Here is a 48,859-nt window from a genome sequence, read left to right on the forward strand (position 1 = left end):
CAGTTACATGAAAATTAGTGATTGTACTTGTTTCAGGGTTCTCACCGTCACTAACGTGGAAGCTGTATTTTGGAATATTTACACCAGCTTTCAAACCCCATTTAGTTCCAGTGCTTGTTGTTGATGTTGACTGAGCGAACGTAGCTGTTCCAGCCAGGAATGCTACTGCAAGTAAAGCTATTTTTTTCATTTTAATTTCCATTTTTGGTTTAACAATAGTGTGTTACTGTTGCAGATTCTTCAAAAAGGGAGCCGGAAAAATTGGAAATAAATGAAATATTTGAAATTGAGCCCCTTAGCATGTTAATAATTTATTCTATCAGCCAAATGCTTCTTATGGTTTAATTTGTGTTTTGTCTATTATCCCCTACAAAATGTACCATAATCTATAGGTTAGTTGTAGAAAAAGTGTCTCCCTGTTTAATATCACCTGTTTGGTAGCCTTTCTTGAACCAGCGGATACGCTGGGCTGAGGTACCATGGGTAAATGCATCAGGAACTACATAACCCTGAGCTTCTTTTTGAAGTTTGTCATCCCCTATAGCATTTGCAGCACCAAGTGCTTCCTCTATATCTCCTTCCTCCAGGATATTTTTCGTCTGTTGGGCATGGTGGGCCCATACACCTGCAAGAAAATCCGCCTGAAGTTCCAGTCTGACGGAGAGCTTATTGTATTCTTCCTTACTTAACCGACCCCGAAGCTGATCTACTTTTCCGCTGGTTCCAAGTAGGTTTTGGATATGGTGTCCTACTTCGTGAGCCACTACATAAGCCATAGCAAAATCGCCGGGAGCGTTAAATCGATTCTTCAGATCATCGTAAAAGGAAAGATCAATGTATACCTTTTCATCACCCGGGCAGTAGAAGGGACCAGTAGACGAGCTCGCAGATCCGCATGCCGAGCTCACGGAGTTACTAAATAGTACCAAAGTTGGTTTTTTGTAAGTCTGACCCGAAGCTGTAAAAAGAGAATCCCATACATCCTCAGTGTCTCCCAAAACAACTGCTACAAAGTGGGCTGCTTCATCATTTTCTCTCGAGGTGCTTAGAGGCGCTTCTCTTTGTTCCTGATGTCCGCCTCCCTGTTGGCTCATCCCTATTAATTCCAAAGGATTTTGTCCCGTTAATACAGAAAAGATCAGTGCTATAATAGCCGTGAGTCCTCCGCCTATGGCGAGCCCTCCTCCTCCAGATCTTCTATCTTCAATATTTCCACTTTCTTTACGTCCTATCCAGCGCATAACTATTTTTAATTTTGATTATGTTAGAAGGAACAGAAGCTTCAAATGCTTTGTTTGGAACCGCTAAAATTCAAGAAAATTTGGGATTTGTTGATTGGCTTACAGATATATACTCGATTTGTTTTAGAAATTCGAAAAAAAGTAGTTAATTTTACCTAGTAAATAAAAGCCTCGAGTTTGGAAAGTTCAATTTCTATTGTTGCCGCAAGTGACAACCATTATGCACTTCTTCTTGCAGCGTTAATTAAATCGGTTGAAGTTAATCATAAGACAAATGAAAAACTCGACTTTTATATAATTGATGACGGGATTTCAAAGCGGAATAAGACCAGGATTCAATCCTCTATTAATCCTGATACCACCACCTTACACTGGAACCCAAGTAAAGGCGTTGTTCCTGAGAATGTGAAAATACCTGTTGATCATACAGCCTTTCCTTTAACTACTTACCTCAGATTATTCGGCCCTCATATTGTTCCTGCATCTGTAAAAAAGATCATTTATCTCGATGTGGATATGATAGTTCAGGATGATATTTCCAAGCTTTACAATGTTGATATAGGAGATGCGCTCATCGCTGCAGTTCAGGACATCGGAAAAACTGTAAGTTGCGATTGGGGAGGGGTTCCAAATTGGAAGGAACTAGGTATGGATGAACAGGCCAAGTATTTTAACGCTGGTTTATTAGTGATCAATACAGAGGCCTGGCGATCAAAGGGAACAACCACTAAAGTGCTGCAGGCGATGTATGATAATATGAAACATGTTAACTTTGCCGACCAGTACGGACTTAACGTGGCTTTATATAATGAGTGGGTGGAGTTGGATCCCAAATGGAACTGGTTTGCTAATGACGCCTGCGAGAATCCTTATATAGTTCATTTTTTAGATATCAAACCCATTTTTAAAAATTACCGATCACAGGAAAGTTTTAAAACTGAATTTTATAAATACCTGAACCAAACCGCCTGGAAGGGCCACAAACCTGTTAGCGGCTATAAACGCCTTATGAGAAAGGCAGCAAATAAAATAAAGAAAAGGATCTTAAAGATTTTTAGCTAAGAGAGATGTACTTTAACTCAGTAACGCTTTTAATTACGCATTATAACCGAAGCTTATCACTTGAACGTTTGCTCCGCACGTTTTCCAAGCTAGATTGCCAATTTGAAGACATTGTTGTTTCTGATGATGGAAGTAAGCCTGAACATATTAATTATATTCAAAAGCTTCAGGAACAATTTTCCTTTCGTTTGATTACAACACCTGTTAACAAAGGTCTTGGCAATAATATAAACAAAGGTCAGGACGCGGTTAATACACCCTATACACTTTATGTACAGGAAGACTTTGTTCCAAAGCCCTTATTCAAAAAGAAATTTGTAGAAGCTCTTGCTGCTTTAGAGGAGGATCAGGAGTACGATATGGTGAGGTTTTACGCGTATTTTAAGTATCCTTATTTAAAGCCATATAAACACGGGTTTTCAGAAATGATCTTCAATGCCTGGGCATGGGGATATAAAAAGTTCTACTACTATAGCGATCATCCGCACCTGCGACGCAGCAACTTCTTCCAGAAGTTCGGCCGCTACCATGAGGGTATCAAGGTGGAAAGGACGGAGTACAAAATGATGTTCTCATTTTTACAGAAAAAAGGGAAGGCTTTATTTTATGAGGACTATCAGGATCTTTTCGACCAGGTGAATACATCATACGAGCCGAGTACTGTAACCAGGAATAAATGGAGAGAGAGCGGGAATCCGTTTATCTTGATGATGAGAGAGGCGTACAGGTATTTAAGATTTAATTTCGACCTTCACTTCACTCCCTCAACTAGCAATGAGAAATCAGGTCACTTAAATAATCAAGGGGGTAAAGACGACGACAAATTTCCTCCCAAAGGTGTTGTAGTAGTCTGATAAATATTTTTACTTAAAATATAACGTTTCAGACCCAGGTTCCGTATAAGTGACAAAACAACGGTGATGAATGAAGAGCGCGGGATTATAAATTTTTAGAATTTCACATTTAACTTGTGTCGTTAGTTATTATTCAAGATAATGAGTAGCAGTTATTACTTTAAGGGCATTACTTTATTAATTACTCATTATAACAGGAGTAAATCACTCGAGAGGCTTTTAAGATCATTTAAGGATCAGGGTTATCAATTTGAAGACATTGTAGTGTCTGATGATGGTAGTAAAATTGAACATATGTCATGTCTGCTTAGTTTGCAGAAGGAGTTTGAATTCAATTTGGTTACAACGCCCGAAAATAAGGGTCTTGGGAACAATATTAACAAAGGGCAGGAGGCTGTTAAAACTCCTTATACTCTTTATGTTCAAGAAGACTTTGTTCCAAAAGCTCTTTTCCTCGAGAAGTTGAAATTTTCACACGAGTTCATGGAGGCCCACTCTGAGTTCGATATGGTTAGGTACTATGCCTATTTCAAATATCCTTCGCTTAAGCCTTTCCGTAATGGCTTTTCGGAAATGGTGTTTAATTGGTGGAGCGTAACTGGTACTTACCGGAAGTTTTATTACTACAGTGATCATCCCCACCTTAGAAGGAGCAACTTTCTCGATAAATTCGGAAGGTACGCTGAGGGAGTTAAAGGGGATGTTACAGAATATAGAATGATGATGTCATTCTTAAAAAACAAGGGTAAAGCTTTGTTTTACGAAGATTACAATGACCTGTTTGATCAGGTTAACTCATCTTCTGAGCCATCAACAATGAAAAGGAATTTTTGGAGAGAAAGTAATAGTTGGGCTATAAGTGCATTGAGGCACTTGTACCGTCATTTACGATTCAATTACGATTATCATTTTTAGCTTAACATTTACCAAAGCTGGAAGGCCTTCCTTTTAAGCTTTATTTGAATTAATATGTTTGAAAAAATACTTAACAAGATATTTAGTTTAATCGTCTTTCTTCGTCACCGGGAGGTCCCGGCAGAACTTAAATATTTTGTAAGAGATACTTACCATTGTCGCTTCCGTCAGTTCAAGTATTTTTTCAAAGACTACCTGGTAAAAAAGCCATATAAGACAGTTGCCTTTCAGGGGGAGTTTGCTCCCGAGCTTCAATTTGCGCTTCCGTTTGCCTACTGGCATTATAAGAACGGTACACTGAAGAGTACGGTAGCCTCAAAGTATACTAAAGAGCTCTATTTCTTTTCGCCTGACCATCAGGAACAGTTCGATACCCGGACCAACGAGGGGAACTATGATTTTGAAATTCCGCGTATCTTATATAGCCATGATTACGACATGAGCAAGTGGGAACCCGTTCCGCTTAAGGATGTCTACGCAAATGATATATACAAGTTCGAAAAGCCCGTTCTGGTAATCGCCAACCGTTACAATATGGAGTGGGACGGACCACCTATCAGCTTTTTCAGTATTGAGGTATTAGACAAAATTATAAGAAGTTTAAAAGATAAGTATACGATCATTTATAACCGGCCCCGGCCACAAAATATCACGATGGATAATAGTGATATTTACGAGCTAAATGATTATGAATGGCTGCAGCAGGAATTTCCGGAAGTAATACTAATGGAGGATCTTTTTAAAGAGAACAAGGCAGGGGCAAGGAACTTCAATCATTTACAGTTGATGGTCTATGCTAATGCCAGTAAGTTCCTTTCGATCCACGGGGGTACAGCAACATTGGCAAGCTATTTTGGAGGGTCAAATATTATCCTATCTAAGCAAGGCCCGGAACACTACTTTAATTGCTACCAGAAGTTGTATCCACAATTTTCGAACGCAGCCATCTACCATGCGAAAACAGACGAACAGTTGATTAGCTATGTACAACAACATTATATATAGTTATTAATCTGGAATCTCATTAACGCGATCATGGCAAAAGACCAATACTGGCTCAAATCGGGCTTAATTAATATCATACAGAATTTTTCCGGTACACTAATTAATCTGGCTACATTTTATCTCCTTGTCAGATTGCTGGGAAAGCACGAGTTTGGGGTGTGGGGATTATATCTTCAGGCCGTTACGATTCAGGAGGTTGTCAGGAACGGATTAATTCAAAGTGCTCTGATTAAGTTTATTTCGGGATCGAAAGAAGAGGAACATTCGAAGATCGTTTCTGCATCTGTCACTATCAGTGGAACGATCACCGTTTTCTGCGTACTGCTAAATTTAATCTTTGCAGGATATCTTGCCGATAAACTCAAAGCCCCTGAGCTGGAGCCTATGTTCAGATTATACAATATAACATTCCTGCTTTCGGGTGTACTCACGCAGCTAAACTGTATTGAGCAGGCCAACCTTTCTTATAAGGGTGTTTTTGCAAGTAATCTGGTTCGTTCCATAATTCTTTTGTTATTTATTGCAATAAATTTCACCTTCAAGTTCACTACTGACCTTATTTCTCTGGTTTATGTTCAGATGGCCTGTGCTCTTGCCAGTATAGCCGTTGCCTGGTTCTTTGTTCGCAAATACCTGAATTTTGCTTATGTGTTCAACCTAGAGTGGATTAAAAAGATATTTAATTTTGGAAAGTTCTCTTTTGCTACAAATATAAGCTCGATCCTTTCTGGAACTATTGATCAGTGGATGCTTGCCGGAATTATTTCTCCTGCTGCATCCGGAGCTTTTAATATCGCGGTTCGTATCACCAATCTGGTAGATATTCCAACTAATGCGATTGCTACCATAGTATTCCCTCAAAGCGCCAAACGTATCGAGACCGAGGGGAAGGAGGCCGTTAAGTATTTGTATGAGAAATCTGTTGGAGCACTTTTGGCTATTGTGATGCCAGCGCTGATATTTGTTTATATTTTTAATAGTATAATTATTGAATTGCTTGCCGGCGATAAGTATGCTGATTCAGTACCGATATTGAACATCACATTGCTATATTGTATTTTCGGTTGCTTTGGAAGGCAGTCAGGTGTAATATTAGATTCGATAGGGAAAACACGTACAACCTTCTTTATTGTACTTTTCAATACCTGTTTGATCCTCGTTTTAAATTATTTTTTCATTCGCGAATTCGGGGTTTTGGGCGCAGCTTATGCTACGTTGATATGTAACGTTGTAGGCTTTGCGATTGCCCAGGTGATCTTGTACCGGGAGTTGAAAGTGAATGCTTTGAATTCCTTCGTCTACGCCGTTAAATTTTATCCTGAATTTATTAATAAATATCTCTTAAAGAAGTAAAGTGTATGGTTGGCGTTTATTTTAAAGGAAGGCTAGGAAATCAATTATTCCAGTATGTTTACCTGTTGTACCTTAAATCCAATCACAAGGATAAGGTGTTCTTTTTTCCAAATCCTCATCATGCTAAGATTGCCAAGTATTTCGATCTTGGACTATATCATAATCTTACCCTCGATTCAAAGCTCTATTCTGCTTTCACCCGGGTAATTCCAAAGGTAATTAAGTTCAAACCCGTATACATTGAAAACCTGTTTCACCCACGCGAGCGGGTGGTAGAGAACTTTACCATGCACTATGGCTATTTCCAATCAGACTGGTATTTGAAAAGGATCCCTGGTGGAATAGATATTAAAATTAAGGACAAGTATAGAAATGCCTTTTTTGAGCAGTTTGGAGATCTTTACAAGAATAATAAGACTATAGCTGTTCATATTCGCCGTACCGATTATATGAATTACCAGAAAAGGGATATTTCCTTGCCTGGAGAGTATTTTGTTGAAAGGCTTAAGCAGATCAAGGACATTGATAGCTATAAAGTGATCTTTGTTAGTGACGACGTACCGTTTGTGAAAAGCCTGTTCCCGCCCAAACCCAACTATATCTTTTCCGAGAATGATGAAATAACCGATTTCCAAATCATCCAGAACGCCGATATTGCTGTTATATCTAACAGTACATTTGCGTGGTGGGCGGCATACCTTTCTCCTAAAAAGAACACAGTTTATGCTCCGAAGAACTGGATGGCGTTCAGAATTGGCGCAGAGCACCCTAAAGGCATTATGACCGATAAGTTTATCTGGTGCGACGTGTTCGAAAGGAGCGAATAATAGAAAATAAAAGCTAAGGTCTAAACCAAAGCTTTATATACTTCAAGTGTTTCGTTGATGGATTTTTCGATAGGGAAATCCATCAATCGTTTTAAGCCATTTTGAATTAGCTTATTGCGTAGTGAAGAGTCGTGCAACAGCATTTCTACCTTTGCTACCAGATCTTCTGTTTCAAGCGCTTTAAACAATAGAACAGCATCTCCTCCGATCTCTTTAAAGCAATCAATATCACTGGCAATTATCGGACATTCTGCTTTAAATGCCTCCAGTAAAGGCAGTCCAAATCCTTCACAAAGGGAAGGGTATACAAACACAAAAGCGTTTTTGTAGAGATAGTTCAGTTGTTCGTCAGTAACATTAACGTGCTGCACCTTGCTTTGCAGATTGTTCCGGTATAGAAGTTCCGCATCCGCTATACCTATTGCCCCGCCGCCAGTAAGCACAACCTTTAAATGGGGGTACTTCTGAGAGAGTATTTTAAATGCTTCAATAAATAAGTAAAAGTTTTTATATCCCCCGCGATCTCCTACAAAGAGGATGTACTGCTCTGGAAGATTGTTAACCGGTGCAGTAAGCAATGGCGTATTGGTTTCGATTCCATGGTAAACAATGCTGATCTTCGAGGGATCCACATTGGAGAACCTCAACAGGTCATCCTTGGTTGTTTCAGAAATAGCAATGATTTTGTCAGCACGCTCTATGTTCAACCTTTTCTCGTGTGTCAAGGGATCCTGTGCCCAGAAATACTCTGGCAACCTTTCATGGGTCATGTCATGAACGGTTACAACTACCGGTTTTTTAACCTTATCTATAAAGTACTTGTCGTAATATGTTGGATGAAATACATCAAAATTCGACTTTTTAAGGAGCTGTTCGCAATAGAATTTATTGAGTTTATACGCCACAGAAGGGTTGGATACCTTTGCCCCTAAAAACTTAAGAGGTTGTTTTTCCTGTTGTATATAATGACAGTTACTTGTTAAAACCCCTAAGTCATATTCATAGCCAGGAGTTTTCTTAAGCGATTGGATGATATTAGCAAAATACCTGCTGATCCCGCCATAACGTTGTGTAGTGAATTTTTGATGATCAAACAGTACTTTTATAGACATAGAGAATTAATATTTAAGATCTTAAGAGGTTTTTTTTACGAGATAACTCGCCAAAAGTTCTGAAAAGCCTTTCAGACGGTTATCCCATGTATTTTCTTCTGCGATTTTCAGTCTTCGTTCAATCTGCGATGCTTCATTAGCCTGCAGTTCTTTTTCAATTGCCGCGGTGAATGAAGCGCTGTCTTCACAATATTCTACTACATCTTGAGTGAATTCCTTAAGATCTGGGTTGAAATTGGTTGCAACGACAGGCTTTCCTGCTCCAAGATATTCAAAGAGCTTAAGCGGGAAAATGGTGGCGCTTACGTCGTCCTTCTTGAAGGGGATCATAGCAATATCAAAGCCTTTAATGATGGAAGGCATGAGGTCGTATGGTTGTCTGCCAATCAAATGGATATTAGGGATTTTATAAAACCAATCAGGAATAAATTCCGGAGAGACTGGTCCCACGAACACAAAACTTTTATCCGGATTCGCTTTAGCTACTTCCTGTATCAAAGGAAAATCCATCCTCCGTTCAACATTGCCAAAATATCCAATTCGCGGAGAGGGAATAGCAGCAACTTCCGGGTGTACTTGCAGATGCTCATCCAAAGCCTTACTACTGTGACTTATATCTGCAGCGTTAGCAACAAAGTAAGTATCGGGATTTACTGCTTTCTTCTCCCTGAACAACTGCTTGCTGGTACATACTACCAGGTCGCTCTTTTTAACTACTATCGGTTCTGATGTTGTGCCATGTTTCAGGTCAAAGTCGATAATGAGGGGATCAACACACTGATAAACCGATAGTGCAGGCTTAGTCAGGTCTGCAATATTAGGGTAATGGAAATTAAATGAGTTGATATAAATAAACTCTTTTACTCCCTTTTGCTGATTTATCTTTTTGATTCGTCTTGCTATGATCGCCTCATTGATCTTCAATACCTGGCGATAAATAAATCCCTCAGGCAAAAAATTGATCGACAGCAGGGGAGGGGTGATAACTATTTTCAGATTAGGGATAGAGGTGTCGAGCAATCCATTTGAAGAAGATTTAAAATAGTCCTTTCTGCGGTTAAAGCTTTCCTGTCCTTTCTCCCTGAAATAGTCTTTCCAGGTATAGGGGTTCTCTATATAATAGACTTTATTGTTCTTAGCCAGGTATTTAGCAACAGTGTAGCTGGTAGACTCGTACGGTCCATCAAATTTTGCAGTCCCCAGAATGAAAATATGCTTATTCTCTAAAGCCATTTATTCTAAACTCTTTCCCAGGTTTTTGACTCGAAATTATACTTTTTAACCACCTTGGCAGGATTGCCAACGGCTACGCAATAGTCAGGAATGCTTTTCGTAACAACACTTCCTGCACCAACAACGCAATGCTTCCCGATAGTAACACCAGCAGTGATAACACTATTCGCGCCAATCCAAACATTGTCTGAAATTACAATGGGCTTCGTACTTACCTTCTGTTCGCTAGGTGGGATGCTCACATCTTCATAACCATGGTTCAATCCAGATACGACAATATTCTGTGCAAACATGGTATTATTACCAATGCTTACCGGCCCGATAATTACGTTGCCAATGCCAATAATGGTCTTTTCTCCGATAATAACATCTCCAACCCCATTGTTTACAGTCGCAAATTCTTCAACTATAGAATAGGCGCCAAGCTGAAAATCATTAAAGGGAAGGATGTCCATCCTGGTGTTATAACGAACTTTAGATCCTTTCCCTCTCTTGTGCTTTAGTGGATTAAGGAATAGTTTTACCCAAAGCCTGGGGCTGTATTCATTTTTCGGAATCAGCAGGCGATGCACGAATTTCTTTAAAGCAGGGTTGCTTTTAATTTTTTCAGTAACCGACATATAATGATTATTGGCGAAGCATCAATACTTTCTTTGCTGGCTCGTTGGTGATTCCCCTTTTCTCCAGATCGAGCCTTCTTGTGACATTAATAAGGGCAATATACAGATAAATATAGATACTGGTAGGAAATTGCACCAGAGCCTCCTGGGGATAGTTCCCAAAATTTATGGCAAATACAACCAGTACCATTGCGAGACAATAGTTCTTCAACTCCGGATCCTGGATCAGAAAGTAATTCTTTATCCCTTCTTTAAGTACAATGAACATCATCGTACAGAACAGGATAAGTCCAATAGAACCCATCTCAACTGCAACACGGACGTATCCACTGTCGGGAGGGAAACCAGCTATTTCAGTACCTGGCGCATACTTTACCCCGGAAGCGCCGGATCCTCCAAGTCCTCCACCAAAAGGGTGTTTTAGTATATAGGGTTGAATCCGCTTCTGGTTCATTTTTCGAACGTTGAAGGAAGCATCATCCGAAGGCTTAAATGCCGATTGGAATCGATAAAGTGTGACGTTAGAGGTTGGCACATTGATCAGTGCGAGAAAAAAGACAGCACCAATAGCACCATATAGCAGCGTAGTCTTATTGATGTTCATTGCCAGGTACAAAGCCAGAGCAGCAGGAATAAGTACGTACGCACCCCGGGTACCTGAATATAACATGGCCGAAATAAAAAAGGCACCCATAAAGCCGTAGCCAATCCGTGTGTTTTTTTTATATGGCCCAATTACCTTGGCAAAGCAGAACAAAGTGCTGGCAACCATGTTATAGGAAAATGCTACCGGGTCTGAGAAAATAGAAAACTTTCGCCACTGACCGTTGATAAAAAGCAGTAACATTACTAAAGGGTCATTAAGCTCTTCCTGCTCAAAATCGAAGAACCCAAAGTATTCCTGTTTAGTCGCATACGCAGCGGCAAACATTGATACGCACATCCAGGTGGTAAAAATAATCCGGATAAATTCTATCCTTCTAATGTTATAAACAAAGATGAAATAGGTGAGGGTAAATACACCTACCGACCTAACGGTATAAAGCCAGGCAACTCTTGAACCGGCCCAGGGATTTCCTACCTGAAGAATATTATAGGAGAACCATATCAGAATAATTGCAGAAATAGGACCTTGGAAAATCTTCCAGTTCTTCTCGTATTTCTGCTTAAGAAAGAAGCCCGCAAAGAGGAGGTACACCAGACCGTCCATGATTGTTCCCAGCGGATAGCCCTTTATCAGTCGCAATAGGAACATGATAAAATAGGCCATGATCAGGAGTACAATTATCCCGAATTCAGGAATGGCTATTACGGCAAGGACGGTGGGAATTGCTATCATGACAGCAATCAGCAATAGGCCTATGGAGGATCCTTTGGATACGACAAGGAAAGAGATCCCCGCACCACCAAGTAAAAGCATCAGGATGCCAAGTGGCCAGGCATACTGCTTTAGGAGATCCTTAAGTTTATTTGGATCTGTCTGTTTTTCGTAGAAAACATCGGGTCTTCCCGGGGGACGAACATAAGCTGTTTCCGGATTGGTGCGCATTAAAGAAACAGGATTTTAATGAACCAGACATAAGTAGTTCCCGCTGCTAAAATGATCGCAAGCGTATATTGTAGCTTATTCTCATCCGGAATCTTATTAAACTTATCTTTTAGTTCAGGAAGGATTTTCATGATACTTATACTTTCTGTTCCTGTAGTGTTTTTTCAATTTCGGTCTCAGTATGGAAGTGCTGAGTGGAAACAGACCTTTTATTTGCCCTGAAAATATTGGCAAGGGAAATTAACTGAAAGAATACGAATTTAGGTATACCTGCAAGGGAAGTATATATCCTTGGATCTGTATGAGAACGTTTCAGAGAGATTACGAACCCTGTAACGAAAGCGATAAATCCAGCTGCCCATAATGCTGCTACCATTGGGTTGATAAAGAGATTAACAAACATCATCATCATCCCAAGGATCAGAAAGATGAACAAAGGAGGGCGCAGTAAAACGATACCAAACAAGATCTGATTCCAGCTAAAATTAGCAATACCCTTAAAGATCAGTGTAAAGCCAAAACGGAAGTATTTAAACCAAGTGTTGATCCATCTTGCTCGCTGATTCACCAACTGATCGGAACGTGAAGTCTTCTCATCAAATACGATTGCATCAGGAACAAAGGCAATACGTTTATTCCTTTTAACGATCTCCGACTGAAGGATCTTGTCAAAACCAGCTCCAACGATATCTTTCTGTTCCAAACATTCCCTGTATAAAGCCACGGTAAAGGCCATTCCCGAACCAGCCAAGGTTGCCGAGGAACCGGCATCAAACAACTGCTTACCGTCATAGTAATGGTAGTAAATATCACGTGCACCGTCAAGGCGTGCATAAGTTGTATCCAGGTTTTTAGCTTCCCTGATTCCCTGTACAGCTTCAAATCCCTGATCAAAATAAGTATTCAAGTTGTTCAGGTACTCCGGTTCTACCAGGTTATCACTATCGATGATAGTAAGCCTCTCATGGGCTCTTCTGAAATTTCTGATTGCATAAAAATGTGACCGGGTATTACTTGCTAAAACTGTTTCAGGTCTAAGCAGGACAACCTTATCACTTTCGAAATGAAGATTGCTGATATCGCAATTGTCGGCAACAATATAAATAAGGTAATTGGAATAATTAAGCTTTAAGATTGAGGAGACGACTGAATGAAGGCTGTCTGTATAAAGATATGCCGTAACAATAATAGCATAGTCGGCTTCCTTGCCAGGCTGCCTTGCTGGTTTCTTTTTGCGGACTAAAGTAGCAATGAAGAGTAATAATAATGGAAATATCAGGTTGAACCCTATGATTGCCTGAACTGCATTCCAAAGAGTATTAGCTATATGATTCATGCTTCTTTTTTTTGAACCAGCCTTTCTTTTTCTCAGGCTTGGTTATTTCTACCTTATTTATGATCCAGCCAATAAACTTATGATCGTTTAAAGCATGCAGATAATCGTTAGCTACCGTTTCTTTGTTACCGAACTTCCGGTTAGATTGAAAAACGCCTGCTATTTTATCAGTAAACAAAAACCACTCTTTTGCTTTATCCAGTTGTTCTAATGGCGGGATCTCTACCATGATGTAGTCGAAGCTCGATTTCAGGTGAGATATCTTCTCCCTTAATCGTTCCTGACTCGTGATCTCTAATAGAGAGGCATCATTTCCTTTGTTACCCAAAACACTTATACCCCTTCTCTTGAAATCGGTTTCAAAAATATTTTCGAGGAGGAAGTCTTCAAAGTAGAATTCCGCGTTTACTGACCTTGAAAGAGTAGGATTGGAAAAATTTCCGTCAATAAGGAGAATGTTTTTATTGGTCAATGCAAAGGCATAAGCAAGACTTATGGATAAAAAGGTTTTGCCTTCCCCCTTTGAAAAGCTTGTAACGCTCAGGAGATTGGTGTTTTTAGGATACGATTGCTGAAGTAGCTGAGGATTCGCCACTGTAAGTTCTGCCCCAGGCAATGCAAGTAGCGGCTCTGAATCTAATTCTGCGCTAATTTCAAAACGGATAGATCGCAGCTGATCCTTAAATCCACCTTTATTCCAATTCCAAAGGCTATGGACGTCGGTGGTTGATGTATGCAATTTTTCTATATATCCCAATACAGGGAACCTGGATGCATTAGCAAGTTCCTTTGGTTGGGTAACTGTCGTGTCAAAGAAGAATAAAATAAAGAGTACAAAGACCACAAATGCAAACCCAACAATACCACTGATGATAATGAGCAGCATCTTTTTAGATGGTATAGCAGTTCCTGGTAATGCGAAAAGGCTTTGTTTAAGCTTTACAGAGAAGTTGCTCTGAATACTTGACAGGTTGTATTTATCAAGGATATCCAGGTACTCCTGACTAGCAATATCGATATCTCTTTCGTAGCTCTGGATAATTGCTTCAAAAGGAACTAGTCGCGAGAACTGGGACGTAAGCGATTTATACTCTTTTAATAAGGAGGCAACACTATGCTGAGCAATATGCAGCTGCGTTTCCATATTAATTTTTTGCGATACAAGATCCTGTTTTGCAGCAAGCGGGTTAAAAATATTTTCCTCTACCGACTCTTCTACCTTTCCGTTAAGGATACTTCTTAACGAGTCCATGCTGTCTTTATAATTGTTATCAAAGCCTTCTCTGATAAAAACATCGGTTAGGGCTTGTAACTGCTCCCTGTAGGCAAGGATATCAGAGTTTACGCGGGAAGTAGTAGCCTCAAGATATTTTCTTTCTCTTGGAGTGAATTTACTATTGATGTCATTAATGGTTCCAGCATAAGAGATGATCTCTTTGTCTGTTCGTTCCCGGTTGCTTTGAACCTCGATCATTCGCTGATAAAGGATCTTCGCCTGCTCAGGAAGGTTAAGTACGCCATTCTGAATCTTGTAAGACTTCAGCTGGTTCATCTTGTCGTTCAGGTTCTTTTGCTTTTCCTGTAGAAGGGTAGATAGGAATGTGACCGACTTACGATCGGCGTCCCTCACCCTATCCGCGTAATAGGTGATAAATTCAGCTGCCACAGCATTAGCCCCAAAACCAGATAATTTGGCATCCTCTGATGAAAATTCTATGGTAATGAAATCACTTTGCCCAACACGAAGGGCCTGTAACTTTCCCCTTAAAGATTCAGAATCATAGTTCATGGATCCCAAAATGCCGTTTAGTAGCTCCTCTTCCGGAGTAACCAAAGTAAGCGGTTTACGGTTCCTGTATCTTGTTTCAAAACCAATTATTGCTTTGCGCTTGTCTTCAGCACTTAATTCACTTAGAAAACGACTCGGCTTTCTAAATGGAGCAGGATCTTTAAGGTCATGTAGTATAAATTTATAGGCAACCATGTCCAACACATTATTCGATTGGATCAGTTGGATCATGTTGCTGAATGTTTGATCAATTTCTTGCTGCTGAGGTGCTGTTTGTTCAGTCACAACGGCATCGTTAGTCCGATCTACAAGGCCTGTGGATATCTGAGATTTGGAGACATAGGAATTAGGAAGGTTTCTAACCAGGAAATACGTTATAGATACCGTAACAATCGGTATAATGATTATAACGACGATGTGCTTGTATAAGAAATTAAAAAACTTCGCTAACTCCATCTATTTTACCTCTTCTAATTTAACTCCAAGAAGCTCTTCCAGTGAGGCCTTTGCAATAAGCAATCCCCCTTCCGCATTTATTTTTGCAAGATTCTGAGCTCCTAGTCGGTCTAAGGTATTATTATATTCAGACATGTTTACTTCGCTTCTTTCAAACTTATACTTAACCATTGCAGCATCAGTTTGAGCGTCAATTGCTGCTTTTGATGCAACCTGAACAAGTTTCATGGCTTGAATATAGGCAATATATCTTCTTTTTACTTCCGTTGTAAGCGTTAACTGGTACTCCGCAATATCATTTTTTGTGATTTTCAGATCTTCCTTAGCTCCCTTTACATTGAAAGGTGTTTGAAAAAAACTTCCGATGTTAAAAAATATCCCTAACTGGTAGCCACTAAAGAAGGTTGGGTTTAGAATATTTAATGAATTAGCCGGAGAATGTACCCAGGATAAACTAACCGGGGCTATCCAGCCTAGTTTCGCTTTAGCTATGTTTGCTTCTCCAATTTTAATCCTGCTTTCTCCTGATTTTACTCTAGGGTAATTTTCCAAAGCAACTGCAACTAATTTTTCCATATAAACGTATGATATCTCGTTCATCATACTTTCTTGGGCATTAACGTGTTGCAGGCTAAAGAGGAGGATAGTTATTAGAAAAAGTCTTTTCCCTAGTTTACTCATGTTTTTAAAAAGCCCCAAAATAAGAGGTAAAGTTAACGTATAATGTCCGTAGATAGTGTATTAATTTTATAATTGAATATCCCCGAGGTCACTTTTAAAATCTAAATGTGTGCCAATATAGCCATAAGATCCTAATTGGTGATTATAAGGGGAATACGATACTGCTGGACACAATGTTACAAAAGAGTGAGAAAAAAAATCCCCAGTTTCTGGGTTTGTTTGAGGATGAATAGTGATAGAAGGAAAGAAATAAAACCCTGGTAGCAACGCTGAGAGGAAAAATTAAACTGATGGTTTATTATATTAAGTATTTTATTCAATCTAGCTTGGCTCAAGCTATATTTGCCTTAAATAATACCAAGTGGTTTAATTTTTGGGATTACAATTCAATCCTCTGTTAGCGCTTTTGATGAGTTTATAAAACAAGCATTGACGGTAAAATTTAACCATCTTCCCTTGGGGAATACTTTATGAGAAAATACTTACTATTCCTGTTATTGGTAGGGTGTATGGGATCTGTATTGGCACAGGTTACACCTTTTACATATAACGAAACCTTTACGAATTCCTATATCAAGGATGATGATATTGTATTTAATGGTGAGCCAAGAAAAGCCTTTCTTACTGCCGGGTCTGACGTAAAGGACGCAGAAGGGCAGGGATTTCTTCGTCTCACGAGCGCCGACAACAATCAAAAGGGATATATTTATTGTAAAACCCCATTTACTTCATCGCAGGGTTTCTCAATTCGTTTCGAATATTTCACCTACGATGGCGGGGATTCAGGAGCCGATGGAATTACGTTTTTCTTATTTGATGCCAACGCTGTTAACAATGGGAATTTTCAAATCGGAGGATTTGGTGGTTCCTTAGGTTATGCTCCCTATGATTTAAATGGTAGTATTTCAGCCGGTCTCAGCGGCGGTTATATTGGTGTGGGGATGGACGAGTATGGGAATTTTAAAATGAAAAAGGAAGGTAGGACTACAGGTATAGAGCCTATTGGCCATTTGCCTCCGACTCGTAATTCTATCACTGTTAGGGGACCTGCATCGAGTGGATACGAGTTTGTAAGAAACGTCCAAACGAATGAAGCTCCATTCAATTTCGAGATACATTCAGGCAAAAGGGCTGTAGACTCGTTAACAGTTGGATATCGCAAATGCTTTATCGATATGGAAAGGATCAATGGCGATAGTAAAAACGGTTACTATTTAACAGTTAAAATATTGATAGGCGGTCCAACCCCAAAACGTCTAACCCTTATCGATAAACATCCCTACACCTATGCACCTCCTCCAATGCTGATGTATGGTATAGCTTCCTCAACCGGAGATTCAAGAAATATACATGAGATCAGGAATGTACAGATAAATACCTACGATCTTCGCTCTGAACCTCCTCAGGCTATAAATGATGGTCAGGATAATCCCTTTGTTACTTATCCTGGAAGATCAATTACCATAGACGTTTTAAAAAATGATATAGCAGAAAAGGATCACGTGATTCCAAAGGACAAAGTTTTCCTTAACGGGATCACATCAGCACAGGGAGGAGCAATAAGTGTTAACCCTACAACGGGTTTGGTCACATACGAACCAAAGCTCGGTTATACCGGTCCGGATTCTTTTACTTACTACGTGCTTGATGACCGTGGGCTAAAGTCGGGGGCAGCAACTGTTTCTGTAGTTGTCAGACAACGGCCAGTTGGGAAGCCTGATATTGCGATTGTAAACATTAATGAAACTCTGGCCAACTTCAGTGTCAGAAAAAATGATCCTGATAGCTTGAATACTACATTCAGGATCAAAACTTATCCAAATGTAATCAATACAAATCCTGCGAATTTCTTCTGGTCGGAGGCAACCGGAACATTCAGCTATAGGCCAGTACAAGGAAGTACAAGTGATTCTTTTACCTATAATATTGTAGACGCTAATGGTGAACTGTCTGATGATATCCTGGTAACCATAAAGATTAATTATCCTCCGGTTGCAGTAGATGACCCGGATGCGAGTCCCACCTCGGCTTATTACATTACCACCAATACCCTTGTTACCCTTTGGCCGCTCTTGAATGACCGGGATCCCGACCTTGACGAACCGATCGAGGATTTTAGAACAAGGATTGAAACCGTAAGGCCAGCTGCACATAATGATCGTGGAGAAGGAAAGCAGGTTAACGGAACCTATTTGTATGCTTCAAGGGAGATCGGAAATGATATGATCGTTTACAAGCTCAGGGATAGAGGAGGCCTCGTTTCAAATGAGGCCAAGATTAAAATAAAAGTCTATCCTAAGCCGCAGATCGGTATAGCAAAAAAAGCCAGCTTTGTTGAAGCAGAAGGTTCGAGTTACGATATCACTTATAAGTTCTATGTTAAAAACCTAAGTCCTCAGGTTGCAGCTTTCAGTGAAGCGGATCAGATGGTATTATCAAACGTCGGTATCCTTGATGATATATCCCAGGCTTTGACGGGTGGTAACTTTACGATCAAAAGTTTTAGGAAGTTAAGTAATAACGGAACGCTGATTTTGAATCCCTCTTTTACAGGGAAGAAAGTAGACAATCTTGATTCGCTTAATATACAACTGTTAAACCGGACGGCGAGTAAACTGGCAGTTGGGGCAGAGGATAGTTTGGAATTAGTAATTAATGTACCATTTTCGAGGTCTACTGCCTGGACAGTAGACAATACATCAACAGCGAAAGCTGAATTCGCCAAATTAATTACAGAATCAACAAAATGGACAGAGGATGATTCTTATGATGGAGTAGATCCTAATAGCTATTTTCTTGGTGGAAAAACCTCAGTTGTCCTTCCCGTTCCAATCAAGCCTGTAGTTAGAGATACCACGTTTGAAAGGTATCAGGACGATCCTGCTTTTGTTGAAGATATTGTTGCAAAACTGGCTACTATAACCGGAAAGAAAACACTAGACAAAACTTCCTTGAAGCTCACCCTGGTATCAGGTAGTACAGTAACAACAGGGATACAATCAGATGGTGTTAAATTTACTCTTGCCGGAACTGCGGGTGCTACACTTTTCAACTATACTATCAAGGATAATTTGGGAGTAGAGTCTAATACCGGAAAGATCACTATAGTAGTAAAAGCTACACCTGCTGGTGTTCCCGACGAATATGCCACCCTTACTAACCAGGGTGTTGAAATAATGGATGTGAAGGCTAACGATGGGGTAAATACAAATTGGGCAGTAGCTGATCCTCAAACAGCTGGAATCAGCGTCAATCCTAACGGTAGTTTGAAGTACGAGCCCCTGGATTTTAATAAAGACTTTTACGGTGTATACAGGTTCACCTACAGACTTATCAACTTATATGATGGTAAATTGACACCTCCTATTAATGTCACCATTCATATCAATAACCCTCCGATAGGTACTGACGCGAATTTAACAACCGGAGTAAATACACCTCTAAATATTAATATAGCAGCTTTAACAAACGACCTTGATGGCTCTGTTAATCCGGCAAGTGTTAAAATTGTTAGTCCGAACCTATCAGGTGGAACAGTTACTGCCGATCCCGCAAACCCTGGAAGTTTCATCTTTACGCCTGCTTCCGGCTTCAGCGGAACAGCTACTTTCCAGTACACTATTGATGATAATGATGCAAAGAAAAAAGGAACATCCGCGCCAAAGACAGTTACCATTGCAGTAGGTAAGGGTTCAGCATCTTCCGCTATCGGACTTGCAAAACAACTCGCAAGCGTAGTGCCGGGTCCGAATAACTCTTTTGAGGTTCGTTATATCTTTACCATAAAGAATTATGGAGCAGAAGAGCTGCAGAACGTAAGCCTTACAGACGATATTGGTCTGGCATTTAATAACGCTCAATTTATCATTAAATCATTAACAGCTAAAGGTACTCTTGCAGTGAACAACTCCTTTAATGGTTTTTCAAACATTGAATTGCTTGACAAAGCAAATAGCAAACTTGCCGCAGGTGGAACTGCAACGGTAGAATTGCTACTCACTATTAAGTTGCTTGACAAAGATGGTGTGTTTGTGAACACTGCATTTACAGAGGCCAATCCAGCTTCAGGAATCACAAAGGTAAGAGACCAGTCGACCTCCGGAACTAAGCCTGATCCTGCAGACGACGGTGATGTATCTCCAAGAGACCCTACGCTGGTTGAACTGCGTTTCCCTGGCTTGTTCATCCCTCAGGGCTTCTCGCCTAATAATGATGGAACAAACGACTTGTTCGTGATAAGAAACGTCAATAACCGTAAGATTGCCATTCAGATCTTTAACCGTTGGGGCAATAGGGTTCACCAGTCAAATGACTATCAGAACGATTGGAATGGAAGATGTACTGAGGGTGTTTACCTTGGGCAGGACCTTCCTCCGGGAACTTACTTCTACATCATTGTGATTGATGGCAATGAGAAATTTACAGGCTATATAACACTGAACAGATAATGAGGAAGATAATTTTAGCGACTGTTATTGTAGCGATGCTGCTGGGTGGCAAAAAGGTATTTGCTCAACAAGAAGCAATGTATACTCAGTATATGTTCAATACCCTTTCTATCAATCCTGCCTATGCGGGAAGCAGGAACGTACTTTCGGCCACTACCTTGATACGTTCGCAGTGGACTGGAATTGAAGGAGCTCCTAAGACGACCACTTTTACTATAGATGCCCCGATGAATCGTAAAAAGGTAGGGCTCGGTCTTCAGGTTTTTAAGGATAAGATAGGCATAATGTCTACTACGGGACTTGTTGCTACCTATGCCTATCGCATCAGAATGGATCGTGCCAGCCTTTCATTTGGATTACAAGGTGGGATAAGCCAGTTCAGGGCCAACTATACAAATGTTCAACTTGAACCTTATGGGCCCTCTAATGACGTAGCTTTTGGCAATAATGCCAATACTAACTTTTACAATGTTGGCGCCGGGGCTTACTATAATTCCGACAAATTCTACCTGGGTTTGTCGTCACCTCAACTTATGCAAAATGTAATGCCGAGCTATACGGGCGAGCAGTCTAAGAATAACAGGCAGTTTAGCCACATTTTCCTAATGGGGGGCTATGTGCTGTCGCTTAATGATGATTTCAAACTGAAACCATCCTTCCTGGTGAAGGCGGTGAAAGGTGCTCCTCTTGAGGGTGATATCAATGCCAATCTTTGGATCCGTAATGTATTCTCTGTAGGGGCTCAGTATAGAACAAATGCTGATGTTTCCGGAATGGTAGAATTTCAGATTAGTCCACAGATCCGCGTAGGTTATGCCTATGATCATAGTCTTACCGACTTGCAAAGTTATAACTCAGGGAGCCATGAAATTATGCTGAGATTTGAGTTGGGACTGGATCGCAACCGTGTTATAAGTCCAAGATATTTTTAATAGCAGATAATCGTGAGAAAATATATACAACTCTTAGTTTTTTCTTTCATATTGCTCTTTGGTCAACCTGTGTTAGCTCAGTCATCCAAACTGAAAGCCCAGCTTAGGATGGCAGAGAAACAGTACAAGGATTTGCGATACGTTGCTGCGGTTAAACATCTTGAACTTGTGCTTGACCAAGACTCCACGAACCTGAAAGCTATTGAAATGATGGCTTATAGTAACCGGCACCTGCGGAAGTATAAGGAGTCGCTTAGGTGGTTTCAAAAGCTGAGTAAGCAGGACGATCTCAAAGCAGTTTGGGCACTTCATTACGCCGAAGCTCTTGCGAATAATCAGAGGTATGAGCTGGCAGAGAATTGGTACAGGAAATACCTGAAGATGGTTCCGGCAGACAAAAGGGCAAAGGCATTTGTGAAGTCGGGCATCTTTTCTAATCAGGATAACGCCGAATGGAAAGTGGAGAAGACGAGGTTAAGCTCTTCGGCCGACGAGTACGCACCGATGTTCTATAAGGATGGATTGTTATTCTGTAGCAACCGTCTGGAGTCCAAGCTGGTAAATCCGGTCTTCGGATGGAATCAAAAGCCTTATTCGGATCTATATTTTACAGATGATCTGAACGCGCTGCGAAAAGAAGGTGCAAAAGACGCAGGGTCTCGTGCTAAGTCATCCTCAAGACTTATAGTTAATGATGATGATACAGCTCCTACAAGTAACGACAGTCGCACTCTTGTAGATTTCGATCATGAATGGTTACAGAACCTGGCGGAGGATGCGGATCCAGGAATCAAGATCCAGCCGGTAAAAGGGAAGATTAATTCAATCTTTAACGAGGGACCGGGAGCTATCCTTCCTGAGGGAGCTTTTATCTTTACCCGTAATAATTTCAAGGGACTCGTTCCGGGTAAAAGTAAGAACGGGGTTGTTAAGCTTAAGATGTACATTGCTAAAGCTCCAAACTGGAATAAGATCGATGAGTTTAGCTATAATAACGATAACTATTCCGTTGGACACCCAGCGGTAAGTAAAGACGGGAAAGTGCTGGTATTTGCGTCGGATATGCCAGGTGGACAAGGCGGAGTAGATCTGTATTATTCAGTAAGGACTGGTGCCGGGAAAAGATGGACAAAGCCTGTGAATATGGGAACCCGGATCAATACCGAAGGAGACGAAATGTTCCCGCATTTCCTGAATGATAATACTTTATTGTTTTCCTCAACCGGTTATGCGGGCTTTGGTGGATTGGATATTTTCGAAATTGCTTTGAAGGATTATTTACCGGTGGCTGCACCGAAGAATCTCGGCGCTCCCATAAATTCCTTTGGTGATGATTTCGGTATTATTAGAAATGCCGATGGTAAATCGGGATACTTCAGCTCTAACAGGGATGGTTCGGATGATATTTACTATTATACCCGTCAGAAGTTCCATGTCTACCTGAAGGGAACAATTGCAGATGGAAATACAAAAGTTCCACCGATTGGAGCCCAGGTTTACCTTCGTCACGCTAACGGTATAGATACACTAAGAGTTAATAGGAGAGGCGAATTCGCAAAAGAACTGAATAAGGAAACCGACTATGAAATCATCGGATCTAGTCCGGGCTTCATTACTAAACGATCCTTTTTAACCACTACCAATATCTTTGAAGATTCAACGATCGTGGTTAATCTCAAGCTGGATAAGTCCGAAAAAGCACAGTTATGGGTCTCCAAGAATTGTGATTCCCTGAAACGTGTTTTCTCAGTTAAGAACATCTATTACGATCTGGATAGATCTGTGGTAAGAGAAGACGCGAAACCTACCTTAAATGCGCTGGCGGAGTTGATGATGAACCATAAGGAGATTTCAGTTATCACTTCGAGCCACTGCGACACAAGGGCATCTGCTGAGTATAACAAAGCATTATCTTTAAGAAGGGGAGAAGCTGCTAAAACTTATCTTATCAGCAGGGGAATACCAGCCAGCCGGATCAAAGTAGAGTATTACGGAAAGTCGCGCTTAGTGAACCGCTGTACCGACGAAGTGCCATGTTCTGAGGAAGATCAGCAACTCAACAGAAGGACCGAGTTTGATGTGATCCTGCACGGGGTGAACCTCACGCAGATGGATTGCCCGGGAAATAAGTAGATTCTTCAACGCAGGCTGTGTTTTCGACACTGTCCACCGTTGCAACAATAAAAAACGGACAGCTCTCAACGAACTGTCCGTTTCTATTTTCCAGAGATCAAGTAAGTTTAAATCGTTTTTCCTTTCATAGCCTGACTGATCGCCTGGTCCATTACTCTTTCCGCAAAAGGACGCGTAAACTCGTTCAATTCATCTATCTTCTTATGGATAAGATCTTTGTCGCCCGAGGTAAGCGCAGTTTTAAGCGCTTCTACATAGCTATTGGTATCGGCGATCTCCTGAATGCTTAAAAATTGCCCATTCTTCTCAACAAATCGTTGTGCAGTGTAAACCATTTGTTCTCCCTCCGTCCGTGCTTCAATGATCATCCGTTGAGAAACGTCGTCTTTCGCATGCGTAATAGAATCAAAAAGCATTTTCTCTACTTCCTGATCTGTTAAACCGTAAGTAGGTTTCACTTCAACCTCTTGTTTTACGCCCGAGCGAAGTTCTAATGCCTGTACTGTTAAGATACCATCAGCATTGAGAAGGAAATTAATATCAACCTTCGGTAGTCCCGCTGGCATAGCAGGAATTCCTTTAAGGTCAAACTCTGCCAGTTTCCTGTTTTCTTTCACCAGGTCACGTTCTCCCTGAAAAACCGAGATCTTCATATTTACCTGGCCATCAACAGAAGTAGTGTATTGGCGTCCGGCTTTTGTAGGTACTTTTGAATTTCTTGGAATGATCACATCCATAAGTCCCCCCATCGTCTCAATGCCAAGAGACAGCGGAGTAACATCAAGCAAGAGAATGTCTTTACGGTTCCCAGCAAGGATGTCCGCCTGGATTCCTGCACCAAGAGCTACAACTTCATCAGGATTAATAGCATCGTTCACACGGCGACAGAAGAACTTAGCAACTTCCTGTTTCACCAAAGAGGTACGGGTAGATCCGCCTACCATAACCACTTCATCAATTTCAGAAACCTTCACTCCTGCATCTTTCAAAGCATTAGAACAAGCAACTATAGTTTCCTGAACCTTCGGTTGGATAAGCTTCTCAAATGTGCTTTTTGTGATAGCGCAAGGAATATCGCCGATGGCACCGTTATAGATATTCTGGTAACTTAATGCCTTTTTTGCCTCCTCTGCTTTTAATCTGAGAGCTTGTGATAACTCCTTATTCTCGGTGATCTCGTTCCTGTCGAGTTTATTTTCCTGTATCCAGTAGTCGATTATCGCGCGGTCGAAGTCATCCCCGCCAAGAAAGGTATTTCCATTGGTCGATAATACTTCAAAGATGCCATTTTGTATCTTAAGAATAGAAACATCGAAAGTTCCACCTCCAAGATCGTAAACAGCGATTGTCTTTTCTTCTTCTGGCTGTAATCCAATCCCATAAGCAAGACTGGCAGCAGTTGGCTCGTTTACTATACGAAGCACGTCAAGTCCTGCAAGTTTACCAGCATCGCGGGTAGCCTGTCGCTGACTGTCATTAAAATAAGCCGGAACAGTGATAACGGCCCTTCTAACAGGAGTTTTTAATGCGTGTTCCGCTCTCTCTTTTAACTCCTTCAAGATCAGCGATGAAAGTTCGATAGGAGTAAAAAACCTTTCTCCCACTTTGATTTTAACCAGACTCTCTGTGTTATCGTCGATAACCTTGTACGAGAAGAAATCTTTGTAATTAGCGATGTCCTGATAAGAACGGCCCAAGAGTCTTTTTACAGAAAATATAGTATTCTGGGGATCGGTGATTAAATAATCCTTAGCCTCGTTACCAACAATAACACTTCCATCATTATGGAAATGAACGACAGATGGAACAAGCACTCCCTTACCAACATCATTTATAACCTGAGGTTTTCCCTCCGGATTAATAAAGGCCACAAGACTGTTAGTAGTGCCCAGGTCTATTCCTACAATAATATCTTCTTTCTGTAAAGAGCCTGTAGCAATATTAATTGAAACTTTCGCCATACTCTGGCAAAGGTACTTAGTTTGGAACTAATCTGAAATTACATTAAGGATATAACTCCGGTATGACAATTGATGTAATTACTAAAATTCTAGCTATGGAAAAGAAAATGAGAAATGAGCAGGGCAGCGTGAATGCCGAGAATATACAAGGAACGTATGACCATGAACATGAGTTGAGCAAGAAAATAGAATCCCATACTACGCTTTCCCGGGAAGAACAGGAGAAGCTGGATCAGGCTCGTCGCGTTAAAATGGCCCAAGACGAAAAGGATACGATACCAGGAGTTCATGCAGAAAATACAGAAGGTACGCCAATAGAAGACGATAACAGGAAAAAGGAAGATTAGAGGAGCAAAGTTCTCCCAGAAGCCTAACAGGGCCCTTTTTTAACAAATTCTCAAAGAAGAGCTATTAAATTAAGCCTGTGTTAATAGATTGATAATAAAAGCATTCGCAAATATCTAATTTATAAAAAAGCACTTTTTTTGTTATAATATTTGCAAAATAACACAGATGCCTTTATCTTTGTATCAACACTTCAGAAGAAAAGTGTTATACACTGTAGGGTGGTGAAACTGGCAGACACACCTCCTTGTCTCGGTGGCGGAGATCATGGGAAATCCAGCAATGGGCTAACCACTCCTTGAAGGTTCGACTCCTTCCCCTACAGCTCCTTTCATATAATTTAGGTTTATAATTGGTTAGTTTGAGCTGTCTCCCATAGACGGCTTATTTTTTGCAATAAAGTGCCGTTAGAGCGGTTTTTCCAGCCCTTTTGACCTCACAATAATCCCATTCTTTTTAAAAGGCTACAATCTCTTAAACCCATAGTTAGATGTAAATTATTCCTCGGAAATTAAATGCCTATTTTACGGCATGGATACTCAAATTGGATTAATGAACCCTAAAAGCGGTACACGTGTATTTACTATTATAAAACTACAGAATGCTGGGTGTCAAGTAGAAGGGTTGTAATACAAGGTATGAGTGAAAAAATTCTAAGAGGGGATTTTCCTCTACCAAGCCGCCCTACACGAGAAAGACACAGTTCAATTTACACTCCCGTAGGATTTACCAATAGAAAGCTATCCTCATCACCCAACCCTTCCTCCTTGCTGTCAGTTGATAAGCAAATCACTTTGAGTTTACAGCTGAGTTTAATCACTTCATCACTTACATCTTCCGTTTCCCTTTGCGCATATTTAGCCGTGCGATTGCTGATGCTCCATATCTGAAGATTTTCTTAAATACTAATATCCTTGATCCCTTGCTTTCTATAACTGCCTTTCCTTACTTTGCAAGGATGGATTTCGCACAATTAGCAAGTAAGTACCTCCAGTCTCTTTCCAAGAATCATTTGAAAAAGGGGCAGCGCATCTACAGCAGCTATTTGGAAGAAATAATGTACATGGACCGACAGCCGGATAGCTGGCAGGTGGATGTACCAAGCGAATCTTCAGATTATTATTACGAGGTATTAATAGGTTTACCTAAAGGTGGTGGAAGTCAACTACATAAAGAATGCGAATGCCCTGCTTTTGCAGAATATGGAGATTGTAAGCATGTTACTGCTGCAATTCTTTACCTTCAAGACGTGGTTGACAAGTTTGAAGAGGAGGAGGACGGGTTCGATTACTTTGAGGATCCTGAAAAGAAGGAAAGTACTGCAAAAGCACCTTCTGCTAACCCCACAGCTCAAAAGGGCTTTTACTCCTTTCGTATGGAGACTATTAGCCGATGGACCTTGAGCGGACTTGCAGGAAATCCCGATCCCAGAGCGTTTTATCTGCTCGCAAGCAGGGTCGAAATCCTTGATAAATCCTCTGCTCACAATACCTTCAGGTTTAGGGAAAGTGCACGCGATATTTATAACATTGACATTATTTATGACGGTGTTGGTGGATTTAGCACAAGGTGTACCTGCAGCATTACTTCCACCCCTATCTGCACTCATATCTTTGGTGCTTTTATTCACCTGGATGAGATGTATGGTTCTAATTACTTCCAGCAGTACCGGGACCATACCAAAGAGAAAATCGCCTGGCTGGCCAAATATGGCTTAAGTCCCCAAGACCCTGAAGCCGACGATTTTGAATGGGAAACTGACTACCGGGGGAATTTAATTGTGAAAAAAAAGCCCGATTCTATCCGTCCGAAGGGTGATTCTGACTTTATTAGGGAACTACAAAATAAACTATTGAAAAATACTCCAGCATTGCGTCCGCGGTTGAATCCTGATTCTTTCATTGATTATGAGATCGGCTTTGTTCTCAACTTCGCCAATCCGAGGTTCCTCCGTTTTGAACTTGACGGAGCTCTGGTCCGTGAGAAGAAAGGCAAGAAAGACGTAAAGCGTCTTAATATTCATAAACAGGAAAACTGGGGAGCGCTCCAATCGTTGGATACTTTCTTCTACTCCAGAATTATTAAGTTTAGCCAACCGGAACTTTCCTTATGGTTGTCTGGCCAGGCAAGCAAGTCGTTTGGAAGCTTAACGCTTAATTCTATTGATTACAGCGACGAAAGAGACCAGCAGAAATTAAAAAAGCATTATTTTGCACTTTTGAAAAGCCTGTGGCAGGACCTAAGTAAATGGGGAAATGTGTTTTATTTGAAGGAAGGTAAGTTTAATAACACCAATCTTCTGCCCGCCGAAATAAGAACAACGCCTGCTAAACTTCAATTTACAGTTAGTCAGGATAAAAAATTCTTATCTATCGATGTCTTTCTTTGTGTGGAGGGAGAAAGTGAATCGAGAATTACATTCCTTTCTCAATTAGTTTTTGCAATTGAGAATAGGCTTTATTTAGCGGAAAGTTATGAGCTGATCGAAACACTTTCCTCATTTAAAAACGGAGTGCTGAAATTTCCCATTTCGGATAGGGCAGAAGTGCTGAAAAAAGTGGTGATGCCGCTTAAACAGAAACATTCAGTTATCCTGGATGAATCCCTTGAGCTGGAAGAGGTACGGGTTAGTCCAGAACCGCGAGTGACACTGAGCGAACTTAATGAAGAGTATCTTTTACTTAAGCCACAGTTTAAATACGAAAACACGCTGCTTGATTATGATGATTTAAGTGATTTTGTTACCGAAGGCGATGATGTCAATCTCCGGCTCATTCACCGGGATAAGGAGCAGGAAAAGAGCCTATACGAACTACTTCGAGACCTTCACCCGAAATTCGCAGGTCAGCGAAACAACCTATACTATTATCTGCCTTTCAACGAGGTGATGAAAGATGGATGGTATCTGAAGATGTCAGCCCGCCTTAAAGAAGTTGGTATTCCTGTTTATGGAACACAAGACCTGAAGCACTTTAAATATAATACAAATTCTCCGAAGGTCAGGATAGGCGCTTCGAGCGGAATTGACTGGTTTGACCTTCAAATCTCGGTGGAATGGGGAGACTTGTCAGTGCCCTTACGGGAGTTGCGCCAGGCTATTCTTAATAAACAAACTTCTATTCTGCTAGATGATGGGTCGTTGGGGATGATCCCGGAGGAATGGTTAAAACAATATACCTTGCTCCTAAGAATGGGAACTGAGGAAAATGGATCGCTTAAAGTAAGTAAGATGCACTTTTCTCTGCTTGACGAACTGGCGGAGCAACTAGACAATAATGATGTTCTTGCTGAAATTGAGGAGAAGAAAAAGCGCTTAGTTCAGGTTGGAAAGGTCAAGACCACCAAACCTTCTAAGGAAATTAAAGCAACGCTGCGGCCCTATCAACTGGCAGGTTTCCAGTGGATGCAAACCCTGAACTCAATAGGGTGGGGCGGATGCCTGGCGGACGATATGGGTTTGGGGAAAACCTTACAAACCATAACCTTCCTGCAATATCTTAAGGAGAAAAATAAAGGCAGTACGCAATTGGTGATCTGCCCTACTTCGCTCATCTTTAACTGGGAAAATGAGATTAAGAAATTTTGCCCAAGCTTGAAATACCATACCTATTATGGCACTCAGCGCTCATTTGATAATGAGCATTTCGAGAATTTCGACGTGATTCTCACGAGTTATGGTGTTCTGCGCCTTGACCTGAAACATCTTACCCGCTTTAAATGGGATTATGTGATCCTGGATGAAAGTCAGGCCATTAAAAACCCCAAGGCTCAAATTACCAAAGCTGTCCAATTATTGCCCTGCAACAATCGCTTGATCCTAAGTGGAACACCTGTCCAAAATAATACAGGCGACTTATATGCTCAGTTTAACTTTGTCAATCCTGGTCTGCTGGGAAATTGGGAGTTCTTTAAGCGTGAATTTGCTAATGATATTGATAAAAGCGGGGACAAAGAAAAAATGCTCCAGTTACGTAAGCTTATTTATCCATTCTTGTTAAGGCGAACTAAGGAACAAGTAGCAAAAGACCTTCCCGATAAAACCGAGATGACTATCTGGTGCAATATGAGTACTGGGCAGCGAAAGGTTTATGACGAATATAAGAACTATTACCGCCACAAGCTGCTTGAGAAGATCGACGAGGAGGGGTTGGGAAAGGCAGGCATTTATGTTCTGGAAGGACTGTTGAAACTTCGGCAGATCTGTGATCATCCTGCGTTGGTTAAAGATAAAGAGATAAAATCGGTTGCATCGGTAAAGGGGGAAGAGCTTTTACGTGAAATCCAGGAGAATACGGGGGATCATAAATTGCTTATCTTTTCGCAATTCACGGAAATGCTAAAATTAATTGAGCAGGATTTGAAGAATAATGACATTCGGTATTGCTACCTGGACGGAAGTACTCCAACGCCGGCACGGCAAAAGCAGGTAGAAGAGTTCCAGACAAATCCGGCTGTAAAGATCTTTTTGATCTCTTTAAAAGCCGGTGGAGTTGGATTAAACCTTACTGCGGCAGATTATGTTTATCTGGTTGATCCCTGGTGGAACCCCGCAGCCGAGCAACAGGCCATAGATCGTACGCACCGTATTGGTCAGACCAAAAAGATCTTTGCCTACAAGATGATCTGTAAGGATACAATTGAAGAAAAGATCCTCAACCTGCAGGAAAAGAAGAAAAATTTAAGTGGCGACCTTGTAAGTGAGGATGCTGCCTTTGTGAAAAAATTAACAAGGGATGATATTGAGTTCTTGTTCACCTAAGTAAAAGTCGAAGGAGCGTTAATTTCGATCACGAAAAGATTACAGTTGTAGGCCCGAGGACTAATTCACCCTCTTCTTTCCGTATTACCCCGCGAGTTTTTTGTTTCCTGAAACATTAGACTAGTGAGAGCCTACATTTCTCATAATAAGCAAACCTGATGAGAATTGAGAAAGGTATTTTAGATTGCTTTATTATGGTAGAATGCCTCTTTATTTATACTCTAAAATAACCACCGTTAAAATGGACTTTTAAATTTTAACAGGATTTTTTCATTTATTGAAGTCGCTGCAGTTTTCTGGGAAGGAAGCCTGGTCCAGAAAGTCATAACTTCCTGAGCCCAAGAAGGAAATAGTGAAAAATAGGGTCAAAAAGCAGGACCAATAAGTCGTTTTTGTGATGAAAAATTAATGACATTTTTTAGAATTCATAGGAAACCCTTGAACAGTAAGCATCTCTAACATCCACTTCTTGATTTAAACCATCATTAGGTGATGGGGCTTATATAGAGAGATAGCGCTGAAATAAGGGGTTTAAGAACAATAGTATTTAACTCCCCAAAATCTTTTAGAAAAGCTCCTTCCCATCTAACGCTTATTCTTAAGATACTCTGTAGCCTTCCTGTTACAGCTTTCACAAATTCCGTAAACTACAAGATTTACAGACGAGGGATTGAAACCTTCTGGCATGTTTATTTCCGGAAGTTTAAAATCCTCGAGGCAGTAAACCTTATAGCAGACAGTGCAATTGAAGTGTACGTGTTCGTCCTTATGTTCGTGCTCAGTACAAGACTCTTTGCAAGTAGCATAGACAGCCGTACCATTCATGTCAATTACCTTGTGTATTATACCTTTTTCTTCAAAGGTCTTCAGGGTGCGATATAGAGTTACCGAGTCAACTTCTTTACCCAGGATTTGCTCCAGATCTGGTTGAGAGGTAGCTGCATCCCGGGAGGTCAGGACTTCCAATACGCTTAATCTCGGCTTGGTTTTCTTTAACTCATGCTTCTCTAAAAGTTGGCCAAACAAGGAATTTGTTTTGCTGTCGGACATATGCAAAGATACGATTTACAGAGGATATGCCTCAGTAATATCCCTCACTTACGACATCATTGAGATTATTGTTCATGATACTTTCAGTTTAATAGCGGATTCGAAGTTTCCAGTTTCGCATGATTATTTCTCAATTTAATCTTAATCATCTGCCTCCGTACAACAAAGAGCACTATCAGCATGTACAGTACGTTTTCTGTGAAAAGCCCTAGGTAGATACCCTGCTTCCCCAAAAAATGGGGAGCTGAAAGCAGTAAGGGAATAAAGAGAAGCGTTTCCCGTCCCAATGCGAGAGAAGCCGAAATTTTGCCATTGCCAGTGGCCTGCAAAAAGACAATTCCAGTAGAAGAAACGGGAGCAATTATTAAAATCCCCATCATTAACCGGAAATGGAATAAATCATCATGGGTGAAATCAGAATTGGGCAAAATCAGAGAAAGCATTTGCTTGGGAAATACTTGTACTGGTATTAAAACCAGCAACATGACCAGGCAGCACGACAAACGAAATATTTTTAAGGCTTCCATGCTTCTTTCATATTTACCGGCTCCGAAATTGATGCCAATCACAGGTTGCAGGGCCTGAAGTATACCAAAAACGGGGATGAGCGAGAAGGAATAAATACGAAACACAGCCGAAAAAAAAGCTTCCTCAAAGCGATCGCTATACAGTGTTACCATCTTAAAGAGAACGAGCTGCCGGACAAAGCTGCTAGCCTGCATTACCATGGCAGAAGATCCAATCTCCGTTATTTCTTTCAGCACTTCTTTGTCAAGCTTTATCTGACGAAGATCCAACTTTACGCTGCTCCTATTCGAGTTGAGAAACTTTAATATTCCCAGGGAGTAAACAGCCATAGATAGAACCGTTGCAAGAGCGGCCCCCTTAACACCCCAATTGCAATAATAAATCAAAATAGGGTTTAAGATAATGTTGCAGATTACCCCAGCGATGGTCATTCGCATAGATAATTTCATTTGTCCTTCTGCTCGTAGAAGTGAAGAACAGGCAAGGCCAAAAATACTTGTGAAGCATCCTGTCATCATCCATCTATAATATGCCGCTCCCTCTTTCAAAACTCCGTGTTCTGCCCCAATCAGCTTAAGTGCTGATTCTGCTAAGAAATATCCGGCAGTACCCAACACCAGCGAAACAACCACGGAATAAATGAGTACATATGCGAATATCTGCTGAGTAACTCCTGTATTACCGCTTCCAACAGCTCGACTTAAAACATTTGATGCGCCGGAGGAAATAAAACCGGTAACTGCAGAGTTAATCACCATTAAGGGAATACATAAAGACACTCCGGCCAGTGCATCCTGCCCAATAAGTCGACCGGCATAAACGGCATCAACAAAGGAGTTTAAGGAGATAACCAGCATACTAAGAACTCCCGGTACAGACATCCGAAACAGAAGTGTAGAAAGTCTGTCGTGTAAAATGGCCTCTCTTGACTGCATCCTCAATTATTTTAGATTTTTACTGGATATAAAAGCTCCAATAACAAGAAGGAGGACAGTAAGCATAAGTAACTGAAAAACTCCTGTCCTGATATAGGCTGCAGTATTAAAGTTCCCCGACATTACGAACACAGGAGAATGCCTCATCTCTTCACTTGAGAAGTTTCTGTCTGAAAAGAGCCTGGAGTAGTAAAAAGTCACGAGTTGTTTATGAAAGGCTGCTACAGATTTACTGAAATCCTGAAAAGCATATAGGTCAGTTGAGGCCAGGGAATTAAACAAGTTTTGAGTAGCGACAGCAGGATTTATGAAGTTAAAACTTCTTGCAATTTTATCTCTCTCTTTCACCTGGTTTTGATAAGTTGCTACCAGCCGGGCCGACTGTGCATCGCGTAAAACAGTAAAGGCTGCCTGTCCTTTGGCCATCAGTTTCTTCTGAAACAGTTGTGGGCCCGCCGCAAATTCAGGGTGCTTTGTCAGAAATTCCTGTATTACCTTAATATGATTTTCATCTTTCTCTTCATCGAAGACACCCGCCCTTCGGCTAATGCTACTGAGAACAGAACTGTTCAAGGGCATTGAAAGACTTATAAGAATGTTTAACAGCGCCGGTATCAGGATCAGAATAAGAAGCCAGGTTCCGATCCCGGCCATTGCGTTCCATCCTGTATTCTTCTTCAGCGATATCAGGATAAACATCAGCGAAAACCAGAATAGAAAATAGATTAGGATGATAATTAACCAGAAGACTGCCAGATTTAACCTATCAAAATTCATAGAGCTGTCACTTATAAATCCCACCATACTTAGTAAAAATGCCGTTCCCGTAAGCAGGATAAAATAGAAGAGCAAGCGGTAAAGGACAACCGTTTTTACCGGAAAGGCCTGCGAGCGGATTACCGGTAGTACGCCGCGATCAGTATCCTCCGACAAAATGTTATAACTAAAGGCAATTATCAGGAGCGGAAACAGATAGACAAGAACAAAAGAAAGGTCAAAATTTCCTGCGAGTAATTTCTCCGGATTGGCAATTTCGTTTTGAAAAACTTGGTAATACAAGCTCATTGCAGAGATTTTGTAGTAGTAAGGTTGTAAATCTCTTTGTCCTATAGCAAGAGAAGCTAGTGGCGATGGTTTGTACGCAGCAGGATAAACATGACGGTGCCAGGCGTAGGAGGCTACCGCAGAAATTTCCCAGGCTTTTTTTCCTTCGGTGGTGCTGGTATCTGCAGAAAATCCCTCTTGAATTAGTTTTTGACTACGCGAACTTTCCTCCATCACAGAAGCTATCGCCAGTTCCTGCTTTTTGATTTCCCGCGCACCGTAGTAAATACTATAAAGCCCAAGTAAAATGGCCAGAGAATGAATCACAAGATTGAAACCTTGCCGCTTAAAGCTTAGCCATTCATATTTAAGAATATGAGATATCATAGGATCATCTTGTTAAATGAGAAGGAAACCAATAGAAATGCTGATACCGCCCATGCCAGCAAAGCGATTATTTCGAACAGGCAATTTTCTAATGGAAAAATAATATCCGGCGTTTTGTAATTAAAATCAGGTACAGCCTCCCATAAGCTTCGGCTAGCTTTGTACTCATAAAATTCGCCGGTTTTTGAATGGTCCCGGTAGTCCATATTCATCATTCGTACCATCTTTCTCCGGTAATTCTCGGCAGAAGTTTGAAAATCGGTGTAGGTAGCAAAATCCGTCGCGCTTAAACTCATGGAGATATTTCTAACAGCAAGGTAGGGATCCAATAGACTCAGGTATTTAGACACCCTATTTTGTTTTACAAGCACCTCCTGTAACCCAAGGGTATGTTTATCGTGAATTCTGTTACCAAAATCTTCGTAAGCTTGTGCACAGGCAGCTTCATAATTAATAGGCAGTTGGGAAACTTCTCTTACTTTATATTCTGTCAGAAGCTGCCTGGTAAGATGGACAATTACTTCGTCCTTAAGCGGATTCCTCTCAATTCTAGAATTAATATCGTTTTTTATCTGCTGTTGGTAGGCATTTAGGGATGGCAAAGGATAGGCCTCAGAAGCAATGCTGGCAGTAGTTTTGGGCAGGATGATTGTAAGTACTATCCAGATGCTAAGTAGTGTCAGCAGAGATTTTCCAGAGTTTACTGATTTGGAGGAAATCCAAACGGCAAGCACAATGAAGATGAAGAAATAAAGAATATACGAAAGAACTAGTATAATCAATCGCAGGAAAACTTCTGTAGTAAACTCTATCTCAAAGGGCATAAAAATACCCACAAAGAGAAGTGTAAGCGTTGGAAGCAGAAGGCTGAACACTACTATGTTATAAGCTAATATCTTTCCTTGTATGATTGCTCTCAAGGGCACTCCCTGGCTTAGTAAAATACGGAGCGTACCATGTTCCCTCTCCCCGGTAAAGGAGGAGAAGGCTAGAAAGATGATCAGAAGAGGAATCAGTATCTGGAGTACTAAGGCAATAGATAATTCACCAAACCGAATCATCGCCCCAAAATCTTGTGCAGGCCTGAACATAAATTCGTGCTGATAATGCGCCTCTAAATAAATGGAGGAACCAGTATAGGAATCGACACCAAAATCAAAAAAACTTAAGGCAGTTTTTGGCTTAAAAACGAATGTGCCAAAATGTGCGGCAATATGCGGATGTTTATTTCCCTGCTCCAGCCATTGTTGTCTCTTTTCCTTCTGGGCTACTGCTACCTCATCTTTCTGCATTTTATAGTTGAGGAAACCGCCAGCCCCGGCTATCAGCAGCAAGACTGAAATCAATATACCCGTGATGATGATCTGTTTATTCCGGAAAGCTACGCGCAATTCCTTTTTTGTTATAATAAATACCTGATACATCAGTGATCATTCTCTTTAACAATTTCTACCAATAGTTTATTCGCAAGCATTTCATCATAAAGACTTTCCTTGCAGGCTCTTAAACTATCCGCGGGATGTATTCCATCAGCCTTTTGCCATAACGTATTTGTTTCGCCATCCAAAAGATAAGCCTCATCATTCTGCCGATTCAATAAGTAGGTCGCCTTTTGTTCTGGTTTTTCTATGGATAAGAACCAGGGACTTTTAGTAACGAATGTTTTGGCAGCGGATAGAGGAATCATTTCCCGCTCCTCATTGTAGCTTAAAAAAGCATGTTCCGATTTAAAAAGCACTTCTTTTGTTTCATTAGCTTCCAGTTCAAACACTTGCAGTTTATCGGCGAGAAGAGCTTCTCCCAGAGTATAGTCTATAATTTTTACCGGAGCTGGTTCCAACGAATGATTTTTTACAATGGCTTTCCCGGATATTCCATCCCATCGAACGTCTTCACAGCTTACTTTTTCTACGTAGAAAAAATCATCAATCGCGGTTTTAGAATAGCGTATTTCTCCTTCACTAATTACCTCTGAAACCAGTGTGTACTTTCCAAGCGGCGTGTTTTCGGGTGTTTGATAAGTGAAATAGAAATGCCTGCCGCCCTGAATGTTTTGCAGTATGTCGGCTAATTTTTCCTTGCTGCTCTTACCTGAGAGGTATGATGCAAGCAGTAGTATCGGAAGATTTTTATTGAGGTACAAAAGCTTGTTGTTTTCAGCTGCCAGCTTTTCATCTTCAACGGCTGGAAGCGCTAATACATGCTCTTCAAAAAGCATTTTTACGTTCCCAAGCGGGTCTTTTACTCCAATTCTTACAAGCGGAAAAATATGCTTTTCTTTTAGTTTCGACGTGTTGAAGTTCCAGTGTATTGTGACTGGCTTGCCAGGCAGGGTACGCTTAGGAAAAATACTCATCTATGCCTTTCTTAAATCTTTAATATTTTGAGGACTGTAAATCTGCGGATATGTACTGAACCATTTGAGTACCGTTTCCTGACCCAGATGATCAAAAACTGCAGAAATAAGCACCTCCAGCTTTTTATTAAATTCAGCTCGGTTGGCTTCAGGATTTGCCTCTATCGCTGCTTTTCGGTTTAACTTTTCAGCTCTGGTGGCAGGTTGATGATGTACGAAGCGTCCGAAATTAGCCTGACAGAAAGCAGCGTACTCCCTGGTAAAGAGAATGAAGTTATGCCACATTTCATCCAGGATCAGGAGCTCGTCGGGAATAAAGATCCCTTCATATTGACTCAAAAAGAGAAACTTCTTTGTCTCAAGGAAAATATCCTCTGCCTCATCGTCCGTTACATTCAAAAGATCGGTAAACCGGCAGATGACGTCTTCGTTTTTATATTCAAGAATTTTATCCAGTTGTTGCATTTGAAATAAGTTTTAAGAATGAAACAGCAGCTCTTTTGAGGCTGCTGTTTCCATTGATACTATAATGTTACTGTGCAGTGGCCACCAGTATCGCAATGAGAGCTTCCGCCAATTACTCTGTTTTCAAGGATTAAAGCGATTAGTTCTTCTTTACTTAGGTTTTTCATGATGAATATTATTGATGATTTATGCCTACTCTGGTTGGGGTTTTCGGCCTCCCCCCGTTATTGCAACAACAATACAAGTATAACAAATAATTTCTAAATGCAAGTAACTTGCATTTAGAAATTATTAAAATGTCAGAGTCTCTCCTGCTCTTCCAGCCGTTGAGTTTTTCCGCGGGCTAATTTTCCTCCGAGGTGATAAATCAGGCTAACATTAAGACGGCGACTATCCGGCAAATTGTTGTACCAGCTATTAGCCGTATTTGTTATGCTATAGCCACTGTACCTAATAGTTCTGAAAATATCTGAAAGGGAAGCCCGCACATCAATCTTCCTTTTAGCAAATGTTTTTTTTAACCCGGCATCGACCGAAAAAAATTGACGGTAGATGTATACTCCATTTAAGGTAGGACTTGTATAATGGAAATTAACTTCCCCGCTAACCTTCTTTGGAAGGGTCAGGGAATGATTACTGATAACGTCTATGGCAAACTTCTCCGCAGATTTTATTCCACCTAATTGCTGCAAGGGATAATGAGTATAGTTTAGACTGACAGTATTGCTACTGCTCCAGAACCTGGTGTAGTTTATCGGAGATGATAGCTGCAAGTCTAACCGCTCTCTTTTTCCAAAGTTGATATTACTGGTGATCAGTACAGCGTCTGGATTAACCACTGCACTTTGGGAAATAAAATTATTTGCCCTGTTATAGGTAAGGCTTACAATATACTTTTGGTGAAGCGTATAAATGATTGTACTTACCCAGGCTCTTTCTGGCTGAAGCAGGGGATTGCCCTGGTAATAGTAATACTTATCGTAGAAATAGCGGACCGGGTTTAAATTGTTATACAGCGGTCGGTTAATTCTACGGCTAAGGGAAAGGCTAACAGAATGTGATCCATTTAATTTCTGCTCGAGAGAAAAAGATGGAAACAGATTTGTGTAATCGCGTCTTGTGCGGATGGAACTGCTGATGGAATTTGCATCTGTTAAGGTATGTTCCATTCTGATTCCAGCTTCTATAGTTGTCGTCTTCCAACTCCTTTTTCCCGAGAAATAAACTGCTGATATTTGTTCTCCATAGACAAAGTGATCACTTAGCGAAGAAGCGGGAACAAAGTGATTGTTAACGAGCGAATCGTATTTGAACTCGTTATCAATATTCACTTTGGCATACTTTAAACCAGCTTTAAAATCTATTGTATGGGAAGGCAGATCGAAATCAGCTTTTAAAGATCGAATATCAACAAAGCTGGGCTGATGAAAATTTAATTGCTGGTAAGGTCCGATTTCATTTCCATCCACGTTTGCCCAGGAATTACCGATAAAGCCATCCGAATTGTTTCTAAATGAAATGTAGTCTGCATTTAGACTAAGCGTTTTGCCAAGTGTATCCAAGCCTTTTTTAAAATTAAGGTTGAACCCATTATTATAATAAGGCTCCTTGAGGATATTGTTATTCTGTACAACTGACTGAAGATTATTTTGATTAGCCAAAACCTGGGTTGCTCCGCCTGCATTTCTGCTCCAATCATCGGTATAGCCCGTGTAGAAAAAGCCTAGTTCTGTTTTTCGAGGAAGATAAAGGTCAATACCAGCTTTGTAGCTATAATAGTGCGTTTGGGTCTCATCTTCAATTTCCCGTAAGTAAAGGACTTCGTCTCGGCCAGAACCTTTTAACTGGTTTCCTCTTTTCAGGGCCAGATAGTGACGATTATCATATCCCAGACTCCCAAAGATGTTAAATCTATCGTTCCTGATATTCCCCGCAATACTTTCCCTATGAAGAAAGTATTGCCCCGCCCCCGTTCCAGCGCTTATGTCTGCGGCATAACCTTTTTTGTTTGTTTTTTTTGTGATAATGTTGATGCTGCCGGAACTTCCGGCAGCATCAAATTGAGAACCAGGTGAGTTAATAAGTTCTACGCGGCTGATAGCAGAAGCGCCCATTCCCTTCAGCATATTACTTAGTTGCTGGGCAGATATTTGACTTAATTTGCCGTCAATCATGATATTAACAGCAGATGATCCTTTAAACACGATATTATCGCTTTGATCTACTGATACCCCAGGTATCTTTTGCAACAGATCGAAGGCAGAATTTCCGGTGGAAACAGGACTTGCATCGACATTAAAAACCAGGTTTCCTCCTTTTATTTCTACGGGATTCCTCCTTTGAGTGATTACTACTTCTCTTAGTTTGGTTTCCTCTTTAAGTAGAATAATATCTGGTAGGGTATCAAAGGACCCTTGGACAAAAGACCTGGAAACATGGTTCTTATATCCCAAAGCAGAAGCTTTAATACGGTATCTTTCAGTTGGCATACTAAAGCGGAATATCCCTGATTCGTCCGTTCTTGTTGCACTCAATGTGCTCGAATCTCTTTCTGCAATTATAAAAATGGTGATGAATGGAATGGGATGCTTGTTTTCATCCAGCACCCTTCCTTCTAAGCCACTTAATGCCTGGGAAAAAGCATCTAGCTGGGACAGCAATAGTAATATTATAAGTAGAGTTTTTGAGTAAAGATTCATAAAGTGACTATCTGTGCATATGCTGCAGATAAAGCTTTTCAAGGTTTTCAAAGCTAACATCAGAGGTGGAAAAACTTTCCAGCAGTTGCCCCTGCTTCATAATCCCTATATGCGTTCCGGTTTCTTTCGAGCGGAACAGATCGTGGGTCGCCATCAGGGTAGCAACACCTAGCGATTTCATTTTCAGCAGTAACTCTGAGAACTCATTACTGGCTTTAGGATCTAATCCAGACGTTGGCTCATCCAGCAAAAGCACTTTTGCTTGTTTGGCAATGGCCAGGGCAATTCCTACTTTTTGTCGCATGCCCTTTGAGTAGATAGATACTCTTTTATCAATGAAGTCCGCCTGCAAACCTGCTTCCAGCAGAAAGCCCTGCAATTGATCTTTTTTTAACTGAAGCCCTGATAAACCGCAGAAGAAATCCAGGTTCTCATATCCAGAAAGAGCGGGATAAAGCATAAGGTTCTCTGGAATATAGGTCAGATACTTTTTCGTCTCAACTGGCTCAATGGCAACATTTGTGTTATTTATCAGGGCTCTTCCAGAGCTTGGCTGGATGAAGTTGAGAAAGAGATTGATTGTTGTTGATTTTCCTGCACCGTTTGCACCAAGAAGACAGAAGATATCACCGGGCTTTACTTCCAGGCAAAGGTCCTTCAAGGCCTGATGACCATTATAGTTTTTAGAAAGATTTATAGCTTGTAGCATTTTGGGAGATTTATTGATCATTGGGAATGAGGGTAAATAAGCTGCCGGCATCAACCCGGCAGCGCTCAACCAACTATTGGATTTTAGCAAATCCGTTGCAAGCTCCGGAAGCTAATCCAAACTCCTTTTTTATAGATCCTTCTTTAATGGAGTAAGAATAAATAGCATTCTCAGCAGAAGCTGCAACATTGAAGTAAATCTTCTCGTTGTCCCACTTGGTCATGAAAGACTTGTTTCCTTTTACTAGCGGAAGGTTTTCTGATAGAGCTCCTGATACCATTTTGTTAGCAAGATCAATTCTGATATACTGTCCAGCGAAAGCGTTGCCACTATCAAATGGATAAGCTGCAGTTGAGGTGTATTTGATGGTAAATGTTTGACCGCTATCGAAGTGGAACAAGCCAAGGCAAGGCCCTCCGGTTGCATTACTTAAGTTGAAAAAGTAATCAGGATCAAAGCTGGTTTCTCCATTTTTAATTCTTAAAACACCCGAAGGTTTTCCATTAGCGGCATATCCCATTACGTACACATCTCCATTAGCTGTTTTAGCAAATACGTTAGGCTGGAAAGACGATTCGGAACCGCCATTCCAAGCCTGGTTGCTTCTTTCGTCGGAGATAAGCTTAACGAAAGCTCCGCTACTGCGATCAAAGACAGCTACAAAGACTTTGTTTTCCAGGTTTTGGAAGCTTGCATTCTGGTAGTTTACCCCAATAAAAAGATAATTTCCTTGTTGCATAATTCCCATTAGATAAATTTCTGTTGCACCTGTTTTAAAAAGACCACTAATATCAATGTCTCTCGTTACCGCCATGGTTGAGGGATTAAAGCGCACAAGCTTTGGTGTACTGCCAAAACTTGCTACGGTAGCATAAGCTTCAGTTTCCGACACAAAGGAAACTGCCCCGATGGTTCTTAATCCCGGGATAGCGAAAGAGCCCGTTTCCTGCAAATTTCCGCTAGCATCAAATTGATATTTCTTTAAAGTAGCGGGTGCGCCGAAGTTGTTCTGATAGATGCTTTTTCCGTATTTAAAAATGAAAGCCGAGCTTGCAGACTCAATAGCTGTGCTTGTTCCTATACTTCCGGTTGGAAAGTCTTTTGTTCCAAGCAAATACGACGTTTGGTTGGGAGATACGCCTCCTGTGACACTGATTATGTAATTAGCATCAGTGGTTTCCTCTGTTTTGTCTTTTTTACAAGCGGTGGCGCCAAGAAGGAGAGTAAAAAATAGAGTGTAAATGTAGTTTGTCTTCATGTTTATTGTTTAAAGCTATTTGTGAATATAGAATCTTGTTTTAATGCTTAAGGATCTTCCGGGCAGCTGTACGTTAAAGTTGTCGTAGGTTTTGATGTTGCTGAGGTTGAAGCTTTCTAAGGAGAGACTTAAGCCGGAACGGGTAGAAATTGATATGCCCGCATTTTGAATAAATTGTGTAGGTATTCGGTTTTTTAAACTCTTTGCGCCGTCAACCTCCCAGTATAAAAAATACTCGTGAGTGTAGCCCGTATTAAGCCAGAAATTGGAGGTGGTACCTTTAAAAAGGAGATTTTCTTTTCTCAATCGAAGACTTCCATTTGCAAGCAGAAACGGAATGTTAGGTACGCGGGCGTTATAGTAACGATCTGTATTCGGCTCCCCGTCAATAATGCCTTTGTTCCTGATATCCTGATAACTGGCATTAAAGGAAAGCTGCACTAGCGGAAGGATCTGATAGTCTATCCATGCTTCAATTCCTTTAATTTGAGAAGCACTTAAGTTTCTACTCATACCGCTGCCGCGACTGTCAACCTGCAGAAAAATCTGATCTTGGATGTCTCTGAAAAATCCTGATACTTCAGCTTTTATCTTTTTGCCGGAGTAGAGTACGTTCAGATTCGCATTATTGCTTTTTTCCGGTTTGAGCGCTGGATTTGCTTTTATAAGCATGAAGTCACCGAAGGCTTCCTCTACCTCAGGAAGGCGCAGTGCATGTTCAAATGAAGCCTTTAAGATTATATTTCCACCTGCGTTATAGGTAAAGGCAGCGTTGTATCCCCAATTGTGTATCGACTGCTGTTCCCTGATATGTTCAGTGTCTACCAACTGATAGCTGCTCATGCTGGAATAGAAATGCTTGATGGATGAGCTGAACTTAATACGCGAGCCAAAGCCGGAGGACTCAATACCGAGACCCGTAATATTCTTTAGGTTTGTAGATGGTTTTCCATAAAAGTCAATTCCATTATTATAGAATTGCGAAAGAGTGTCTCGTCCGGTTCTCCTAAAACTATTAAAGGTATTAACAAAACTTAGCTTACTTCCATTAAGTATACGCCAGCCTAGCTGCACCTTATGATTGACCACATCAGCATGGGTATGTAGGTACTTTGCTTTCCCAAGTTCTCCCTCGTCGGGCTTTAGTCTCCGATCAAAAACATGCCCGTTCCAAATGTACACGTTCCTTGAAGTATCTATCAATAAGCCATTAACGCGACTATAGGAGATAAAACTCAAAAGATCTAATGACTTAAGCAGGTTAGACTTTTGATATTTTAAAGTAGAAGAATGGAGCCTTTCCTGATAGGCTACTTTCCCATAAGGTTGTGTCATCAAAAGATTATTCTGAAGCTGCTCCTCAAAACCAGTATTAAGGAAAGATAAGCTGAACTGATCAGCCCATTTTGTATTCACAAAACCTAATTCAGCACGGACAATAAAATTTTGAAATTGGTCATGAAAACGGCGTACTGTTGCAGTATCCAGATTGTAAGTAGCATTGGGAATACCGGCGTCGATCTTGTAATTGTTTTTAGCATATCCAGCCGAAGAGAGTAAACTGCTGTAAAAATTATTGTTCCAGAACTTTTTTGCTGATAGGTTAAGGCGGTGAGTCTGAAAAGATCCAAGAGCATAGGAAGCATCCAGGAAATCAGAGCGTTCTTTTCTTGTTACAATATTAATTGCACCACCAAGTGCGTCAGCGCCTAATTCTACCGGAAGGACTCCTTTATAAATTTCCAGTCGCTCAATTTGCTCTACCGGTACGATCCCTAATCCTAAAGTCTCACCGATCTGATCTATTGGGATACCATCCAGGAAGAAGCGCAGTTGCTTACCTGTACTTCCATTAACAAAAAACTGTGTTCTTGATCCATAGCCTCCGTCTTGCTTAATTTTGATTCCCGAACTTTGTCCAAGTATTTGAAGTGGAGTAATATTACTCGCATAGTATTGTTTGAGAGGAATTACCGCAATATTGCCAGGAGTTTCTTTTAAAATCTTTGCAGCACTACCATTTACTAAAACCTCTTTCAGGTTTTTAGAACTATCCGACTTGCTTTTGAGGTTGTCACGTTTAACCTGAGCACCAGCACATAATGGTACCAGGAAAAACAATCCGAAAATTGCTTTCATGAAAAAGTACAGGGATTAGTTAGAGATTGATCAGGCTTTCAAAAGCCATTCTCCAATAATTACCAATTGACGATGTCTGGAAGACATGCATTTAAGAAATAGAAATTTAACAGAAAGCAGGAGGCCCCTTATTGGTGAAGGCCTGAATAGAAGATGGGTATATCTTGCAATTGAATGTGTCGGGCACTTCAACAGGCTTTGCAAAAAGAATCGAATTGATAGTAGGTGGTAAATTATGAAGCTGTTTCCCCTTAATATGCGCGAAGTATTCGCAGGTAGCACACTTTTTTTCGGAACTTACTTTCTCTTTTACGCTTAATGAAACTTTTGTGAAGCTTCCATCGTGGTGGTGCAGCGCTTGAACTATCGGAGCAAAAAGAAAAACGAACATCACCATAAGAGCTAATGCTCTCTGGTATGTCGCAGTCCAATTTCTTTTGCTTTTCATAATTGCAGTAAAGTTGCATTTGAAAAATGAGAAATGCAAGAGAAATTTTAGTTTGTGTTGAATATATGCCACAAATCTCTAAACCGGGAAATTGGTTAACTTCTATTTTGTAATACTGGTTTTTTCATAGGGTCGAAATAGTCAATAAATTTTGGTGTCTTGACCGTTTCTTCCTATTCTTTAAAAGAAGCCATCAAAACGAGGGTTCAGGGAGTAGGTCCAGAAATACGACCGTTAAAATGGACTTTTAAATTTTAACAGAATTTTATCATTAATTGAAGTCGCTGCAGTTTTCATAAAAGAAAGAGTAGGTCCAGAAAGTTATAAGTTTCTGAATACTACGAAAGCATACCCTTAAAAGGGGCTAAAACGCTGGTTCAAAAAAGAAAAACTAAGAGGGCGACTTATCAAATTTATCCGTCTGGCTCCTTCTAAAAGACAGTCCTACGGATGCTCATGCTTAGGGACAAGAAATTTTCGGGTAATTGTCCTCTTTTTCAATCGCTTCGCGCTTCAAATTTAAGTACTTGACTTGTTGCAACTTAAAATGCTTTGGGCCTTAGCTGATTTTGTCTACCTCAATTATTTCAGTAAAAGGTGTTTTTCGATTCTTTGCTGCCCATTTGCTAAGTTGATTCAAGATTGGAGTAAGTTCTAGCGCCATCGTAGTTAGCTCGTACTCCACCCTTGGTGGAACTTCTGGATAAATAGTTCGTTTGATAAGGCCGTCTTGCTCCATTGTTCGCAGTTGTAAAGACAACATACGTTCAGTTATATGAGCGAATTCTGTTTTTAGCTCACTGAAACGCATTCGTTTCTGTTCGAGCTTATCAATAATCATCAATTTCCAACGCCCCTCAATAATGTGTATGGCATAGGTTAAATTGCAATTGATAATGTGTTTTTCATTAATGGAATAGGTGGAAGTTGCTTTTCTGCCTGGCATTACTTACAAGTTTTATAGTAGCTCACAATTATTGCATGTGAAGTATAAATAACCTCAAAACGTTACCATTGCAAATATCAAAATAAATACAATGGATCTATATTTAAATGAGAAAACAGCAATAGTAAGCGGAGCAAGCCAGGGGATAGGAAGAGCTATCGTTAAAGAGCTTGCCATAGAGGGTGTCAAAGTTCTGGCAACGGCGCGTAATGAATCTTTATTGGACGAACTAAGGTCGGAAGTTCTTATTCTAGGAGGAACTGAGCCTGTTTTATTAGTACAGGATTATATTGCTGATGATGGGCCTGAAAGGATAGCTGATGCTGCATACAAGCACTTAGGTCATGTAGATATTCTTATCAACAACGCTGGACGAAGCAGACCGGTACCCGTTACTGGGCAGGAGGACGACTGGGCAGCTGCGATGAAACTTGACTTCGAACAACACAGAAAGTTAACACATCTACTATTACCGCATTTTATCGAGCGAAAGGACGGTGTTATCCTGAACCTTACCAGCACCTATGAATTACGGCAGTTAAACGTTTCTGCAATTGCTAAAGCGGCCATAACCGTGTGGTCAAAGCAACTTGCAGGAGAATTAGGAAAGTATGGCATCAGAGTAAACTGTATACAGCCCGGTCTGATTGATACAAATAATATTCGGCCCTTTTTCTCGGATGCGCTGCGACGACAGTTTAGCGAACAATTCATTCCTTTAGGGGATTTCGGAGTCCCTCAAGATATGGCCAACATGGCTACCTTTCTTGTTTCTCCCCGCGCTAAATACATCACCGGAACGGTTGCTGTAGTTGATGGAGGATTGCGTAACTATCCCTTTTAAGCTTAAAGCAACTGCAATTTAAAATGAAGTCTCTTATACAAGCATTGATTCTTGGAGTTATGGCTGCATTAGCTACTTATCTTACTTTTTCTACCAAAATGCCTACCTGGGTTCTATTCCTAGCCTGGACAAGCTATTTTCTACTCGGTGGTAATATAAAGTCTTGTGTGCTAACGTTCATTCAACAAGTTCTAGGAATTTTGATTGCTATAGTGATTATTTATTGTGGAAACTCACTAGCTCAGAGCTTGGGTTCGTTATGGTTTCATTGCTCCGTAACAGTAATAATGTTTGGGGTATTTTACTTGTCAAAACTTAGAGTTCTGAATAACCTTTCTGCATACTTTTTAGGAATGATAGTATGGTTTGGACTAGGCGTAAATCCTACGCTTGGAGAAATATTCGAGGCAAGTATTTCACTTTTAATAGGATACAGTTTTGGTTTCACAAATGAATTTCTAAATAATAAAACAGCTAAAAGGTTCTCCCAATAAGTACTACTGCAAGGCCTACTTTACGGGTGTCGGTAGATTTTTGTATTAAACATTGCGATCTCTTAAATAGAGGAATCGGCATTAAAGGCTAGGTTCAGAAAGCCATAACTTCCTGGCCTAGCCTCTTTCTTTTTATTCTCGTAGAAAAGCAATCAAAAAGAGGGTTCAAAAAGTAGGTCCAGAAATAAGGCTGTTTTTCTTTTTTGATACCAACTTGTTTAACCCATAGAGGCTCCCTTCTTTGTCTGCTAACCAGTCCATCTTAACGAAGGTTTCCAATCATTAGCTCTGCTTACATTACTAAAACTCCCTGGAATAAACAGTTGTCAACTACAGACTAGCATGTAGCAAAATGCTCAATAGCTTCGTAAGGGTATCTAACATTCAGTAAGAGAAAAAAGTACTATTAAGAATAAACTATCATAATATATGGAAAGGGGGATTTCAACACTTTCGAGACCAGCACTAATTTTAATTGATATTCAAAAAGCGTTTGACAATTTAAACTATTGGGGAGGACAAAGAAACAACCCCAATGCCGAAAATAATGCTAGTAAACTTTTGATGCTCTGGAGGGACAGCAATCTTCCAATTTTTCACATCAAGCACTGTTCTTTAAATCCGACGTCATTGCTTCATGAGTCTAACGAAGCAAATGAATTTAAAGAAATCATCAAGCCGATTGAGGGCGAAAAAATAATTAAGAAAAGTGTTAATAGTGCTTTTATTAATACCGACTTAAAGGATCTACTGGACAGGGAGAAAATCACCCAACTTGTAATTGTAGGACTAACCACAGATCACTGTGTATCCACAACTGTTAGAATGGCGGGCAATTACGGCTATGAAACTTTTTTAGTTTCGGATGCAACTGCAACATTTAACAAAAAAGGTTTGGATGGTCAGAACCTTTCTGCAGAATTGATACACGAGACAGCTCTGGCCAGTTTGAAGGATGAATTTGCAACTGTTATTTCCACTGATTTAATAATCCAGACCATATACTAAGGATTAATGCATTTTGAATTCAATATAATTGAAATGAAAGTCTCGCAATAACATTATTCATTTGAACACTAAGGAATGAATCAAACCAAACATCAATAATTAAATAACAAAATATATCTTTAATGATGATAGCAAACACACCACAACCTCCTTACTACGCTGTAATATTTAGCTCCATCAAAACTGAGGTAAATGATGGATATTCTGAAATGGCTGATTTAATGGTAGAATTAGCCCGTAAGCAAGAAGGGTTTATCGGGGTTGAAAGCGCAAGAAATGAACTTGGAATTACAGTTTCTTACTGGAAAGATTTGGAATCGATTAGAAAATGGAAACAGAATTCGGACCATTTGATAGCTCAAAATAAAGGGAGAGCAGATTGGTATAAACACTATAAAACTAGAATAGCCAAAGTTGAAAGGGACTATGGTTTTGATAAATAAAATTAGCAACTTCTATAGGTAATCTTTGTTACACCCTAGACGTGGATATGTCTTAATAAACGATGAATATTTTCAGGTTTTCAACAAGTTAAACGACACAAATTCCAAGCCTTTGAATAAGATTAAGCTTCTCCTACTGGCTCTTGTTGTGGTAGCGCTAAACCTAAACGCTCAGACCAATGATAAAAAAACTTTTACAAATGACGCTCTCAGTTTGGAGGCCCGGGTATTTGGATTAAGCCAAATATGGCATTTTGTAAAGACGGACTTTGCCTATTACGATAAGCTACCCTTCAACTGGGATAGCACATATACAAAGAAGTTAACAGAAGTGCACAGTTCAAATGATCGTTTTCAGTACTACCAGAGTATCCGCCCGAACAACTACATATTGTCAGTTTCAACTAGTTTCTTAAAGTTCTGCGGATAGAGATCTCTGATATTCTTATGGTTGATCGTCATGATATTCTCCAGGGCGTATTTTAACCATCGGTA

Annotated in this window: 38 protein-coding genes and 1 tRNA gene (1 of these 39 running past the window's edge); 16 read left to right on the plus strand and 23 right to left on the minus strand. The window is 40.5% G+C overall.

What is annotated here, in order from left to right; all coding sequences use genetic code 11:
• Both J4N25_RS26020 and ypfJ read right to left on the minus strand, forming a co-directional pair.
• On the minus strand, positions 1-190 hold the 5' portion of the coding sequence (locus J4N25_RS26020; RefSeq protein ID WP_207424822.1) for a porin family protein. Its footprint begins 473 nt before the window's first position; the window shows 190 of its 663 coding nt (coding positions 1-190); it begins with the start codon at positions 188-190; its stop codon lies beyond the left edge, outside the window.
• 196 nt (positions 191-386) lie between these two features.
• Positions 387-1,241 carry a KPN_02809 family neutral zinc metallopeptidase gene (gene ypfJ, locus J4N25_RS26025; RefSeq protein WP_207424823.1) on the minus strand — a complete coding sequence of 285 codons (855 nt, stop codon included), beginning with the start codon at positions 1,239-1,241 and terminating at the stop codon, positions 387-389.
• A 177-nt stretch (positions 1,242-1,418) separates the two neighbouring features.
• Between ypfJ and J4N25_RS26030 the strand changes: the two genes are divergently transcribed.
• The 6 genes from J4N25_RS26030 (at position 1,419) to J4N25_RS26055 (ending at position 7,257) form a co-directional block, all read left to right on the plus strand.
• Positions 1,419-2,303 (plus strand): glycosyltransferase family 8 protein, encoded by an 885-nt coding sequence (locus J4N25_RS26030; RefSeq protein ID WP_207424824.1) that lies wholly within the window; start codon positions 1,419-1,421, stop codon positions 2,301-2,303.
• Positions 2,304-2,308: 5 nt separating this feature from the next.
• Positions 2,309-3,157: a glycosyltransferase gene (locus J4N25_RS26035; RefSeq protein ID WP_207424825.1), complete on the plus strand. Its 849-nt coding sequence runs from the start codon at positions 2,309-2,311 to the stop codon at positions 3,155-3,157.
• A gap of 141 nt (positions 3,158-3,298) precedes the next feature.
• Positions 3,299-4,072, plus strand: coding sequence for a glycosyltransferase family A protein (locus tag J4N25_RS26040; RefSeq protein ID WP_207424826.1), 774 nt, complete (start codon positions 3,299-3,301; stop codon positions 4,070-4,072).
• A gap of 54 nt (positions 4,073-4,126) precedes the next feature.
• Positions 4,127-5,077: a hypothetical protein gene (locus J4N25_RS26045; protein ID WP_207424827.1), complete on the plus strand. Its 951-nt coding sequence runs from the start codon at positions 4,127-4,129 to the stop codon at positions 5,075-5,077.
• 30 nt (positions 5,078-5,107) lie between these two features.
• Positions 5,108-6,430: a flippase gene (locus J4N25_RS26050; RefSeq protein ID WP_207424828.1), complete on the plus strand. Its 1,323-nt coding sequence runs from the start codon at positions 5,108-5,110 to the stop codon at positions 6,428-6,430.
• Between the two features lie 5 nt (positions 6,431-6,435).
• The gene (locus J4N25_RS26055) at positions 6,436-7,257 is read left to right on the plus strand and encodes an alpha-1,2-fucosyltransferase (RefSeq protein WP_207424829.1); all 822 of its coding nucleotides are present in this window, start codon (positions 6,436-6,438) and stop codon (positions 7,255-7,257) included.
• Between the two features lie 20 nt (positions 7,258-7,277).
• Here J4N25_RS26055 and J4N25_RS26060 read toward each other — a convergent pair whose 3' ends face one another.
• From J4N25_RS26060 to J4N25_RS26090, 8 genes are read right to left on the minus strand one after another with little or no spacing between them, the layout of a single operon-like run.
• Positions 7,278-8,369, minus strand: a complete 1,092-nt coding sequence (locus tag J4N25_RS26060) for a glycosyltransferase family 4 protein (protein ID WP_207424830.1) — start codon at positions 8,367-8,369, stop codon at positions 7,278-7,280.
• Positions 8,370-8,390: 21 nt separating this feature from the next.
• Positions 8,391-9,602: a glycosyltransferase gene (locus J4N25_RS26065; RefSeq protein WP_207424831.1), complete on the minus strand. Its 1,212-nt coding sequence runs from the start codon at positions 9,600-9,602 to the stop codon at positions 8,391-8,393.
• A 5-nt stretch (positions 9,603-9,607) separates the two neighbouring features.
• Positions 9,608-10,222: an acyltransferase gene (locus J4N25_RS26070; protein WP_207424832.1), complete on the minus strand. Its 615-nt coding sequence runs from the start codon at positions 10,220-10,222 to the stop codon at positions 9,608-9,610.
• Between the two features lie 7 nt (positions 10,223-10,229).
• A complete protein-coding gene (locus J4N25_RS26075) occupies positions 10,230-11,771 on the minus strand; it encodes an O-antigen ligase family protein (protein WP_207424833.1) in 1,542 nt (513 codons plus the stop codon).
• A complete protein-coding gene (locus J4N25_RS27015; protein WP_255537166.1) occupies positions 11,771-11,902 on the minus strand; it encodes a hypothetical protein in 132 nt (43 codons plus the stop codon). The genes J4N25_RS26075 and J4N25_RS27015 overlap by 1 nt, the downstream gene beginning before the upstream one ends.
• A 5-nt stretch (positions 11,903-11,907) precedes the next feature.
• Positions 11,908-13,107, minus strand: a complete 1,200-nt coding sequence (locus J4N25_RS26080) for a glycosyltransferase (protein WP_207424834.1) — start codon at positions 13,105-13,107, stop codon at positions 11,908-11,910.
• Entirely contained in the window at positions 13,091-15,352 is a 2,262-nt protein-coding gene (locus J4N25_RS26085; protein ID WP_207424835.1) for an exopolysaccharide transport family protein, read from the minus strand. Before J4N25_RS26085 ends, J4N25_RS26080 begins: the two co-directional genes overlap by 17 nt.
• Entirely contained in the window at positions 15,353-16,033 is a 681-nt protein-coding gene (locus J4N25_RS26090) for a TolC family protein (RefSeq protein WP_207424836.1), read from the minus strand. It abuts the gene before it with no gap.
• Positions 16,034-16,503: 470 nt separating this feature from the next.
• Between J4N25_RS26090 and J4N25_RS26095 the strand changes: the two genes are divergently transcribed.
• The 3 genes from J4N25_RS26095 to J4N25_RS26105 all read left to right on the plus strand — a co-directional run bounded on the left by J4N25_RS26095 (position 16,504) and on the right by J4N25_RS26105 (position 23,546).
• Positions 16,504-20,481: an Ig-like domain-containing protein gene (locus J4N25_RS26095; protein ID WP_207424837.1), complete on the plus strand. Its 3,978-nt coding sequence runs from the start codon at positions 16,504-16,506 to the stop codon at positions 20,479-20,481.
• Entirely contained in the window at positions 20,481-21,413 is a 933-nt protein-coding gene (locus J4N25_RS26100) for a PorP/SprF family type IX secretion system membrane protein (protein ID WP_207424838.1), read from the plus strand. Before J4N25_RS26095 ends, J4N25_RS26100 begins: the two co-directional genes overlap by 1 nt.
• A 108-nt stretch (positions 21,414-21,521) precedes the next feature.
• Positions 21,522-23,546, plus strand: a complete 2,025-nt coding sequence (locus J4N25_RS26105; RefSeq protein ID WP_207424839.1) for an OmpA family protein — start codon at positions 21,522-21,524, stop codon at positions 23,544-23,546.
• 107 nt (positions 23,547-23,653) lie between these two features.
• Here the strand turns inward: J4N25_RS26105 and hscA are convergent, their stop codons facing one another.
• On the minus strand, positions 23,654-25,507 hold the full coding sequence (gene hscA / locus J4N25_RS26110) for a Fe-S protein assembly chaperone HscA (RefSeq protein WP_207424840.1): 1,854 nt from the start codon (positions 25,505-25,507) through the stop codon (positions 23,654-23,656).
• Between the two features lie 95 nt (positions 25,508-25,602).
• On the opposite strand from hscA, the gene J4N25_RS26115 reads away from it, so the two are divergent.
• The 3 genes from J4N25_RS26115 to J4N25_RS26125 all read left to right on the plus strand — a co-directional run bounded on the left by J4N25_RS26115 (position 25,603) and on the right by J4N25_RS26125 (position 30,611).
• Positions 25,603-25,854 carry a hypothetical protein gene (locus J4N25_RS26115; RefSeq protein ID WP_207424841.1) on the plus strand — a complete coding sequence of 84 codons (252 nt, stop codon included), beginning with the start codon at positions 25,603-25,605 and terminating at the stop codon, positions 25,852-25,854.
• A 213-nt stretch (positions 25,855-26,067) separates the two neighbouring features.
• Positions 26,068-26,177, plus strand: a tRNA-Asp gene (locus J4N25_RS26120).
• A 522-nt stretch (positions 26,178-26,699) separates the two neighbouring features.
• Positions 26,700-30,611: a DEAD/DEAH box helicase gene (locus tag J4N25_RS26125; RefSeq protein WP_207424842.1), complete on the plus strand. Its 3,912-nt coding sequence runs from the start codon at positions 26,700-26,702 to the stop codon at positions 30,609-30,611.
• 585 nt (positions 30,612-31,196) lie between these two features.
• On the opposite strand, the gene J4N25_RS26130 is transcribed toward J4N25_RS26125, so the two are convergent.
• The 12 genes from J4N25_RS26130 to J4N25_RS26185 all read right to left on the minus strand — a co-directional run bounded on the left by J4N25_RS26130 (position 31,197) and on the right by J4N25_RS26185 (position 45,575).
• Complete coding sequence (locus J4N25_RS26130) at positions 31,197-31,661, minus strand: Fur family transcriptional regulator (protein WP_207424843.1); 465 nt, start codon at positions 31,659-31,661, stop codon at positions 31,197-31,199.
• Between the two features lie 83 nt (positions 31,662-31,744).
• The gene (locus tag J4N25_RS26135; protein ID WP_207424844.1) at positions 31,745-33,124 is read right to left on the minus strand and encodes an MATE family efflux transporter; all 1,380 of its coding nucleotides are present in this window, start codon (positions 33,122-33,124) and stop codon (positions 31,745-31,747) included.
• A gap of 6 nt (positions 33,125-33,130) precedes the next feature.
• Entirely contained in the window at positions 33,131-34,555 is a 1,425-nt protein-coding gene (locus tag J4N25_RS26140) for a DUF3526 domain-containing protein (protein ID WP_207424845.1), read from the minus strand.
• Positions 34,552-35,979, minus strand: coding sequence for an ABC transporter permease subunit (locus J4N25_RS26145; protein WP_207424846.1), 1,428 nt, complete (start codon positions 35,977-35,979; stop codon positions 34,552-34,554). Before J4N25_RS26145 ends, J4N25_RS26140 begins: the two co-directional genes overlap by 4 nt.
• A complete protein-coding gene (locus J4N25_RS26150) occupies positions 35,979-36,911 on the minus strand; it encodes a hypothetical protein (protein ID WP_207424847.1) in 933 nt (310 codons plus the stop codon). Before J4N25_RS26150 ends, J4N25_RS26145 begins: the two co-directional genes overlap by 1 nt.
• A complete protein-coding gene (locus J4N25_RS26155) occupies positions 36,912-37,376 on the minus strand; it encodes a glycine-rich domain-containing protein (RefSeq protein ID WP_207424848.1) in 465 nt (154 codons plus the stop codon).
• Positions 37,377-37,675: 299 nt separating this feature from the next.
• Positions 37,676-40,075: a TonB-dependent receptor gene (locus J4N25_RS26160; RefSeq protein ID WP_207424849.1), complete on the minus strand. Its 2,400-nt coding sequence runs from the start codon at positions 40,073-40,075 to the stop codon at positions 37,676-37,678.
• Between the two features lie 7 nt (positions 40,076-40,082).
• Positions 40,083-40,805 (minus strand): ABC transporter ATP-binding protein, encoded by a 723-nt coding sequence (locus tag J4N25_RS26165; RefSeq protein WP_207424850.1) that lies wholly within the window; start codon positions 40,803-40,805, stop codon positions 40,083-40,085.
• Between the two features lie 52 nt (positions 40,806-40,857).
• A complete protein-coding gene (locus J4N25_RS26170) occupies positions 40,858-42,042 on the minus strand; it encodes a DUF4374 domain-containing protein (protein WP_207424851.1) in 1,185 nt (394 codons plus the stop codon).
• A 15-nt stretch (positions 42,043-42,057) separates the two neighbouring features.
• On the minus strand, positions 42,058-44,181 hold the full coding sequence (locus J4N25_RS26175) for a TonB-dependent receptor (protein WP_207424852.1): 2,124 nt from the start codon (positions 44,179-44,181) through the stop codon (positions 42,058-42,060).
• 106 nt (positions 44,182-44,287) lie between these two features.
• Entirely contained in the window at positions 44,288-44,629 is a 342-nt protein-coding gene (locus J4N25_RS26180; protein ID WP_207424853.1) for a hypothetical protein, read from the minus strand.
• A gap of 559 nt (positions 44,630-45,188) precedes the next feature.
• On the minus strand, positions 45,189-45,575 hold the full coding sequence (locus J4N25_RS26185; RefSeq protein ID WP_207424854.1) for a winged helix-turn-helix transcriptional regulator: 387 nt from the start codon (positions 45,573-45,575) through the stop codon (positions 45,189-45,191).
• 91 nt (positions 45,576-45,666) lie between these two features.
• Between J4N25_RS26185 and J4N25_RS26190 the strand changes: the two genes are divergently transcribed.
• From J4N25_RS26190 to J4N25_RS26205, 4 genes are all read left to right on the plus strand, one after another.
• Positions 45,667-46,419: an SDR family NAD(P)-dependent oxidoreductase gene (locus J4N25_RS26190; RefSeq protein ID WP_207424855.1), complete on the plus strand. Its 753-nt coding sequence runs from the start codon at positions 45,667-45,669 to the stop codon at positions 46,417-46,419.
• Positions 46,420-46,442: 23 nt separating this feature from the next.
• Positions 46,443-46,913 (plus strand): DUF1097 domain-containing protein, encoded by a 471-nt coding sequence (locus tag J4N25_RS26195; RefSeq protein ID WP_207424856.1) that lies wholly within the window; start codon positions 46,443-46,445, stop codon positions 46,911-46,913.
• Between the two features lie 429 nt (positions 46,914-47,342).
• Positions 47,343-47,921: a cysteine hydrolase family protein gene (locus tag J4N25_RS26200; RefSeq protein WP_207424857.1), complete on the plus strand. Its 579-nt coding sequence runs from the start codon at positions 47,343-47,345 to the stop codon at positions 47,919-47,921.
• Positions 47,922-48,043: 122 nt separating this feature from the next.
• Positions 48,044-48,364 (plus strand): antibiotic biosynthesis monooxygenase family protein, encoded by a 321-nt coding sequence (locus J4N25_RS26205; RefSeq protein WP_242696035.1) that lies wholly within the window; start codon positions 48,044-48,046, stop codon positions 48,362-48,364.
• The last annotated feature ends 495 nt before the right edge of the window (positions 48,365-48,859 follow it).

The organism is Desertivirga brevis (assembly GCF_017355835.1).

Bases quoted from the DNA above. Each gene is read 5' to 3' on its own strand.
- J4N25_RS26140 (WP_207424845.1), bottom strand. From the start codon at position 34,555: ATGATATCTCATATTCTTAAATATGAATGGCTAAGCTTTAAGCGGCAA.
- ypfJ (WP_207424823.1), bottom strand. From the start codon at position 1,241: ATGCGCTGGATAGGACGTAAAGAAAGTGGAAATATTGAAGATAGAAGA.
- J4N25_RS26095 (WP_207424837.1), top strand. From the start codon at position 16,504: ATGAGAAAATACTTACTATTCCTGTTATTGGTAGGGTGTATGGGATCT.
- J4N25_RS26180 (WP_207424853.1), bottom strand. From the start codon at position 44,629: ATGAAAAGCAAAAGAAATTGGACTGCGACATACCAGAGAGCATTAGCT.
- J4N25_RS26070 (WP_207424832.1), bottom strand. From the start codon at position 10,222: ATGTCGGTTACTGAAAAAATTAAAAGCAACCCTGCTTTAAAGAAATTC.
- J4N25_RS26045 (WP_207424827.1), top strand. From the start codon at position 4,127: ATGTTTGAAAAAATACTTAACAAGATATTTAGTTTAATCGTCTTTCTT.
- J4N25_RS26050 (WP_207424828.1), top strand. From the start codon at position 5,108: ATGGCAAAAGACCAATACTGGCTCAAATCGGGCTTAATTAATATCATA.
- J4N25_RS26115 (WP_207424841.1), top strand. From the start codon at position 25,603: ATGGAAAAGAAAATGAGAAATGAGCAGGGCAGCGTGAATGCCGAGAAT.
- hscA (WP_207424840.1), bottom strand. From the start codon at position 25,507: ATGGCGAAAGTTTCAATTAATATTGCTACAGGCTCTTTACAGAAAGAA.
- J4N25_RS26055 (WP_207424829.1), top strand. From the start codon at position 6,436: ATGGTTGGCGTTTATTTTAAAGGAAGGCTAGGAAATCAATTATTCCAG.
- J4N25_RS26065 (WP_207424831.1), bottom strand. From the start codon at position 9,602: ATGGCTTTAGAGAATAAGCATATTTTCATTCTGGGGACTGCAAAATTT.
- J4N25_RS26185 (WP_207424854.1), bottom strand. From the start codon at position 45,575: ATGCCAGGCAGAAAAGCAACTTCCACCTATTCCATTAATGAAAAACAC.
- J4N25_RS26145 (WP_207424846.1), bottom strand. From the start codon at position 35,979: ATGTATCAGGTATTTATTATAACAAAAAAGGAATTGCGCGTAGCTTTC.
- J4N25_RS26165 (WP_207424850.1), bottom strand. From the start codon at position 40,805: ATGATCAATAAATCTCCCAAAATGCTACAAGCTATAAATCTTTCTAAA.
- J4N25_RS26060 (WP_207424830.1), bottom strand. From the start codon at position 8,369: ATGTCTATAAAAGTACTGTTTGATCATCAAAAATTCACTACACAACGT.
- J4N25_RS26040 (WP_207424826.1), top strand. From the start codon at position 3,299: ATGAGTAGCAGTTATTACTTTAAGGGCATTACTTTATTAATTACTCAT.
- J4N25_RS26205 (WP_242696035.1), top strand. From the start codon at position 48,044: ATGATGATAGCAAACACACCACAACCTCCTTACTACGCTGTAATATTT.
- J4N25_RS26160 (WP_207424849.1), bottom strand. From the start codon at position 40,075: ATGAATCTTTACTCAAAAACTCTACTTATAATATTACTATTGCTGTCC.
- J4N25_RS26035 (WP_207424825.1), top strand. From the start codon at position 2,309: ATGTACTTTAACTCAGTAACGCTTTTAATTACGCATTATAACCGAAGC.
- J4N25_RS26150 (WP_207424847.1), bottom strand. From the start codon at position 36,911: ATGAGTATTTTTCCTAAGCGTACCCTGCCTGGCAAGCCAGTCACAATA.
- J4N25_RS27015 (WP_255537166.1), bottom strand. From the start codon at position 11,902: ATGAAAATCCTTCCTGAACTAAAAGATAAGTTTAATAAGATTCCGGAT.
- J4N25_RS26170 (WP_207424851.1), bottom strand. From the start codon at position 42,042: ATGAAGACAAACTACATTTACACTCTATTTTTTACTCTCCTTCTTGGC.
- J4N25_RS26085 (WP_207424835.1), bottom strand. From the start codon at position 15,352: ATGGAGTTAGCGAAGTTTTTTAATTTCTTATACAAGCACATCGTCGTT.
- J4N25_RS26080 (WP_207424834.1), bottom strand. From the start codon at position 13,107: ATGAATCATATAGCTAATACTCTTTGGAATGCAGTTCAGGCAATCATA.
- J4N25_RS26155 (WP_207424848.1), bottom strand. From the start codon at position 37,376: ATGCAACAACTGGATAAAATTCTTGAATATAAAAACGAAGACGTCATC.
- J4N25_RS26195 (WP_207424856.1), top strand. From the start codon at position 46,443: ATGAAGTCTCTTATACAAGCATTGATTCTTGGAGTTATGGCTGCATTA.
- J4N25_RS26075 (WP_207424833.1), bottom strand. From the start codon at position 11,771: ATGCGCACCAATCCGGAAACAGCTTATGTTCGTCCCCCGGGAAGACCC.
- J4N25_RS26135 (WP_207424844.1), bottom strand. From the start codon at position 33,124: ATGCAGTCAAGAGAGGCCATTTTACACGACAGACTTTCTACACTTCTG.
- J4N25_RS26190 (WP_207424855.1), top strand. From the start codon at position 45,667: ATGGATCTATATTTAAATGAGAAAACAGCAATAGTAAGCGGAGCAAGC.
- J4N25_RS26130 (WP_207424843.1), bottom strand. From the start codon at position 31,661: ATGTCCGACAGCAAAACAAATTCCTTGTTTGGCCAACTTTTAGAGAAG.
- J4N25_RS26175 (WP_207424852.1), bottom strand. From the start codon at position 44,181: ATGAAAGCAATTTTCGGATTGTTTTTCCTGGTACCATTATGTGCTGGT.
- J4N25_RS26200 (WP_207424857.1), top strand. From the start codon at position 47,343: ATGGAAAGGGGGATTTCAACACTTTCGAGACCAGCACTAATTTTAATT.
- J4N25_RS26100 (WP_207424838.1), top strand. From the start codon at position 20,481: ATGAGGAAGATAATTTTAGCGACTGTTATTGTAGCGATGCTGCTGGGT.
- J4N25_RS26090 (WP_207424836.1), bottom strand. From the start codon at position 16,033: ATGAGTAAACTAGGGAAAAGACTTTTTCTAATAACTATCCTCCTCTTT.
- J4N25_RS26105 (WP_207424839.1), top strand. From the start codon at position 21,522: ATGGCAGAGAAACAGTACAAGGATTTGCGATACGTTGCTGCGGTTAAA.